This window comes from Halobellus sp. MBLA0158, from assembly GCF_041477585.1.
Taxonomy (GTDB): domain Archaea; phylum Halobacteriota; class Halobacteria; order Halobacteriales; family Haloferacaceae; genus Haloquadratum; species Haloquadratum rubicundus.
The window spans coordinates 2,888,726-2,944,366 of the sequence record NZ_JBGNYA010000001.1; the positions used below are offsets into that span (position 1 = coordinate 2,888,726).

Genomic DNA, 55,641 nt, shown 5'->3' on the forward strand with positions numbered 1-55,641 from the left:
ACAAACCGACCGTTGAAGGTGTGGAAACGTACGAAATTGACGTTCGTGATACTCGGAAAACTCGTATAGTCGTTACTGAATTCAATCCAGACGTGATCGTTCACGCCGCGGCTATGAGCGACGCAGATGTGTGTGAACGGTCCCCGGACGAGGCCCACGAGGTGAACGTGGGTGGCACGAAAAATGTCATCGCCGCCAACGACGGTATCGATGCACATATCATATTTTTGTCCAGCTCATTTGTCTTCTCGGGTGAAAAAGAATTCTGCGAAGAAACTGGGAATCGCTCACCAATCAACGTGTATGGAGAGACGAAAGTCGCTGCCGAAGATATTGTAAATGATTCTATATATTCTAGTACCATTATCCGGACAGATCAGCCGTACGGCTGGCCAGAACCTTGGCAGGAGTCGGATATGGTTGCATGGACAGTAGACCAATTGAAGCAACCTGGAACGGTGGAGGTTTTTAAAGAATGGTGGAACAATCCCATATACCTCCCAGACTTGGTGGAGTCGATCCGTGTGCTCATCGAAGAGTGCCGTGAAGGAATTTTCCACGCGGTCGGACCAGATTTCATCAATCGGTTCCAATGGGCAGTCGAAATCGCACGGGTGTTCGGTTACGATCAGGACCGAATCGTCCCCATTTCGACGGCAGAGGCGGATCTCCCAGCAGTCCGACCCAACGTCAGGTTGTCGCCAGATAAACTCGAACGATGCATCGAAAGCAAAATCAGACCAGTTCGAGACGGAGTCAAGCGAATGCGCGAACTGACTGTATGATCGATTAGTCGCGTCACAAAGTGGCCTAGAGTTTGTCTCTGGTGCTCTCCACAGAGAGTTCACAGCTCATTGCTGTTTTGGTCAATCGTTGGAGCAGTCTGTCGAGGACCGATTGGTAGTACCCTGGATCAATATATTCGTGCGATCCACAACGCTAATTGTGAAATCTATCGGAGCAAGTCTCTTTCTAATTCGTTAAATCTCTTGGTGGTGCGGTATATGTCGGATTGTATTTTCCAAGCGAAAAGATTAGAATAATCCCCCGTCTACCAAGTGATAGTTCTATGTCAGTCCTCATTCTGGGTCTCGATGGCGCTACTTGGCGAAACCTGCGTCCGTGGATCAGAGAAGGTGAACTCCCTAACCTCGAACGACTTGCAGAGCGGGGACACACCGGAACGCTCCAGACGACGATCCCTTGCACAACTATCCCGGCAATCCCTGCACTCCTTACTGGACGTGATCCTGTCGGCCTTGAACTGTTCTCATTCACTCAGCCCGATGGAGCTGTTATCGACGCCTCCGACATCGAATTCCCGATGATCTGGGACGCCATAGGCGAGCAACATCGCTCGCTCGTGGCAAACCTACGATCGACCTATCCACCCTACAAGCTCGAGGGAACGTTGGTGTCAGGAGATCTGTTTTTACCCGCCGAAGCTACCGACTACGTCTACCCCCCCTCAAGACAGAACGAATTTGCGGATTTCCACCGGACTGAGGATATTCAGCGATTCGACGAGATTGCAAAGAATCCTGAAGACAACCGTGAAGAACTGCTCAAACTAGCCGAGAGTCAGGTATCCCGAAAGTGGGAGCATTTCAAACGTCTCTGGCGCGAGGAAGAGTACGACTTCGGATTGTTCTGGATTGGCAAGACTGACTCCATACAGCATTACTTCTGGCACGATCAAGACACAATTCTCGAACACTACCGGTTCGTTGATAAGATCGTGGGTGAGTTCCTTGGCGATCTCGAGGCAACTAACCGGATTCTACTCTCTGACCACGGATTTGGTCAGGTACCCACCCGTCGGTTCCACGTCAATACTTGGCTCCAATGCGAAGGGTTACTGTCCGTTCGAGGCGGACAACTTGGTCGTATATGCTACAGTGTCGGGCAGGAAGCGCTGACACGCTATGTCCCGAAATCCGTTATTCGTTCAATATACAACAGAGTTACTGGAGGAACATCTCCCGAAGAAGTGGATAAAAAAGACCAGTTATTACTGTCTGACTTCGAAGGCATTCCCGGTATCGACTTTGCGGCGAGTGATGCATTTCTTTCTTTCCCGTGGGGAATTTCGGCCCCTGATGCGGATAAAAAGACTATTTCTGAAATAATACACTCGCTCAACGCGCTCCGTGACGAGGAGGGCGACCAAGTGGTGCAAGGCGCTTGGACGCGTGAAGAGATATACTCCGGAGATCGAATCAAAGAAGTTCCCGAGATCGTCTTTCTAACGACCGACAAATACCGAGCAGTTCCGCAACTTTCCCGCTCACTCTACACCAAGCGCTCTGCGCGTCGTAAAATCGAATCACAGCCGGTCACTGGCGAGCACAACGCTATGCGTGATGGGATACTAATTTTAGATGGCGAGGGATTTGCGGATGTTGATGAACCAGTTCTCGACGTAACGGAATTCGCCCCTACACTCGTTCATCTTCTGGGCAACTCCGTTCCTTCTTCAATGAGTGGGACAGTTCGTGAAGATCTACTATCTGTAGACAGATCTGTTGAGCGCATTGAGTGGGAACGTGTCGAAAGGACGGGTGACAGATCTGACGACAGCGAGGAGGAGATCAAGAATCGATTGGCGAATCTAGGATATATTGACGAATGAGCGATGGGGGATCATTCTCACGGACGAGACTCGCCTATTTCGACTACAATAAATATATATGGAATGATGTAATTATATAATCGATAATCCTTTGCCCAGAAGTTTCTTTGAGGTCAACAACGATGGATGTTTCAATATTCAGCTATCGGGACTTGGGGACTAACGTTGGACAGACGCTCACGTATACCGCGGAGGGGTTCTTCAAAGAGGGAGTGCTTCAACAGGTATATTGTCGAGGAAACATCAAAACATCACTTCCAGATTCCAAGGTCACGAAACCAATTCCATTCGGAAGATATGGCCCCTCCTTTCTCTGGCTTCTCAATAAATACGTCTACCCTTTTGACCATCGCACACACTCAATGAACTTACTAGATATATTTTCGAAGCGAAAAGTTTCATCAGACACCGCAGATATCCACTATTACGAGATCCCCGGATTGAAACGAAGCCTAAACGAGTCAATTTCTGGTGGTCACGAAACCGTAATTGTCGGCGGAACTGAACTCGCATCGGCGGCACTTGACCGCCGCGAACAGGAATACCGCAAGTGGGACCTTGATTTAGAGATTCCGAGTACCAAACGCAATTTAGCGAACCGCCGCGAGGAAACGATTCGAGATGTAGACCATCTAATAGCGCTTTCTGGTTTCGTAAAAGAGTCATACGCCAAAGCTGGAATCTCGGCTAATAAGATTGAAGTGATCAATCAGGCAGTTGATCCTGACAAATTCTCGCCGGGAAAGTCAAATGAGGACGAGATGTTCCGGGGGCTCTTTGTAGGATCTGTTAATTTAATGAAGGGTATTCCGTACCTACTTGACGGCTGGCGACAGGCAGGGTTCGCCGCGGATGAGTCTGCTGAACTGGTTCTCTGTGGTAATATAAACCCTGACGCGAAGTACATTATAGAAGACAAACGGCCCACAAATCTGCAACTCCCTGGATGGGTAGATCCACTACCCTATTATCGGGACGCGTCCGTATTCATATTTCCATCACTGACTGAAGGATTCGCGAAGGTGATTTTAGAGGCGATGAGTACGGGAACACCCGTGATTGTCTCTGAAAACTCGGGTGGTGCGGACATAATCACAGATAGCGAAGATGGATTTGTGGTCCCAGCCTACGATGCGGGTGAAATCGCCAGCAAATTACAATACCTCAGGGAGAACCCAAAGGAACTCGAGCGTATGGGTGACGCGGCCAGGAATACTGCGAAAGAACGAACGTGGGGGAAGTTTGTTGACGAGGTGATATACTACCTAAAAGACATTCTATGAGTGACTAATTAGCTATCCCGCTGATGCCACTGTAGAGTTCGTTCGAGTCCTTCTTCGAGAGAGACCCTCGAACTGAACCCTAACTCCTCTGCAGCGTTCGTAACCGCGGCCACACTTCTATCAACGTCTCCGCTTCGTCGGGAATCGAACTCTCGTTCTAACGACCGATCGGTCACTGACTCAACTGCGTCCGCGAGTTCAGAAATGCTCGTCTCCGTTCCCGTACCGACGTTATAAGCCACTCTTTCGGGTAAGTCCACAGTCGCTGCGCGAATATTTGCCCTTACTACATCCTCGACAAATATGAAGTCCCTTGTTTGTTCCCCGGTACCGTGTATGATCAAAGACTGACCGTTAGTCGCTCGATCAAGGAATATAGAGATGACTCCAGAATATGGACTATCATTTCGTTGACGTGGTCCGTACACATTGAAATACCGGAGGCAGATCGTCTCTAGATCGTGTAATTCTCGATATACTTGGCAATAATATTCCCCTGATAGCTTTCCAGCCGCATATGGTGATTCGGGGGCTTGACGATCAATTTCCCGCTGAGGGAAACGCTCCGGAGAGCCGTACACAGACGAGGACGATGCTGTCACGACCCGTTCGACGTCTGCATTCTTGGCGGCTTCAAGAACACGAATTAGGCCGATGATGTTTTCCTTTGCGTCGTACTCTGGATTGTCAACGGACTGGGTTATACTTACGTTCGCTGCTTCGTGGAACACAATGTCGGTGTCGGCGAAGTCCGAGGCTGAGATAGACCCTACATCCCGATGCACGAAATCGACGTCTTCCGGAATGTTTGCTTCGTAGCCAGACGAGAGGTTGTCAAAGACTGTTACGTGGTTTCGATCGCTAGCTACTTCGGCGATATGTGAACCAATGAATCCGGCTCCACCGGTGATAGCAATCGTCTGTCCCGAGAGTAGGCGCTCACTCATCGATAGCGGGTCCAAGCCACCCTTCTCCTCCAGTGTATATATACTCGGTGCCGGTGGGGAACTCAATTTCAGACCAGATGTTAAGATTGTCTAAGATGATATCGCAATCCCTGATGACATTAGTTATTCGATCGTCCGGTGTGTACCCGTACTTTCGGTGGTCCGCGACAATGAGCACGCCCTCATATCCTTCTAGCCCTTCAGGGAATGGGATCGGTTCTGCACCCGTTTCTTCACTAATGTATTCGTCGTCAAAGTAGGGATCATTCACACCGACGTCAACGTCTCGCCTTTGCAACTCTGAGGTGATGTTGTGCGTCGGACTGAGCACGTCAACTTTCACGTCGCCCTTATAAGAGAGGCCAAGAATAGCGACGCTCTCGACACCACGACTCGCCAGTGCCTCAGCGACTAGGTTTGGCTGTTCATAGTCTGTTTCCACTGTTTCGGTGAGAATTGAGAGTTCTTTTGGGCTATCTGTCCCGTCTAAGACATACTTACTCGACAATGGGATGCAGTATCCACCCGTCCCGACGCTCGGGAAGTAGGTGGGGATATTCCACTTCGTCCCGACGAGCCGTAGTACCTCGCGCATATCAAGGTGGGGATATGCGCGTGAAAGCTGATTTGCCAGTGTAATTCCGACATGTCGGTACGCATTCTCGATGCTCTTGACGAGCTCCGCATGCTTGTAGTCCTTCGCAGGCACGAGGTTGTTGCAGACCACTCCCAAGACTTCTTCCATTAGGTCGGTCGTCGCGTCGTCCTGTCCACCGAACACACGGGGAAGCGTTCGGAGATTCTTATCCGGGGAAATGAACCAGTCTCGGCGCGGAGCAACCCCGATACAGATATCTTCACCGAATTCAAGCGCCGATTCTTCAACAATTGGGACAACGATATTGTCAGTCATACCGGGTGTCAGTGTCGATTCTATCACCACCAGGACTGGATCCTCGCGGTTTCTATCGTAGTTCCCGACGATTGTTTCTACGACATCGCTCAGGGCACCGTCCCAAGGAACGCCATCTTTCTCTGTTGGAATCGCAAGTAAATGGAACGAGATATCGTCGTCAAACAAGGAATTGGCGTCCGAAGTAGCTTCTAAGAGGCCGTCTTTGACGAGGGGCTCCGTCTCAAAACCCAGCCAATACTCCAGATTATCGATAGGTATCTGTCCATCATTAATTTGTTCGACGAGGTTTTCGTCGATATCGTAACCGAGAGTCTTAACCCCCTCATTCGCGAAGTTCGCCATTGAAGAGAATCCAATAAATCCTGTCCCCCACACTGCAATTCTACGTTTCCCTGCAAGGAGGTCGCGGCGCGCGTCATCAACTAGGTCGTGAGGAGCTGACTGCATAAGTGGAGTATAAAAACTTCCCGAGATAGTGCTTTCGATATAGTGTGGCTTCAGATTTTCGCGCCTGAGTGGTGATCGAACCACCCCGATACACTCAATCCTGCTTGATTTTTCGGCTAGGTGCAGTCCGAGTGTAGAGACAATCTTTGACCACATTCAGAACATCTATCATAATCTGGACGAAGCACACAAGATGAATCAACGTGGACGCGAAATATCGAAGCGAACACGTGGGACGACTTTTCGAAGCAAGTTAAATACATCAGGTAACGATACTAGAAGGGAAGACTATGACGTTTGACTTCGCCATACGAGACGACGATCCAAATTACTTCACCGATCCAAACGAATTAAAGCGTGCGTACGCAGCTCTCCCAGATTCGATTCCGATCTCCTTTGCGGTCGTCCCGTTTCACGGGTGTACGAAAACACCGGCAATTCCTGAGGACAGATGGGAAGGAGACAAGGAATTTCCAATTGACGCGAACGAGGAACTCATAGCATATCTCCGGGAGGAACTCGAAAGCGGATCGGCCTCTGTGATGCTCCACGGATACAATCACGTGAAGTATGCAGATGGACCAGAGTTTGTCGCGGGCGATAATCTGTATAATCGAATCCAGAAAGGGCGTGAGTACCTAGAAAATGTGTTTAATATCGATATCGAAATCTTTGTACCACCAAATAACTCGTTCTCGCGTGCCGGACTCAAAGCAGTCAAAGATGAGAGCTTACGTACCTTCTATTATCCAACACCTCTGAACCGACCAAAGACTCCAGAAGTACTGACTACCTTTGGTCAAGATTTGGTGTTCAAATATCGACACAGGAGTGGGGGGCTTTTCGAGTTCGTCTCTGCAGCCGATAGTTTCTGGCGGCAAGAGAACCGGTCCGTTTTTATGCCGGTTCAACCGTGGACGTATACATTGCAAGGTGAACCAGAGCTCACATGTGTTAGTATGACGCGTACTGATTCGATCAAACGGATCAAGCGCCAGATGGAGATTGCTGATTACTACGATGCTAAGTTCTGTCTCGCAATTCACTATCACGCGTTCCGGTCGGCCACGTTTCGGAGTTCGTTTTATGAATTAATCAACTACGCACGGTCGGAACTGGATCCACGATTCGTACGGGCGGAAGAACTATTTGAGTAGATCGCTGACGTAGAGTTCTTTCAGAAGATCAAACACCTTGCTTCGAACTCGGGAAGAAAAAGACAATAACACAGTGAAATATACGATAACTCCGATTCCAACGGAAATGAGAACGTAATAATACGGGTACGCTGAGATCATCGATTCGACACTCGTAACGACGAGCCCCATAATTCCGGCCGCAATCCCCTGATATCCGAGTTCGCGATACGGTACCGAAGCCCCAATCACGTGTCGTACAGCGTAAAAAGCGTACCCGAGCGATATGAGCATAGAAATCATTGTGGCGATAGCCGCGCCGATCCACCCGAACGTAACTACTAGGGTTGCGTTAGCAATAAGATTGCTAGAAATGAATAGCGCGTTTGAGCGGAACGCAAGATCAGGACGGTCCAATGCACTAAGTCCATTCTGTAATTGCCCCTCATATGACGAAAATATCGCAAAAATAGAAAGTAAAGCGAGAATAAGGCCTCCTTTTGTAAACTCTGAACCGTAGAAATGAAGTAGATCTGGGGCGATCAGGATCGCACCTACGGCTCCTGGAATGGCAACGATACCCGCATATATGAGCGATTGCTCCAACAGGCTTCGAACCTCATTATCCCGGTTTTTTGTAGAGAGCTCACTCATAGTCGGGAACAACGCACTGCTGATCGATTGGCTTGCAAGGGCAAGGACAGTAGCAATATTCCAACTTACTTCGTAAATACCGATCAAATCAGGGGCCACAAAAAATCCTAATACGATCGTATCTGTCCATGCTGATGTTCGCGTCTTCAACGCCCCAAGCCACGAATAACGTGCGAATTCAAGCAGACGCCTGAAGTGTTCAATTTTAGGACGTGCGGGTTGATATTTTAATGAGAGTAAAGCCACCCCCCCCACGATAGCTAATGTAAACCCCGCCGCATACCCAACGAGGAGACCGAGTAAACCGAATCCAAGAGATATTAACACGATTTGAAATGTCGTGCGGATGGCTTGGGAACTCAAATCAAGAAGAGATGCTGTCGCAACCCGGTGCTGCCCTCGAAGTCCGGATCCTATCAAATTAAAAATAGTCTTAACAACCAGTATAGAAATGAGTATCAGTCCTACGTCAGCACCGATGTACTCGTTCAAGTAGGGGTGAATTACGAAGAGAAAACCCACGAGGAGTAAAAGTATGGATAACTGCAGAATAACACCTGCAGAAAAGAATTCATCCGGTGATTCACGTTCACTAATACGTTTGCGTATAGCTGAACTAACTCCTAACTGCCCAATGAACTCCAACCAGCTTAACACGGCGACAGCCAAAAAATAAATTCCGAGTGTCGAAGAGCCGAGTTCCCGTGCAAAGATGATCGTGCCAATGAACCCAATAGTAGTAACGAAGAGTTTGGTGGCGAACTGTACCAGAGATGTCGTTGACGGTTTCACGGCTGAGGTAATAGCAGCGTATGAGTCTATTTAATTATCGGCATAATTCCAATTGAATTTGAATTAAAACTGCCCTCCAATTCACATATCGTCATCTCCCGACCACTTGTCAACGACATAGGCGGCGTAACCCACAGGAAACGCCAAAGCCCAAAGGAGACGGGCACCGAGTGATCCTAACTGACCTACTTGAGTTAGAGGTCCTTCTCCCGTGTGGAATGAGTGCCTCGTGAACCCTGCAGCCGAGATGAAAAAGGTCATAGGATCATAGCGAAACCAAGAGAGATGTTCGTTTAGACGCTTTTGATGCCAAATCACGAAGCTTTTCGCGTCATCGGTGTTTTTTCGCTTGGTGAGTTGATCTGATTGTTCCTCCGCTTCGGAGTGATATATGCCGAGAACCTCATTGACACAATATTGGTTGTACTCTTTGGCTATCTCGCTACCTACCGTGCTTTCCGGGACATATCTGACGTTCCCTGGAGTGGGGAAAGGATATTGTCGGAGAACAGATGTCCGATTACATCCAATTCCGTCACCTGTCACTTTGTACTTATATCGGAGTTCAAAATAGTTCGCGAACATCCGATCTTCTGGAAACTTTTCGCCGTTAATGTTCCCTTCTTCATCAGCACAGAGACAGCTTATACCGACTACATCGTCGCGATTATCTGGAATCTCTCCCCATAACTCCAGAAGTCGTTCAACAGCGTTCGGGAATAATTCATCATCAGCATCCAAACTGACAAAAAGTTCACCTTTGGATTCTCTGATCGCGATATTGTATGCTTGATGTTTTCCGGTGGCCTCCTGTACGTGAAATCGAATGGGAAATTCCGCTTCCTCTTGCCATTGTTTTACCAGTGAGGATGTTTCATCAGTCGAAGAATCGTCAATAATAAGCCATTCAAATTGGTTGTATGTTTGCTCTCGAAGGCTTCGGTATGCTCTCTTTAGTTTCTCGGCACGGTTGTATGTCGGTGTGAATATTGTAATCGGATATTCGAAATTTTGTGCGTGTTCCGCTGAAATATATCCTAAATTCATTTCAATTGCCATTCGTTATCTCAACCGCTAGCTTACTTGTTAGGGATTCCCGAATCAGGTACATTAGCTTGTCGATGCTGTACCCAAGAGAGGAAGTATCAAGGACGGCTGTTTCTCGCGGCTACAAAGAAGAAAACTCATCGAACGCTACGGCAGCGAATTTCGCGATATCACGATCACCTGCGTCCACTAGCGCACATAGTTCGACCACATACCATACTACAAGCCGAATCACACGCTAATAATAAGTCGTGTTGATGATCGAGGATAACGTCTTTCGTGAGCTTCAGCGACGTCATCAACCGCCAGCAAGAAGATCACCCCGAGATCGACCTCTCATCGAAGAGACAGAACTGAAAATACCACATAATAAGATTTTATTCTAATGTAGGAAATTGTGTCCACTATATTGCTGTGGTTTTCTATAATCCGACACAAACCCAGCAACGACGGAGTTCTACACGCTCATCCCGGAGGTCTTCTACACCTGCACCTCATTCAGCACTCCGACTATAGCGAGTACGAACTCCCCAATATGACCGATCTTCTGATTCAATCCGGCAGAGTGATCGACGCTATCTGACTCAACAGTGGCGAATTGGCGGCGAATATCGCGAGGAACGCGACAGCACCGAAGAATGTCTGCAGAAGGGAACAGCAGACAATTTCCAGTCAGAACCGGAACCGACAAATGAAACCCAATCGAACCCCGTGTATGCAGATTCTTGTCACGGGCGGAGCGGGTTTCATCGGCTCGAATCTCGCCGAACGTCTACTCAGCGAAGGCCACCACGTCGTCGTCCTCGACAATCTTGATCCGTACTACGATCTCGGAATCAAGGAACACAACCTCAGCGCCTGTAGTAAGGCGAGCAGCAACCGCTTCGAGTTCGTCGAAGGCTCGACTACGGACGAGGAACTCGTCGAAGACGTCGTCGCGACCCATGACATCGACGTCATCTTCCAGGAGGCGTCAAAAGCAGGTGTACGAACCAGCGTGGAACAGCCGAAGGACTATAATGAGAGTAATATCAACGGCATCGTGAATGTCCTCGAAGCCGCTGCAGATCAGGACGTCAAGCGCGTCGTGAACGCCTCTTCCTCCTCAGTCTATGGCGTCCCTGAGTACCTCCCCTACGACGAGGACCACCCGAACTACCCCAAGAGCCCGTATGCCGTCACGAAGCTCGCAGCCGAACACTACTGCAACGTCTACGACGATCTCCGCGGTGTCCCCACGGTGAACCTCCGGTACTTCACCGTTTACGGACCGCGGATGCGTCCGAATATGGCCATCTCGAACTTCGTCTCTCGCTGTCTCAACGACGAACCGCCGATCATCTACGGCGACGGCGAACAGACCCGGGACTTTACCTACATCGACGACGTCGTTGAGGCGAACCTCGTGCTCCTGGAGACGGACGCCGCGGACGGCGAGACGATGAATATCGGCTCGAATGACAACATCTCCATCAGAGAGCTCGCAGAGTACGTTGTCGACGAGACGGGTGCCGACGTCGACATTATTCACGATGAGGCGAAGGACGCAGACGCCAGGCACACCCACGCGGACGTCTCGAAGGCCGAAGAACTCATCGACTACGAACCGAGTACCGACATCCGCGAGGGCGTCTCGAGGTTCATTGACTGGTACGAGGCGAACCGCGAGTGGTACGAACCGCTCGTGCGTAACTCGTGAGAGCTACCGCGCTTGGCCTCTTAACAAAAGGCTTATTCGCGCTTTCCGAATCATTCCGCCCATAATGAGTTCGCGTAGTGAAACTGACGACAGAGGAGGTCAATCCGTCCTCAACATCGTAGAGGACTGGTATCAGATGCCCGCCCTCCTTCTCGTGGTAGTCGTAATGTTCGCCTGGCGGATGCAGTCGTACTCCAACTTCATCCGCAATGGCGAGGTTTACTTCTCCGGCAACGACGCGTGGTATCACTTCCGCGAAGTTGTGTATGCCGCCAAACACTGGCCATTCACGATCCCGTTCGACCCCTGGACGTACTTCCCCTACGGAACGTTCGTCGGTCAGTTCGGGACATTCTACGACCAAGTCGTCGCTACGGCCGCACTAATTGTCGGACTCGGCTCACCTAGCCAAGCGCTCATCGCGAAGATGCTCCTCGTTGCACCCGCAGTAGCAGGAGCACTCGCAGCAGTCCCAGTCTACTTCCTCGGCAAGCGTCTCTCCGGTCGGATCGCCGGTCTCTTCGGCGCGATCGTCCTGATGCTCCTCCCAGGTACGTTCCTCGGCCGAACCCTCGTCGGTACTGCCGACCACAACGCGGTCGAGCCGCTGATGATGGCGCTCGGTGTCTTCGGCTTAGTTATAGCTCTCCAAAAGGCGGAGACGGCGATGCCGGTCTGGGAAGTGGTCCGTGAGGAACTCCTCGAAAACCAGGAAATCGGTACACTCAGACAACCCTTGAAGTGGAGCCTCCTTGCTGGCTTCTTCGTCGGACTCTACATCTGGACGTGGCCGCCGGGCGTCATCCTCGTCGGGATCGTCGGCGTGTTCACTCTTGTCAAAATCCCCAGCGACGTGATCAATGACCGTACACCCGAACCGACAGCGTTCGTCATTGCGACGAGTATGCTCGTCGTAACCGTGATGTCGGTCCTCATCTTCGAACAGTTCGGTTTCAGTACAACGATACCGACCCTCCTTCAGCCCGCCGCCGCGCTAAGCGTCGCAGTAGCCGCCATATCTCTCTCTTGGGCGGCACGCCTCTGGGAGAGCACTGATCTCGACAAGTCACTCTACCCGACGGCAGTTGGCGGCTCCGTCGTCGCTGGTCTCGTCATCCTCGCAGTGCTTCCTTTCGGTCTACTCGATCTCATCATCGGGAATCTCCTCCGCATCGTCGGCTTCTCGGCTGGAGCATCAGCACGGACCATCGGCGAGGCCCAGCCCTTCATTTCCCAGTCCACACTCCAGCGCTACGGCGTCGAAGCCGCCGGTCGAATCACAATCGAATACGGTCTCACCTTCTTCACCGGTCTTATCGCCGCCGTCTGGCTCCACGCTCGCCCGCTCATCGAGGAGGGAACCCAACGAACATACGGCTACATCGCAGGCTCGCTCGCCATCATCGCGCTCATCTTCCTCGCGCCGTTCATCCTCGGCGGCATCGAGAGCATCACCGGCATCGACGAACAGGTCGCCGGTCTCCTCATCGTCTCGGCGCTCATCATCGGCGCGACCTTCTTAGCCGACTACGACGCCGACAAGCTGTTCCTGATCGTCTGGGCGGTGTTCATCACCTCGATGGCGTTCACCCAAGTGCGGTTCAACTACTACCTCGCGATCGTCGTCGCAGTATTCAACGCCTACCTCTTCGGCGAGATCCTCAATTGGCTCGATCTTCGGAAGTCCGTGAGCCAAGTCGTCGACGACATCGACGGCTACCAAGTCCTCGCAGTAGTCGCCTCTATCCTGCTGATTCTCGGTCCAGCGCTCACCATCCCGATCACTGTCGGCAACGTCCAAGCGTCGCCGGCCTGGCAATCGAATGAGAACGGCCCCGGCGCGGTAACCGTCTGGGACGATTCCCTCGAATGGATGCAAGGCAACACTCCCGAAGAGGGGAATCTCGGCGGCGCCGGAAACGCCGACCAGATGGAGTACTACGGGACCTACGAACGAACCGACGACTTCCAGTACCCCGACGGCGCCTACGGCGTGATGTCGTGGTGGGACTACGGCCACTGGATCACCGTCCAAGGCGAACGCATCCCCAACGCGAACCCATTCCAGGAAGGCGCCACGACAGCCGCGAACTTCCTTCTCGCACCCAACGAGACCCAGTCACAGAGCGTCCTCGAAAACCTTGGCTCCGAAAACGAGGAGACCCGGTACGTGATGGTCGACTGGCAGATGGCGACTCCGGGCTCGAAGTTCGGCGCACCGACGGTCTTCTACGACGCCCAAGAGAACGTCTCCCGCTCGGACTTCCTCCGAACGCTCTACCGCTTCAACGACGAAAACCAGGGGCAGTTCGCCGGCACGACCACGCTCCGGACACAGCGCTTCTACAACAGCACGATGACGAAGCTGTACTACTACCACGGGAGCGCGCGCCAGCCCTCGCCGGTCGTGATCGACTGGGAACCACGACAAGTCCAGACCGGAAGCGGTGAAGCGGTCACCGTCCCCTCGAATCCGCAGGGCGAGACGTTCGTCCGGACCTTCGACAATATGAGCGCCGCGCGCGAGTACGTGGCGAACGACCCGACCTCGCAGCTCGGCGGCGTGGGCTCGTTCCCCGCAGAGCGCGTGGAGGCGCTCGAACACTACCGCCTGGTCCACGTGAGCAACACCTCCGCGCGCAATTCGATTCTCCGGACGACCTACCAGGGCGCGCAGGTCGCTGGTGTCAACCCCCAGGTGACGGTTCCGAGTAACCCGGCGTGGATCAAGACCTTCGAGCGGGTGCCCGGCGCGACAGTCCAGGGTAGCGGAGCGCCGCCGAACACCAACGTGACGGCGCAGACCGAGCTCCGGATCCCCAACACGAACGCGACGTTCACCTACACCCAGCGCGCGGAGACGAACGCCGACGGGGAGTTCACGATGACGCTGCCGTACTCGACCGCCGGCTACGACGAGTACGGCCCGGAGAACGGCTACACGAACGTCAGCGTGCGGGCGACGGGCCCGTACACGCTCTCAACGTCGCCGACCTTCCAGAACGGCTCGATCGTATCCTATCAGTCGAACCTCACGGTCTCGGAGGGCGACGTCAACGGTGACGGGGACGGAACCGTGAGCGTCGAACTCGAACGGACGGAACAGGAGTTCACGATCGGCGGTGGTTCCGGCTCCGACTCTGAGTCGGGCGATGAGTCCACATCCGACGGGTCGACGTCGGACGGATCTACTTCCGATACGAACACGCAGTCGCTCCGTTCGTCGGCGATCGCAGCCGACGCACGGGCGGCCTGAACGCGAGAAAGCGACGCCCGCAACTGTTCTCGGTTTTCGCTGTTCAGGCGGTCACCGTAACAGCGTCCATCTCCAGAAACGCCGTCTCGTAGCCGTCGTGGCGAGCGATCTGTGGGGGGATCGTCGGCGTGATCGTCACAGTGTCAGCGGAGCGAATCCCCGGTACGGACGCGCCGTAGTGGTACCCCAACTCGGGATCCAGCGTCCGGCGGAGCCGACCCTCGAAGACCGTCTCGTCGTCGCGCGTCAGCGTCGCCTCCAGCCCCATCATCGGCAGGACGATGCGATTGTGGGGGGTGCGCGCGGAGACGTAGAGGTACGGCTCAGCGCCGAACCGATCGTCCGCGTCGTCGACGACGAACGCCTCGAAGACGGCGTCGCCGGAGCGGCCACTTCCCAGGTGACGGCCCGGAAGCGCATCGACGGCCGGCGCGCGGCCGACGGGGACGCCGTCCATCTCCATCGGTGGGACAGCGCCGCGCGCGCCCGGATTCTCGGTCTCTTCGAGCGCGATCTCGGAGAGTTCGTCGGCGTCGAACGCGAACGGTATCGTCGCCATCTCCGCGGATTCGAAAGCATCCGCAAACGCGCCGGTCCGCCGTAGCGACACGCCACCGATGTGGACGCGCGCCTCGTAGGCGCCCTCGCCGTCGAGCGCGTAGTTCGAACCGTAGTGAAGGCCCATCTGCTGGGAGAGCATCGGGTACGCGAGCTCCTCGGTGACGAGGTCGCCGTCGCGCCGGATCTCGATCGTCACCCCCGAATCCAGCGGGAGGGCCTGCCCGGTCTCTGTGTCCCACAGCGAGGCCATCAGGTGGAGGTCGTGGTCGGCTTCGACGACGGTCTTCGAGCGCTCGGCTCCGGAGAGCGTCCAGAACCGATGCGGGTACGAGAACATCAGTGCGACGCCGAACCGCCCGGCCGTCGCTCGCCCGTACATCCGCATTCCCTCGGTGACCGTCGGGACGTAGACCGCGTCGGGTCGATCCTCGACGAGCGTCGGATCCCGCCACGCGGACTGCCGGCGGAATCCCAGCGCTCGCAGACAGCCCGCGGTGCTCAGCAGGGCACCGGTCGCGACGCCCCCGAGGAGCGCCCGCCGAGTCGTGTGGGATCGCAGCACGTGTGCAGGTAGCGACCGGACGGTGATGACGGTTCCGGACGGCTTCGGGAGGTCACCGTACGTCCTCGCGCGTCAGCCAGTCGTACTCCGCGTCCGCGCGCTCGCGGGCGTCGCTGCGGATCCCGCCGTAGTTCCGGATCAGATCCGTCGTGGAGATGATCCCGACGACATCGATACCGTCGACGACGACGAGCCGGTGGACGCCGTGCTCGTGGAGTTGCTCCGCGGCACGACGCGCTGACGCCTCGGGACCGATCGTGACCAGCGGCGCGCTCGCTGCGCTCCGGACGGGGATGCACGACAGCGGCTCGTCCGTCCGATGGCTCGCTCTGAGCACGTCGCTCTTCGTGACGATTCCGCCGGGTGCGCCGTCGTCGGTGACGACCGCGCTCCCGACGTCGGCGTCGAGCATCCGCTCTACGGCGACCGCGAGGGTGGCGTCGACATCGACGGTGACAACGTTCCGAGAGCAGACGTCGCTGACGCGCATCGTTCGTGCAACTGTGGTTCGCCGGTAAAGATCTCCCGAGAAAAGTATTTGTTCTGCTGCATACAACCGTATGCATATGTCGAAGAGCATCCGCCTCTCCGAGGAGGCGTACGACCGTCTCGCTGCCCACAAGCGGGACGACGAGACCTTCTCGGACGTCGTGCTCCGTCTCGCCGGTGAGCGGTCGCTGCTGGATCTCGCCGGCATCCTGAGCGACGAGGAGGCCGACGCGCTCCGGGAAGCTGTCGAAGAGCGTCGCACACGTCGGAGTGACGACCTCGAAGAGATCGCAGAACGGATGCGGGAGGTCTGAGGTGCTTCTGGACACGTCGTTCCTCATCGACCTGATGAACGGCGACGAGGCGGCGGTCTCGAAGGCGCAGCAGCTCGAATCCGACCTCGTCCAGCAGCGGATTTCGTCGATGACGCTCTTCGAGCTGTATTACGGGATCGCCCGGGCGATTGATTCGGAAGAAGAGCGCGAGACCGTCGAAAACGTCCTCGAATCGAAGCCGGTGCAGCCGGCTGACACGGCTGTGATGCGAAAAGCCGGGCGATTGTCGGGCGAACTGCAGAACGATGGGGCGCCCGTCGGGGACGGCGACGTGATCATCGGCGCGACTGCGGCCGTCGTCGGAGAGCCCGTCCTCACCCGGAACGTCGACGACTTCGAGCGTCTGGGCGTCGACGTCGAACCGTACTGAGAAGTACCGGGGCTGACCGCCCCCGGTGGTTCCTTACAGGAAGTCCTCGATGTGGTCGGCGACCTCGTTGGGCGTGTCGCCGACGGGGACGCCCGCGTCGTTGAGCGCGTCGATCTTCGATTCCGCCGTGCCGGTGCCGGACCCGGAGACGATGGCGCCCGCGTGGCCCATCCGCTTGCCCGGCGGCGCGGTGCGGCCGGCGATGAAGCCCGCGACGGGCGTGTCCATGTTCTGCGCGATGAACTTCGCGGCCTGCTCTTCGTCCTCGCCGCCGATCTCGCCGCACATCACGACCGCTTTCGTCTCCGTGTCGGCCTCGAACGCTTCGAGGGCGTCGACGAACGACGTCCCGATGATCGGGTCGCCGCCGATGCCGATCGCGGTGGTCTGGCCGATGCCCCGCTCGGTGAGGTTCGAGACGACCTGGTAGGTCAGCGTGCCCGACCGCGAGACCAGGCCGACGTCGCCGGACTCGAAGATGTTGCCGGGGAGAATACCTAATTTGGCCTCGCCGGGCGTGATGATCCCCGGACAGTTCGGGCCGATGAGGCGGGTGTCAGTCTCAGAAAGGCGCTTGTTCACCTTCGCCATATCCTGGGTCGGGATGCCCTCGGTGATGGCGACGGCGAGGTCGAGGTCGGTGTCGAGCGCCTCGAAGATCGCGTCGCCCGCGAACGCCGGTGGGACGAAGATCACGGAGGCGTCGGCGTCCTCGGCCTCGACGGCCTGATCGACCGTGTCGTAGACGGGGACGCCGGCGACCTTCTGGCCGCCCTTCCCGGGCACCGCGCCCGCGACGACGTTCGTGCCGTACTCGATCATCTGCTCGGTGTGGAAGTTGCCCTCCCCACCGGTGATTCCCTGTACCACGACGCGGGTGTCGTCGTCGACGAAGATGCTCATTGGCTTGCCTCCTTTGCGTTACCGACCGCTTGCTGGACCGCGTCTTCGAGCGTCGCTTCGACCTCGACCAGATCGGTGTTGAGGATCTCCATCCCCTCCTCGGCGTTGGTGCCGGCGAGGCGGACGACGACCTTCTTCGGGATCTCGTCGAACTGCTCCAGCGCCTCGTTGATGCCCTTGGCGACCTCGTCGCCGCGGGTGATGCCGCCGAAGATGTTGAAGACGACCGCGTCGACGTTCTCGTCGGCGAAGACCATATCCAGGGCGTTCGCGACGCGCTCGGCCTTCGCGCCGCCGCCGATGTCGAGGAAGTTCGCCGGCGTGCCGCCGTAGTGGTCGACGAGGTCCAGCGTCGTCATCACGAGGCCGGCGCCGTTGCCGATGATGCCCACGTTGCCCGAGAGCCGGACGTAGTCGAAGCCGTACTCGTTGGCCTTGCGTTCGAGGTCGTCCGAGGCGGCCTCGTCTTCCATCTCCGCGAGGTCCGGCTGCCGGAAGAGCGCGTCCTCGTCGATGTTCATCACGGCGTCCGCGGCGACGACTTCCCTGTCGGAAGTGACCATCACGGGGTTGATCTCGATCTCGGAGGCGTCCTTGGACTCATAGAGGTCATAGAGCGTCGAGAGGATCGAGGCGACGTCGCCCGCGACGTCCTGGGGGATGCCCGCGTCGTAGACGACCTTGCGGGCCTGGTAGGGATGCAGACCGAACGCGGGATCGATGTGCTCGCGGGCGATGGCCTCGGGGGTCTCCTCGGCGACGGACTCGATGTCGACGCCACCCTCAGTAGAGACCATCGCGACGGGCTCGCCCTCGCCGCGGTCCATCGTGATCCCCACGTAGAGTTCGTTCTCGAAGTCGACGCCGGCCTCGACGAGGACCTTCTCGACGGTGTAACCCTTGAGGTCCATTCCGAGAATCTCGTCGGCGTACTGCCGGGCCTCGTCCTCGTCGGTCGCGATCTTGATGCCGCCGGCCTTGCCGCGTCCGCCGACGTGTACCTGTGCCTTGATCGCCGCCGGGAAGCCGATGTCGGAGACCGCCTCGACGACCTCCTCGACGGTCGTCGCGAGGCGAGACTCGGGTACCGGAACCCCGGCGTCGGCGAAGACGTTCTTCGCCTGATACTCGTGTAAGCGCATCGTCCGAGTGACGGGTATGCGCCCGCATAAATCCCGCCGATATCGGTCTCCCATCCGGCCCGCGACACTTCGATACGAGCATATCGGAGACACCCGTAGGCGAGCCAATCGCCGCACGGGCGGCCGCGAGTCCGACGCCGCGCCCCTTCGCCGCACTTTATGCCGTCCCGCGCCGAACAACGGGCCGATGCGCGCAGTCAGATTCCACGAGCACGGCGGACCAGAGGTACTGACCGTCGACGAGGTCGACGACCCCGACCCCGAGCACGGCCAGGTCGTCGTCGACGTCGAGGCGGCCGGAGTGAACCCGGTGGACACCTACTTCCGCGAGGGCGCCTATCCGGTGCCGCACCTGCCGTTCATCGGCGGCGGCGACCTCGCCGGCACCGTCGCGGAGGTCGGCGAGGGCGTCGAGCAGTTCGCCGTCGGCGACCGCGTCTTCGGGACCGGGCTCGGCAACGGGATGCCCGGGAGCTACGCCGAACAGGCCGCCGCGCCCGCGGACTTCCTCGCGCACCTCCCCGATGAGGTCGGCTTCGACGCGGGCGCCGCGCTCGGGACCGTCGGCGCGACCGCGTGGCAGGCGCTCGTCCACCACGCGAGCGCCGAGCCGACCGAGGTCGTCCTCGTCCACGGCGGCAGCGGCGGCGTCGGCCACGTCGCGGTCCAGCTCGCGGACACGATGGGCGCGTACGTCCACACGACCGCCTCGCCGGAGTACGAGGCCGAGCTGGAAGACCTCGGCGCCGACACGGTGTTCGACTACGCCCGCGATGACCTCGAAGACGCGGTCACAGAGGCCGGCGGCGCGGACGTCGTCGTCGACCTCCATATGGACCAGTACCTCCAGTTCAACGCGGACGTCGTGAACGCGGGCGGCCGCGTCGTCGGCATCGGCAACGACACCGCCGAGGGCGGCTTCTCCGACATCGGCGTCACGAAGGGCAAGGAGGTCCAGTACCAGTTCATGTCGATGTTCAACGCCGACGACATCGGCGCCGTCCTGGCGAAGGTGGCCGACCTCGCCGCGCAGGGCGAGATGACGCCGGTGGTCCACGAGACCTACGGCTTCGAGGACGCGGGCGAGGCCCAGCGCGCGGTCCTGGAGGACAGTTTCCTCGGGAAGCTCGTGCTGGAGCCGTAACTAGATCCGCGAGAGCGCCGCCCAGACTAGCGCGCCGACGGGCACCAGGAAGAACGGCGCGAACACCAGAGAGACGCCCCACGCCAGCCCGTCGCTTACGTCGGGCGCGGCGAACAGCCCGGCCGGAACCGCCAGAAAGCAGAGCGCCAGAACGCTGGCGGCAGCGATGACGGCCGGGTCCCGATCGGGCCGATCGGTCTCCCGCACCGGCAGATCCAGTTTCTCGACGGCGCGGTCGACGTCCCGCACGGGACCGAGTCGCACGTCGCGGTCGACTGACTCGACGTCCGAGATCGTGAGCGTCCCGGTCCCGAGCAGCCGATCGGCGATCGCGTTCCGGACCTCGAAGTCCGTGCGCGGGCCGACCGCGACGATCCACTGCGGGGCTTCCAGCGCCGTGTCGTAGGCGACGAGGTCGTCGCCGCGGCGCTGGTACTCGACCGTGCCGTACCGGAGGAAGTAGCTGAGGACCCGCGCGGACGCGATCGCGAGGATCACGAGCAGGGCGAGCACGACTAAGAGCGGATCGCCCGCGACGACGGCGAACACGAGGAACAGGACGGCGAGCAGCCCGACGCGGTTCGCGAATCCGAGGAGGACGGCCCCGACGCTCCCGAGCAGCACCGACCGGGCGTCGACCGCGACGCAGTCTGTCACCTCGGCGTCCGGGAGGTCGAGTTCCGGCGGCGGCTCGCTGTCCCGCGGACCGTCGGGGAGCCACTCGCCCAGCCTGACGAGCGGCCGTCCCACGTGCTCTGTGTAGTATCGGTACGTCGACGTGACCGTCTTCGCGATCACGACGAGCGCGAGGATCGCCAAGCCACCCGCCCGACTGTCGGCCCCAGTGCCCGCGAGCAGTCCCACAGAGAGCACGACGAGCGACAGCTGGGTCGGCGTCCGGACGATCTCCTGGGCCGAGACCTCGGCGTACTCCTCGCCTCCGATGTACTCGAACGCGAAGTCCGACGCCTGCGCGACGAGCAGCGCCGCGATGCCGAGCGCCAAGTCCGGCGAGAGCGCGAACCGCAGGTCGGCCGCGAGCCAGTAGAATACGCTCAGCGGCAGGACCGTGACGAGCCAGAAGCCGAGGATCGAGAGCGCGAACGGGACGTTCCGAGGGTAGATCGGCGGCCATCCGGACCGAAACCGCCAGCCGCCGCGCTTCTCGCGGAGCTCGTGGAGCGGCTCGATCTCGCCGGGGATGCCGGGCGAGCCGCGCTCGGCGAACAGCGCCTTCGCCGCGGCCAAGAGGACGGTGCTGAAGGCTTCGGCCCAGTAGGCCACGAGCAGCGACGAGAGGTCCCAGCCCCAGGCGAACACCCCGACCAGCGGCAGGAGGTTCGCCCCCACGACGGCGACCCCGCCGAGCAGGCGCGTCGCTGCCGAGTCGGGCGGACCGAACGGAGGGCGCATACTCGTGAGCGGATAGGGAACGGCGCGGCATGGGTGTACCGATTCGGCCATTCGGACCGCGTCGCAGAGCGGATCGACGCGACCAATCAAAAAAAGCGGAGCAGACCGATCCACTGTATGTGTGAAATTCTCACTCGGTCCGTAGTTCCGGATCGCGCCGCTTATCAGGTGACCACCGAGTAGCCCGATGCGACTATGAGCCAACGAGAGACCTGGGCGACCCGCGCGGGGTTCATCCTCGCGGCCGTCGGCTCGGCGGTCGGACTGGGCAACATCTGGCAGTTCCCGTTCAAGACCTCCGAGTACGGCGGCGCGACGTTCCTCGTCGTCTACCTGATCGCGGCGCTCGGCATCGGCCTCCCGGCGATGCTCGCGGAGTTCGTCATCGGCCGGAAGAGCAACCTCAACGCCATCAGCGCCTTCGAGAAACTGGGCCACGGCAACTGGAAGTGGGTCGGCGTCCTCGGCGTCGGCACCGGCTTCTGGATCCTCTCGTACTACAGCGTCGTCGGCGGCTGGGTCCTCCGCTACCTCGGCGGCAGCCTCACCGGCGCGTACTTCGCGGACCCGGCGGGCTACTTCGGGTCGATCTCGGCCGGCCTCGACGCCTTAGTCCTCCACGCGGTGTTTATCGCGCTCGTCGTCGCGATCGTCGCCGGCGGCGTCGAGGAGGGCATCGAGAAGGCGACGAAGCTGATGGTGCCGAGCATCGTGGTCATCCTCGGCGTGCTCGCGGTGTGGGTGGTCACCCTCCCCGGCGCCGCGCCGGGCTACGGCTACTTCCTCTCGCCGGACCTCTCGACGCTCAGCCTCTCCGTCTCGTTCGATCCGCTGCCCTCCTTCAGCGGCCCGCTCACGGACGTCATCCCCTTCGCGGTGAGCCAGGCGTTCTTTTCCCTGTCGCTGGGGATGGGCGCGATGATCACCTACGCCTCCTACGTCGGCGAGGACCAGAGCCTCTTCTCTGACAGCCTCACGGTCGTCGTCCTCAACAGCGCCGTGGGCGTGCTGGCGGGCCTGGTCGTCATTCCGCTGCTGTTCGTCCAGGGGATCGAACCCGGCAGCGGCGGCGCGGGCGCGCTGTTCGTCAGCCTCGCGACGGCCTTCGGCGAACTGCCCGCCGGCCGGCTGGTCGGCGTCGTCTTCTTCGCCGTCGTGTTGATCGCGGCGCTCTCGTCGGCGATCAGCCTCCTGGAGGTCGTCACCTCCTACGTCGTCGACAACTACGGCGCGCGGCGACCGCGGATCGCCAGCGCGCTCGGCGCGCTGATCTTCCTGCTCGGGATCCCCTCGGCGATCGATACGGCGTGGCTCGGATGGTTCGACACGCTCGCGTACCAGCTGCTCCTGCCGCTGTCGGTGCTCGGCGTGCTCGTCTTCACCGGCTGGGTGTACGGCCGGCCCGCGGTCGCGGAGCTCCTCTCGGGCTCGTCGCTCGGCGAGGGCGTCGGCCTGACGTGGCTGTGGCTCGCGCGGACGATTGTGATTCTCGCGGTCCTGCTGACGCTGTGGCTGGGCGTCCAGACGCTGTTCGTCGACGGCGCGATCGTGCCGCCCATATAAGGATCGTTCGCGGCTTTCCCGCCCGTCTCGTAGGGTCGGTACCGGCGCCGAGAACTACGAATTGCGGTCGATCCAATCGCAGAACTCCTCGAAGTCCTGTGCGCCCGCGTTAGCTGCGATCTCTCTGAGCGTTCCGACGCGAAGCTCGTCGTGGAGCGGGACCGTCACGTGCCGCCTGTCGTCTTCGTTCGTCGGGTGCTCGTAGTACAGTTGGGCGTGGTCTCCGGTGGTCCGTCGCCACTCGAACCCCCCAGAATTGACGAGAACTTTGATGACCTCCTGCCCCGAGAACGTCCGACTGCCCATTTACTTCAGGGCGTCCGGCGGTTCGCGTTCGCCGGTCGTGTTGTCCTCCGGATCGATGCCGGCCGCTTTCAGTTCCTCGTCTGTCGGCTCGCGGCCACGCTCGCCCTCGTAAAGGGCCACGGCGTCATCGAGATTTGCCAATGCCGCACTTCGTGACGGCCCCTGCGTCGTAACTCCCGTTTCAACGTCTTTGGCGATCCACCCGTCGCCCTCACGCCAGAGGCGGATCTCGTCTTCGTGGTCGTCGCCCTCCCACGTCGAAGTTGCCATTACGTACTCCTACAGGATGGACGAAATAAGCATTTGCCCTGTTCTTCCAAAATCGCCCCGCGAGCCTAGCTCCCCTCTTCTCCGCGACACTGTCGGAGCACCTCGCCGACGACGTCGCGGTCGGCGGCGACGAGGTACCGCCGCCCGCCGATCAGTTCGGTCGAGTGCTGCACGGCGACGTGGCCGTCCGCTTCGGCGATGACGACAGAGCCCTCGGGCAAGGCGTCCGAGACGACCTGGCCCGCCGCCGGCGCGTCGTAGGCGATCCGGACGTCCAGGATTTCGAGGTCGCCGGTGACCTCCTCCAGCGTGCGGACGTCGCTGCCGGTGAGCGCGTTGACCGCCGCGCGGACGCTGGCGCGCTCGGGGAAGTACACCTGATCGACGTACTCCTCGTACTCGTCGCCCGCGCCCTCTTCGATCCGCGCGACCGTCCGGATGCCCGTGGCGTGGCGCTTGGCGGCCATACAGACCACGAGGTTCGTGTCCTGCTTGTCGGTCAGCGCGCCGACGACGCCCGTCTGGTCGGTGATGGCGTCGCCGAGCACCGAGGGCTTGGTCGCGTCGCCGACGACGACCTCGACATCGTCGTCCTCGATCGCGCTGCCCGGTTCCGGGTCGACGACGGTGACGTCCCGCCCCCGGTCGGCGAAGTGTCGGGCCACCCGGTGGCCGACGCGTCCGCTCCCTGCGATCACGACGTGGTCGGAGTCAGTCATAGTTGTTCATTATAGTAAAGGCAAATAAGCGTCCGCCCGGCCAACTCGGGGTGTTCATAAGGGATCGGCGGGCGGCCCTCGCCGGCGACGCGTGGGCGATTCCTCACGAACGTCCGTGTTATCGGTCGAGCGGACGGAATCGGTCCGAAAGCCACTTACTCGGGAGCGGGCGAGTGAGTGCCAATGACACGTGAGACCTGGGCGACCCGCGCGGGGTTCATCCTCGCGGCCGCCGGCTCGGCGGTGGGCCTCGGGAACATCTGGCGCTTCCCGTGGGTGACAGCCGAGAACGGCGGCAGCGCGTTTCTCGTCGTCTACCTCGGGATCGTACTGCTCGTGGGCGTCCCCGGCCTGCTCGGGGAGTTCGTCGTCGGCCGGCGGGGGAAAAAGAGCCCCGTCGGCGCGCTGCGGGACCTCTCGGGCTCGCGCCTCTGGGGGCTGTGGGGCGTCTTCTACGTCGTGACGGCCATCGCTCTCATCTCCTTTTACAGCATCGTCGGCGGGTGGATCCTCCGGTACTTCGGCGAGAGCGCGCTCGGACTCGTCGGCGCGCGCCCGGCGTACTTCGCCGCGCCGGGGCAGTACTTCGGCGGCGTCGCCGCCGGTCTCGACGCCCTCGCCTTTCACCTGCTCTTTCTCGCCTTGACCGCGCTCGTCGTCTTCGGCGGCGTCCGGCGCGGGATCGAGCTCGGGACGAAGGTGATGATGCCAGCCGTTCTCGTGCTCCTGGTCGGCCTCGCGGTCTGGGCCGGAGCGCGCCCGGGCGCGGCCGAGGCGTACGCGTTCTACCTCCGGTTCGACCTCTCGACCGTCCGGGCGAACTTCTTCGACGTGCTCGGGCCCGCGGCGGGGCAGGCGCTCTTCACCCTCTCGCTCGGCGCGGGGACGATGATCACCTACGCCTCCTACATCGACGAGGACCGCTCGCTGCCCTTCGACGGGACCGTGATCGCCGTCCTCAACACGCTGGTCGGCGTGCTGGCGGGCCTCGTCGTCTTCCCGCTCCTGTTCTCGCTCGGCGTCGACCCGGCGCAGACGGCCCCCGGACCGGGCGCGCTGTTCGTCGGCCTCGCGGGCGCGTTCGCCCAACTGCCGGCGGGGGCGGTCGTCGCGACGGCGTTCTTCGGCGTCGTGGTGCTGGCGGCGCTGTCGTCGTCGATCAGTATGCTCGAAATCCCGGTCTCGTTCCTCGTCGACGAGTACGGCCTCACGCGACGGCGCGCGGTCGCCGTCGTCACTGGCGCAGTCGTCGTGACCGGCGGGATCTGCGCGATCAACCCCACGATCCGGGGTACGGCGGTGTTCGGCTTCGTCGCCGGCCCGCTCGTGGACACGCTCCTGACGGCCGGGCTGGCGGCGGTGCTTGTGTTCGTCGGCTGGGTGATGGGCCGCGACGCCGTCTCGGAGTTCCGCTCGGGCGCGGGCGATCTCGCGGGCGGCCTCGCGACGCCGTGGCTCCTCGGCGCCGGCGTCGCCCTGCCCGTCTTCCTGTTTTTCACGCTCCTGACGAACTTCGGCGTGGACGCCAGCCTCGGCTTCTGGCCGACGGTCGCCGTCGCCGTCGTCGCCGGCGGCGCGGCGTTCGCCGGCCTCCGGACCGAGCGTTCGCTCGTCTAGGGCGGGCGCTATTCGGCCCGGCGGAAGCGGCGTCCCGCCGCCCGATCACTCGTGGTCAAGCGAGACCGTCCGGCGGCGGATCGCTCCGCAGCCCGGACAGACGTGGCGGTACTCGACGGTCTTCCCGGTGGTCACGGCCTGCCAGGAGCCGCCGTCGTCGTCGTAGCCGCACTTCGGGCAGACGAGGTCGACCTCGCTGTACCGCGACTGTAACCGTTCGAAGGGTGACCGCGGTGATGTGGCCATAGTCAACACGTACCACGATACGAACTGTCATAAATCATCCCGATCGTTCACGATTCCCACGCGGTGATATCGACGGACGACGAACCTCCCCTTGTCGGATTGCGGAAACCCTTTTGCCTCCCGTCGGCACGTACGTGACGATGATCGGAGGTGGTCCGACGTGACGATGGAGGACCGGATCGAGGAGCTACGCGAAAAGCGCGTGCGCGCGCTGAAAGGCGGCGGCGAAGAGCGGATCGAGGCCCAACACGACAAGGGGAAGATGACCGCCCGCGAGCGGATCGACTACTTCCTCGACGACGGGACCTTCAACGAGATCGACCAGCTCCGCACCCACCGGAACCACAACTTCGGGATGGAGGAAAAGCAGCTGCCGGGCGACGGGGTCGTGACCGGCTACGGCGAGGTGGACGGACGAAAGACGTTCGTCTTCGCCCACGACTTCACCGTCTTCGGCGGCTCGCTCGGCGAGGTCTTAGCGGAGAAGATCACGAAGGTGATGGACAAGGCGGTGGAGGTCGGCGCGCCGGTCGTCGGCCTCAACGACTCCGCGGGCGCCCGCATCCAGGAGGGCGTCCAGTCGCTCGCGGGCTTCGGCGAGATCTTCCGCCGCAACACGGAGGCCTCGGGCGTCGTCCCGCAGATCTCGGCGATCATGGGACCCTGCGCCGGCGGCGCGGTCTACTCGCCCGCGCTCACCGACTTCACGTTCATGGTGAAGGACACGAGCCACATGTTCATCACCGGCCCCGACGTGATCAAGACGGTCACGGGCGAAGAGGTGAGCTTCGAGGAGCTCGGCGGCGCCGTCACCCACGCCTCCACCTCCGGGGTCGCGCACTTCGCCTGCGAGAGCGAGGAGGAAGCCCTCGACGACATCCGCCGGCTGCTGTCGTATCTGCCGCCGAACAACGTCGAGGACCCGCCGCGCGTCGAGCCGTGGGACGACCCCGAGCGCGCCGACGAGTCGCTGAACGACGTGGTCCCCGACGAGCCCCGCAAGCCCTACGATATGCACGACGTGATCGGCGGCGTCCTCGACTCCGATTCCTTCTTCGAGGTCCACGAGGGCTTCGCGAAGAACGTCGTGGTCGGCTTCGCCCGGCTGGACGGCCACTCGGTCGGCGTCGTCGCCAACCAACCGAGAGTCAACGCCGGCACGCTCGACATCGAAGCCTCCGAGAAGGCCTCGCGGTTCGTCCGCACCTGCGACGCGTTCAACGTCCCGATCGTCACCTTCGTCGACGTCCCCGGCTTCCTCCCCGGCACGGACCAGGAGCACAACGGCATCATCCGCCACGGCGCGAAGCTCCTGTACGCCTACTCCGAGGCGACGGTGCCGCTCTTGACTGTGATCACCCGGAAGGCCTACGGCGGCGCCTACGACGTGATGGCCTCCAAGCACCTCGGCGCCGACGCCAACTACGCGTGGCCGACCGCCGAGATCGCAGTGATGGGGCCGCAGGGCGCGGTCAACATCCTCTACGACGACGAACTGGCCGCGGCGGACGACCCCGACGCGCGCCGCGACGAACTAATCGAGGAGTACAGGGAGGAGTTCGCGAACCCCTACACCGCCGCGGACCGGGGCTTCATCGACGCGGTCATCGAGCCGCCCGAGACCCGGGCGCGGCTCGTCTCGGACCTCGAACTGCTCCGCTCGAAGCGCGATTCCCTCCCCGAGAAGAAACACGGGAACCTCCCGATCTGAGCGATGCCCGAAGACCTCACAGAGCGGCTGTCGCTCCCCGACGACGCCACCGACGAGGAGGCGGCCGCCATCGCCGCCGCGGTCGCCGCCCACGTCGCGGACGGAGAGCGAGCCGCCGTGGCCGCCGCGGCAGCGGCCGCCGCGTCCTCGGAACCGACCTGGGACGGCGAGCGGTGGACCTTCGCCGGCCGCGTCGATTCGACGAGCGGCCGACGGATCCGGCGGGTGCCCAGCGGGGCGCCGACGGACAAGTGGACGGCCGCCGGACGCGCCGAGCGGTTCTGAACGCGACGAGCAGCCATAGATTCTACACTGAGTGCCGGGCGTACAGAGACAGCTACGGCGCCGAACCACCTCGGGAGGTCCACCTCGCGGAACCGCTGACGAAATATATCGTCTCGAAGAGAATATATTAGATCAGTACCAACGTACTAGTATGCCCCGGGAGTTCGGGATCGCAGAGAGCTTCGAAGACGAGCTCGCGGCCGCGCCGGCTGACGAGCGCGTGTACCGGATCGCCCTCCAGTTGCACGAGCCGGCGCGGATTTCGGAGATCGCCGACCGGGCGGACTGCGCTTCCGACACCGCTCGTCGCCACTGTGAGCGGCTCGCCGAAATCGGCGTGCTCGACAGCGTCGGCGACGAGCCGGTGACGTACCGGCGCAACGAGGCGTACTTCGAGTGGCGGAGACGCGATCGGCTGACGGAACTGTCGAGCGAACAGCGGCGGGAGCGACTCGCAGAGCTCACGAGTCGAGAGCGGGAGTTCCGCGACCAGTACGGTGTCGACGACCCGGACGCCGTCGTCGCGACCGAACACGCCGATTACGACGAACTCGAAGCAGTCTGGGCAGATCTCAGCGAGTGGCGGACCGTTCGACGGCGCATGGAGCGGCTCGAATCGGTGCGCCGTCGCACGACGAGCGACTCGTCGTCACCCTCGCAGGCGTGACAGGGGATACCTCTTCCCGAACGGTCAACGAGAGCCTCCTGGCCCATCTGCAGTCGGTGCTCGGTCGGCTGCCGGAGGTCGCCGAGGCGTCGCTGTTTCCGCGCTCCAAACAGGAGACGCTGCTCGTCGCTCTCGAAACGGCAGCGTATCCGGACGCAATCGAGACAGTGCGCCTGGAAATCCGGGCCTATACGAACGGCGAGTTCCACATCTCGTACCTCGAACGATACCTGGGTGAGCGACGCCAGTGTCGGTGGGACCGACACGAACAGGACCACAACAGCCGTGATCACTTCCACCCGTTACCGGACGCCAGCACGGCGGCAGCCGAAGATCGGTCGTTTCCGCTGGATCTGACCGCCGTGCTCCGGAGTGTCGTCTTCCCGTGGGTCGAAGAGCGGTTCAGCGAGCTCTGGGACGGAGAGAACGGGAGATAATCCCTCGAAGGTGGCGCAGAACGTCGTCACTTGGTGTCTGAAGCCGCCGCTCGCGACCGCGACACCGTCGAGAACAGAGACAGAACGGTTACGCCGAAGCCGACGAGGAGGGGTCCGAGCCGCCCTTCTTCCGCGTGATGTAGCCCGCGATCCGGTTGCGGACGCCCTTCGATTCGACGTTCGTGAGCGTCGCGACGCTTTCCTTGTTCGTCTCGAAGTCCGTGTTGAACGCCTCGGGATACTTCTCTAAGAGGAGCTTCCCGAGCTGTTTGACGTACTTGGGTTTGATCGCCATATCCCTTCTTCTGCCAGCGTCGCACTAAAACGATTCGTTCCGGCCCGCAGGAGTCGAACGTCGGCAAGGCGGTCTCGAAGCCTCCCGCGACCTCCGAGAGAACCGACGCCTACGGCGATCGCCCGAGCTGTTCGTCGAGGATGAGCCGCGTCTTCGTGTTCTTCACCTCGTCGAGTTCGCGCGCGCGAGTGATGAGGTCGTTCACCGCCTGGGTGTCGGCGGCGTCGACGACGAGGACGACGTCTTCCTCCCCCGAGACCTGCCAGACGAAGTCGACCTGGTCCCATTCTGTCATCTGATCGGTGATCTCCGTGGTGTCGACGTCGACCTTCACCGACACCTCGATCATCGCCTTGATGTTTCCCGTGCTCGTCGAGACGGTGAAGCGCTCGATGATGCCCTCCTCCAGGAGGCGCTCGACGCGGTTCCGAACCGTTCCCTCGGAGGTCCCGACCTGTTCGGCGATCTCCGTGTAGGGCGTCCGGGCGTCGCGTCGGAGGATGTCGAGGATCTGGCGATCGAGGTCGTCCATACGAGGCCAACGACCTCGGGGGGCTTACCGATTACGAAATTCGTAACTCAGCTACGAAAGTAACACTTATACCCCCGGATAACGTCCGTTTCTCGTAATGTCGGACGCCTATCTGGCCCTGGAGGACGGCCGCGTGATCGAGGCTCGCGGGCGCGCTCCGGGACGGACCCGCGGCGAGCTAGTGTTCACGACTGCGTACACCGGCTACGAGGAGAGCCTGACCGACCCCTCCTACGAGGAGCAGGTGCTCACCTTCTCGTACCCGCTCATCGGTAACTACGGCGTCCGGGAGGAGCGATTCGAGTCCGACCGCGTCCACCCGCGCGCGGCGATCGCCCACGAGTTCACCGAAGACGTCGTCGAGTGGCTCCACGAGGAAGACGTCCCTGCGATCGACCACATCGACACCCGCGAACTGGTCACCTCCATCCGCGAGGAGGGCGCGATGAAGTGCGGCATCGCCGTCGGCGACGACGTCACGCCGGCGGACGCGAAGGCCGAACTGGAACAGTGCAAGGGAATGAGCGAGCACGTCGACATCGGCAAGCGCGTCACCACCGTCGAACACACGACCTACGGCGAGGGCGGCGACGTCGACGTCGCGCTCATCGACTGCGGCGCGAAGATGTCGATCGTCGAGTCGCTCGTCGAGCGCGACGCCACGGTCCACGTGCTCCCCTACGACACCACGAGCGAGGATCTCGCGGCGGTCGACCCCGACCTCCTGTTCATCTCGAACGGCCCGGGCGACCCGGCGAACTTCGAGGCCGCCCAGGAGCTCGTCGAAGCGCACGTCGGCGAACTGCCGATCGCCGGGATCTGCCTCGGCCAGCAGGTCGTCGCCCGCGCGCTCGGCGGCACGACCGAGAAGATGGACTTCGGCCACCGCGGCGTGAATCAGCCGGTCCGCGACCTCGACTCCGGGAAGGTCGTGATGACGACCCAGAACCACGGCTACACCGTCGGCGAGCCGGGCGACAAACTCGACGTGAAGCAGATCAACGTAAACGACGACACCGCCGAGGGCCTCGCGAACGAGGAACTGGACATCATCACCCGTCAGTACCACCCCGAGGCCCACCCCGGTCCCCACGACTCGCTCGGCTTCTTCGACGACGTCCTCGCGATGACGGACGCGAGCCAGCACGTCGTCGCCGACGACTGATAGCGATTACTCTCACTGTTTCCCACCGACGCCACCCCCGGTGACGGCGTTCGGCGGTACGAGACGAGAGTAATCACTACGAAGCCTGAACACACGGCCTCGTCGCTCGATTTTTCCGCGGTACGCGTCTGTCGGAGAAGGAGCCACACCAACGCTAAGGTATCACAGCCAGTATTACTACATACGAGCGAGTCCACGCGCGTCACGGAGAAGGGACAGGCGACGATCCCGAAGGAGCTCCGGGAGAAGTACGGTTTGAATCCCGGCGACGAGGTCGTCTGGATGGACACCGACGAGGGGATCGTCGTCAAAAAGCGCACCCGCACCAGCGGTCGCGGGATGCTCGTGCCCGAAGACACGCCCGAAGAGAAGCGCGAAGAGATCGCCGAGGCGCTGGAACAGCGAGTCCGCGACCGTCGCGACCGCAACTACGAGGACGCCTGATGGCGACGTACACCGCCGACGCCGTCGCACTCTTGGCCTATCTCGTCGACGCGCTCCCGCCGGAGGCGGACCGAGTATTTACCGAGGCCGAGGCTGGAGAGACGGTGATCCAGGCACCGAGCACGGCGCTCGGCGAGGTGCTGTACTCGGTTTCGCGGGACAAGGACGTCCGGGGCGTGACGCTCACGGGGACGCCCGAAGACGCCCGTCAGGCGCTGGTCGGGAGCGGGCCGATCTCGGTCGCGCCGGTCGGCGACGCCGAACTCGTCGAATACGCAGGCGTGGTCGATCGGTTCAGTATTCACGACGGCCTGATCGTCGCCAGCCACCGAGCACGGGATACGGACGCGATCATCACTACCAACAGCGCGATCGCCGAGGTCGACTACGAAACCGTCTGGGAGTAGGGGGCGCCCGTCGAGACCCACGGATTTATGACGAAACGCACGGAGAACGGACCTATGAGCCAACCGGAGATCGTCCAGAGCGACCTCGCCGGCGAGGACGTCGTCGCCCGAGTCGACCTCGGCGGCGAGGACGAACTGTACGTGACGCCGACGCGGACGCTCCTCTACCGCGCCGAGGGCCTGCTCTCCGACGAGTCCGTCGAGGAGTATCCGCACGAGGCCGAGCGGATCACGGTCTCGGAGGGCCGACGGAAGGCGAAGGTGACCCTCGATTACGGTCTCGACGGCGAAGCGACGATCTCGCTCCCCGCCAAGCGCCTCGACCGCGCGCTCCCGCCGATCGTCGAGGGCGTCCTCCGCGCGAACGGGATCCTCGACGACGACGAGGACATCGAGCGGCTCTTCCGGTTCAGCGAGCTCACGATCGTGATCGCCGGAAAGCGCGTCGTCCGACACATCGGCGGCAACCTCTGGGACGAGGACTTCGAGTCTTACCACTACGGCGATGTCACCGACCTCGCGTTCGAGGACGGGAGCGTCGCCACCTCGGTCGTCCTCACGGTCGACGGTCGACAGGAGCGCTTCAAAGCGCCGAACGAGGACGCCCGCGCGGTCCGAGCCGCCCTGGAGACGACGCTGCTCTCCTACTGGGAGGTCGACTCGCTGGGCGAACTCCGCGCGGCCGCCGAACCCGACGAGCCCGACGGCGAGGGCGAGCCCGAACCCGAGCCGGACAGGAACGTCTCCTTCGGCGATGGCCCCGATCCGCTGATCGCCGACCCCGCAGAGCCCGAAGAGCTCCCGGAGAACGCGACCCGCGAGTCCGACGACGGAGGCCAGGGGGGCGAGCCGGGCGTCCAGGCGGACGCCGGGAACGCGCCGGGCGGGAGCGACTCCGCGACAGGGGCCGATCAGGCCACACAGCACATCGAGTCGTCGCCGGCGACTGAGGCGTCAGCCGGCACGCGGTCGGGCCGTCAGGAAAACGGATCGAGCGGCGCCTCGGCCGACGTTCCGGGATCCGAAGCCCCACGCGGCGGGTCCGAGACGGAGACGGAGACGGAGCCGGAAACGGCGTGGGCGGACTCGATACAGGAGTCCACCGGCGCCCCGTCGGCCGAATCGCCGCGGCGGGGCCAGGACGCCCCGACGACCCACGAGGAACCGCCGCGCGGCAGCGGCGGGGCGGAGAGCCCCGAAACCGGATTCGAGGGCTCGGGCTTCGAGTCGGCCGCGCCCGCCGACGAACAGCTCCGCGAGGAGCTCGCCGAACTGCGCGAGGCGGTCGAGCGACAGAACCAGGAGCTGCGCGCCCAGCGCGAGCTAGTGGAGCAGCTCATCGAGGAGCTCCGACGCGGGCGGTGATCCTCCGCGACGCCCCTCGATCACTCCCGTCCGAGCACTTTTCGCACGCACGACGGCCCGAACGGCCCCAGTTCGACGGATTCGAACCGCACGAAGTGTCCCGTCGAGAGCCCCGCGCCGCACCGGCGGCACTCGTAGTCCCCGTCGCGCCGGACCACCTGCTCGTCGAAGGAGACGAACGTGCCGCCGCGGCGCGTGCGGAGGCGACCGTTCTCGCGCTCGATGACGCCCCTGAGTTCGGCCGTATCGAGGATCTCGCGGGTGAGGTCGGGGTTCGTCGTGACCGTCTCGATCCGGTCGACCGCGGCCGACAGCGGGAGCGAGTCGACTTCGAGGTGCGCGAGGAGCTGGACGCCGACCTCGACGCGCGCGTCTCGATCGAGGTCGTCGAAGGCGGTCGCGTCGGAGTTCGGACTGTCCGTATCGTCCACGCGCGCGCGACACGAGCGGTCGCCGGCGTCGCTACTGTCGCCACCGCCGTCTTCGCCGTCGCCGCCGCCGTCGAACGCCCCGAGGTCCGCCTGGTCGTCCTCGCTCACATCCGCCACTCCGTCGGGGCGGCCAAAATAGTTGCTCGTCGCCGCCCGCCGGACTGCCGGCGGTCATCAACTGTTATGCCGCGGGGGCGGGGAACCGATGACGATGGATCACAGCCGACTCCGGGCGCGGGTCGTCGCCGGCGCGGCGCTCGCTGTCGTCGCCGCCGCCGCGCTCGTCGTCTCGCCCGACATCGTCTTCGCGCGGGCGGCGTGGCTGGCCGCGGAGCCGATCCGACTCGTCGCCGCGGCGGTCGTCCTCGCGGCGATCCGGCCGCTCGTGGCGTGGCCGACGACGCTGCTCGCCGTCTTCCTGGGATACGGCCTGGGCGTCGCCGGCTTCCCGCTCGCGCTGGCGCTCGTCACGCTGACCAGCGTGCCCCCGTTCCTCCTGGCGAAGCGCTACGGTCGGATCGGCGCCGCCGCGGACGCCGGCGAGGCGTTCGTCGACCGGACCGGCGACCTCCGGAGCGTCGTCGCGAGTCGGTTCGTCCCCGCGCCCTCGGACGTCGTCTCGGTCGCCGCCGGCGTCGCCGGCGTGCGTCTCCCCACGTTCCTCCTGGGGACGGCCATCGGCGAGATCCCGTGGGTCGCCGCCGGCGTCCTCGCGGGCGCGTCCGCGGAGCGACTCACCGCCGGGGCCGTCGCGGGCGCGGTCGACCCCCGCGTCGTCGCGGTCGCCGGACTGCTCGCCGTGGCGCTCCTCGGGCCGACGGCCTACGGGTGGTATCGGGAGCGGGGGCACGAGTCGTAGACCGCCGGACACCGACGCCGTCGTCGGACTTGCGAAGGTTTAAGAACGTCATCGAACAACGGAGAAGTGAGCCCGGGTGGCTTAGCTGGACATAGCGCCGCACTCATAGGGTTTCCTGAGATTCGGTGCGGTACGCCTTGGAAGCCTCCGCCGCTCCCCACGGGGCCCGCCGAGCCTCGGACCTGGGACATGCGGAGATCGTGGGTTCGGAGCCCACCCCGGGCACTTCTCGATGTTACACCTCCGAGAGCGTCGACACCCGCGCGTTCTCCTTGAGTCTGATCCCCGCACCGCCGACGGTGAGCGGGATGCGGGAGAGCGTGTCCACCCGAAGCGACGGATGGGACGCGCCGCGTTCGAGGATCTCGGTCCGGGGCTGGAGTAGCGCCTCGTCCGACAGCGACTCCCCCGCCAGGGACTCGTTGTACTCCAGGAGGTACGTGCCGGCTTCGAGGTGCCACCACTGGTACTCGTCGCCCTCGTCGCGCCAGGTCCGGCTGTGCGGGACGACGTCGGCTTCTGTGAGTTCGCCGCCGCCGAAGTCGACGCGGCCGGGGCCGTGGACCTCGTAGACCTCGGCGACGGTGAGATCGACCGCGCTGTCGCTGACCTGCGTCGGTTCGTGGACGATGCCGTCGACCGCGTCGGCGAGTCCGGACATACGCGCAGGTGTGGACGCGGACGACAAAAACGTCGGTCCCGGGGCTACCGGAACAGGACCGTCGGACCGCGCTCTGCGTCCTCGACGGACGCGTCGTCGTCGATCGCCGGGAGCCGAACCGTCGCAGTCGTGCCGGCGGCCTCCCCGTCCGATCGGACCTTTTCCCCCTCCGTCGCCTCGATCTGGAAGGAGCCGCCGTACCGCGTGACGATCCAGTTGATCAGCCACAGCCCGAGGCCGGCGCTGTGCTGGAGCGCGGTCTCGTTGCCCGTCGAGACCACCGCGGCCTCCATCTCGTCGATTCCGGGCCCGTCGTCGGCGACGACGACCTCGATCCACGCCCCGTCGTCGCGGATCGAGACCGTCGCGGCGGGGCGCTCTGCGGGGTTGTGCTTGATCGCGTTCTCGATCAGTTCGGCGAGCGCCTGCCGGAGTTCGGCCCCCGCGCAGATCCCCCGATCGGTCTCGACCGCGACGTCGATCCTCGCCCGAGGGTGGTCCTCGCGGGCCGCCGCGGCGACGCGCGAAAGCAGGGTCGCCGGATCCAACCGCGCCGGATCGCGCTCGCGGCTGGCGTGGCGTTCGAGGTCGCGGGCGTGCTCGCTCACGCTCATCAGCCCGCGGGAGATGCGCTCGATGCGGCGTCCGGCCTCGGCGACCTCCTCGGCATCGCCGCGGCGCACCACGTCGGCCCAGCCGGCGAGCGCGGTCGTGTCGTTGCGGAGGTTGTGCCGGAGCACGCGGTTGAGCAGGCGGATCAGCGTGGCCGTCCGCTTGCGGGCGGTGACGTCCTTCTGGATGCCCAGGTAGTGCGAGAGGTCCCCCGCCTCGTCGAAGACGGGGCTGAGTTGCACCTGATTCCAGAAGGGCGTGCCGTCCCGGCGGTAGTTGACGAGTTCGACCTGGACGGGCTCTTCTACCTCGATGGCCTCTGCGAGTCGCTCGATCTTCTCCCCGTCGGTCGCTTCTCCCTGGAGGAAACGACAGTTCCGCCCCTGGATCGACTCGGCGTCGTAGCCGGTGATGCGCTCGAATCCCTCGTTGGCGTACACGATCGGGAGGTCCGACCGGGACGGGTCCGCGATCGTGATCCCGACGTCGGCCTCGTCCATCGCTCGCGTCTTGGTCCGGAGCTCGCGGGTCCGCGCCTTCCGCGTGGTGATGTCGCGGCCGACGCCCTGGATCCCGACGACGTCTGGACCGTCGAAGATCGGCGTCGCGTTGATCTCGATGATGACGCGCTCGCCCGTCCGGTCGAGAAACGTGAGTTCGAGCCGCTCGACGCGCTCGCCCTCGCAAACGCGAGCGTACGCCGCCGTCGCGCTCTCGACGTCGGCGGCGGCGATGAACTCGATGAACGGGCGGTCGGTCAGCGCCTCGGGATCGTAGCCCAAAACGCGCTCGACGGCGGAGGAGACGTACGTGAAACGGCCGTCCGGACCGACGCGGAAGATGATGTCGAAGCTGTTCTCGGCGATCCCCTCGAACCGCCGTTTCTCCCGTTCGAGGTGATCGGCCCGGGTCTGGAGGCTCCGTTCGTACTCCCGGCGCTCGACGAATCCTCCCACGAGGTTCGCCAGCAGTTCCAGAAACAGCTCTTCGGTCTCCGAGAAGGCCGCGTTCCGCTCGTCGTGGTCCGCGAAGCAGACCGTCCCGTAGACCTCGCCGTCGACGACGACCTTCGAGCCGATGTAGGTCCCCAGGTCGAAGGCCTCGATCGCGCGTTCGTCGATCGGCGACTCCGACGCGTGCTGGACGGCGAGGGTCCCCTCGCGTTCGATGGTCTCCCGACAGTAGGCCCGATCGAGAGGGCAGGTCTCGCCCGGCCTGATGCGGTCGTGATCGCCCGTCGCGCGAACGATCTCTTGGGTCCCCTCGTCGATCCGGGTGAAAAATCCGATCGGGAGGTCGAGGTAGTCGACGCCGATCTCGAGCGCTCGGGTGACCGGGTCCTCGTCGTCCCGCGTTGCTTCCACGAAGACCTCGTAGAGCCGCTCGCGGGCAGACGCGGAGTCCATATCGTCACTTGGGTCACATACACTTAAACAGCGCGCCGAATCATCACTGTTGATAGCGAAGCGCAAATCGCAGTAACACCCGTGTCACCACCTGATACCGGTGTCCGCGAGCGTTTAAGCGGATCGCGGTACTACGCCGTACTGTCGTAACTGACGCTACTCGAATCTATGTCACAGCAGAAAGCCGACTACATCGACGATACCGACATCGACACGGCGCTCGACCAACTCCCCGACGACGAGACGATCGAAGAGACCGTTTCGAACCTCAAAGACCGCGGCTTCGACGTCGTCGTCGTCGACGACGCCGAGGAAGCGCTCGAAGCGGTCACAGGCCACATCCCCGCCGGCGCCTCGGTGATGAACGGCCACTCGACGACGCTCGAAGAGATCGAGTTCATCGACTACCTCACCGAGGGCGACCACGAGTGGGACGCACTCCCCAACGAGATCTGGAGCATCGACGACGACGCGGAGCGACAGGCCGCCCGCCGCGAATCCCAGACCGCGGACTACTTCCTCGGCGGCATCAACGCCATCGCGCAGACGGGCGAGCTCGTCGCCGCGGACCTCTCGGGCAGCCGGATCGGCGCGTACCCCTTCGCGGCGAGCAACGTCGTGATCGTCAGCGGCGTGAACAAGATCGTCCCGACCCTCGACGACGCGCTCGACCGCCTGGAGTCCGTCGCCTACCCCCTCGAAAACGAGCGCGCACAGGAGGCCTACGGCGTCGAGTCCGCGATCGCGAAGCAGCTCATCTACCGCCGCGAGACCGAAGAGGGCCGCACGACGGTCGTTCTCGTCCGCGACCAGCTGGGCTACTGAGGCCCGTTTCGGCTCTTTTTCCGATCGACGCTCCGGCCGACTCCGAGGGATTCCGAAGGTGAATCGGGACGGTTCGCGTGCGGGCGCGAGTATCACTATTGATCATCGGCAGGGAATGCTTATCTCGGGAGCGTGCCAACGACCCGATATGTCGGTCCAGGAACGGTGTACGTCCACGTACACGATCGAGTGGGACGGGGAAGTAGAAGCCGTCGTTCATACCTGGGACGACTTCGCGGCCAAGGGATCGTTCAGGCGCGGATGCGAGGAACTACTGGAGATCATCGAATCGCGCGGCGCGCGGAAGACGCTGATCGACACCAGCCGGATCAGGGCCCACGACGTCGGCGACCAGGAGTGGCTGCGGGACGACTGGGTCCCGCGGACGATCGAGGCCGGCGTCGAGTACACCGCCGTCGTCTACGGGGAAAGCGCCGTCGCCAAGATCGATATGGAGGACTTGCTCGCGAATCTGGACCACCTCGACTACACGACGAAGATGACGACCGACGTCGACGCCGCACGGGCGTGGCTCGCAGAGCGGTGAGACATCGCGGTTCGAAACTGCCGAACCGCGACGATACGGCGGTCGAGGCCGACTCCCTGAGAGCCGGCCCCCACGCGCCGACCGGGTAGGGGTACTCGGTAGCAAGGGGATCTGGAATAAAACGGTTTCCCCCCGAGTATCGATTCGGAGATTCTGCGTATCGTGGGACTGTTATCTCTGTTCGTTTGGCCCTGAGCGTCACGGAAATCCCCGATCGAGATACGAGATCGATCGAATCGGGGCCGATCGAATTGAAGCCAATAGATCCAAGACCGAAGCGGTCCGGCAGTCGGCGAACTGTACAATCCGCTCGTCCCCTCGAAAAATGGAAACCGCGGAAGCGGTACTCGCTTAGTCTCGCCGGATGGCGAGCAGGGCCGCGGCGACGAGCGCGGTCAGCGCGACGACCACGCCGAAGCCGGGCGTCGAGGTCGGCGTCTCGGTCGCCGGCGCCGACGTCTGGGTGTCGGGCGCCGACGTCTCAGTCGCCGTCTCGGTGTCCGGGGCGTCCGTACCCGGCTCGGGCGTCGCCGTGTCCGTGTCGGGCGCCGCGGTCGTCGTCGGCGCCTCGACGACTTCCACGACCTGACCTTCTTCGGTCACTTCGTCGGCGCCGCCGCTACCGTCGTCGACGACGATGTCGTAGGTGTCGCCGACGCTCTGCCCGCTGAAGTCGAACGTGGCGCTCCACGCGCGGTCGGCCTGGACGACCGGCGAGGCGGTCTTCAGGAAGCTTGGGCTCGTGCCGTCGGTGCTCCGGACGCGAAGCGTCAGCTCCGTTCCGGGAGCGAGCGACGTCGTGCCGCCGAGGCTCTGCTCGGCCGCGTTCGAGACGTTGTACGGCTCGCTCACCGTGATCGTCGGCTCGACGACCTCGTATTCGAGGAGGCGCGTCTCGTCCTCGTCGCTGTCGAGGTCCTCGGAGGTGAAGTCCGTCGAATCCGTGTTGAAGACGGTGAAGTTCGCCTCCAGGGCCGTGTCGTCGGCGATCGACGTGCCGTCGTAGTACCGCTCGACGCCGGTGTCGACGACCACGAAGTAGGTGTCGTTGTCACCGTCGGCGATGACAGTCGTGTTCGCCTCGGTGACGTTGACCATCTTCGGTTCCTGGTTCGCGCCGGGGTCGGCCTGCTCGATGGTGAGGTTGTAGACCCCGCCGTTGGCGCTCGTGTTCTTCAGGTCGAAGAACTCGCTCGTGACGTCCTCGTTGGCCTGCGCGTCGAGCGCGCCTTCGAGTCCCGAGGAGACGAGCTGGTGGATGACGATGTCCTCGTTGGCGATCTCGTCAGTCCGTGTGATCTCGTCGTCGGCCAGTCCCTCGTTGATGTCTTCGAGGTCCGAGACGCTGTACCCGTCGGGGGCGGTCCACGAGCGGAGCGCCGTCGTGTTACGCTCTTCGAGCACGACGGTCGCGACGTCCGTCGAGTCAGCCGTCTCGGACTCGCCCGGACGGACTTCGAGGTCGTACTCGCCCGCGTCGATCAGGTCGGTGACCCGAGTCGAGATGTTCGCGAACGTGATCTCGTCGTCGCTGTCCGAATCGAGGCTCCACGGGTTAGCGCTCGCGCCCGCGGCGTAGGTCTGCTCGGAGTTGTTGAGGTTGTAGGTGTTCAGGTACACCGTCGCCTGATCGTCACCGTCGTCGTCGTGGACAGTCACGTTCGAGACGGTCCCCTGACTCGGCGTTCCGAAGGAAAGCGTGGCGTAGTCGGTGCTCTCCATCGTCACGCCGATTTCGAGGACGTCACCGCGCTGATCGGTGATGACGCTGGACTCGAAGCTGGTCTCGTCGTCGCCGGCGCTGCTCACCGTGACCGTCTCCGTTTCGACGTCGATGCCGGAGTAGTCGTCGGTCACGCGGACCGTGTAATTGCCGGCGTCGAGGTCTAGGTCCGAGACGTTGTAGCTGAAGTCGTACTCGCCCTGTCCGTTGAGTTGCGCCGACGAGATCGTCGCCCCGCTGTCGTCGACGACGTCACCGCTGCTGTCGAGGAGTTCAACGGTCAGCGGCCGGTCGGACGCGCGGGCGGTGACCGTGCCCTCGATGTTGTCCTCGGTCGTCACCGACTGGTCGTCAAGCGAGACCGCGAGACCGAGGTCTCGAAGCGTCAGTTCGGCCGTTCCGGACGTTCCTTCGACATCGATATCATACGCTCCAAGCGTCCGATCCTCGGAGTAGAACACGTAGACTTTGCTCGTAGGACCGGTCGAACCAGACACGAAGACGGAATCCGTATCGTCATCACTTCCTTCGATAGTCACATCCGCGTCAACGCTGTCGGCGATGACCGAGACATTGGTTCCGCGGTAGGCAGACACCGAGTTTCCTCCTTTAATCGTCGAAGGCGCGAACGTTACGGTCTCGTTTCCGCTGTTGCTCACGCTGTTTCCAGTCGTGTCAGTAACCGTGTCAGGGACGTTAACGACTAGATCTCCGGTCCGAAGTTCGTTATTGTTGAATTGAACGACGACTCGACCTTTGTCTGGTTGGGATATCGTGTAATCTCCCGAACTGACAACGCTGTCGTCGACATATATCTGAACGTTGCTGAGTGTGCTACTGTTTATCTGCTCGCTAAACGCGAGTTCGATCTCCGAATCAGTACTCGAAGAGGGATCGTTGTCGTAGTGGATCGCGCTTTCTAGCGTCGGGCTCCCCGATTGGCTACCAACCCCCGAATCCTGAATCGTAATCTGCTGGAAGTTGCTGTATGGCGCGTCGTCCGTTCCAGAGAGATCCCCGTCTCCGTCGTAGTCGACGCCAAACTGCGCGTTCACCGCCGTATCTCCCGAAACGTCGGGAGCGACGATGTTTGTGACCTCGAAGGAGATGTTAACTGTATCGGAGTTGACTCCCGCGTTGTCGGAGAGCGTGACGTTGATCGTATTCGTCGTCGAGTCGATGCTGATGTCTCCCGATGTGAACGTCACGGCTCCCTCGTTTACGTTGGCGCTCTGACCTCCCGAACTGTCGGTTGTGAAGTTGTCCGGCAGGTCAACCGAGAAGATCTGATTACCATCTCCGCTCGTATTGACGTCGCTGGCGTTAAGCGTGAACGTATAGGTGTTGTTGCTTCCCTCGTCCACTGTTGCCGGTGTGATACTACTGTTACCGGTGTTCGTCGATGCTGCTGCAGCACTCCCAGTAAATACCACCGTCCCAGCGAAGACGCTGAGCACTAGTATCACCGAGAGAGACACCGCACGGTGTGAATTCGTATTTCCTATCATATGTTGTTTGATGAGCGACGTCGTCTCGCGTCGCTGTATGCCCCCCCTTCGTGTGGAGACAGTACCTGCCGTCTCCAAAGGGCTACCCCGACCGAATCAGTGCAGTGTAAAAAAATTTGCTACAAACAGTTGTTCTATTGGACAGTTGTGCTACAGTAGTGACTGACCGATATAGCGTCGAAAGAAATCGAATCGAAGGGACCGGAATGAGATCCGGTGGTTGGTAACCGCGAAATTCCCTCAAAGAGGGAACGCGAGAACTACGTTAGTTCTCGCGGCGGACGGCGAGCAGCGCAGCGGCGATGAGCGCCGTCAGCGCGACGACCACACCGAAGCCAGGCGTGCTGGTCGGCGTGGAGGTCGGCGTGTCCGTGTCGGGCTCGGGCGTCGCCGTGTCCGTGTCGGGCTCGGGCGTCGCCGTGTCCGTGTCGGGCTCGGGCGTCGCCGTGTCCGTGTCGGGCTCGGGCGTCGCCGTGTCCGTATCCGTCATCACTGCTTCGACGACGGTGCCACTTTCTTCCTCAGCGCTTGCAAGGATGTTGGAGTTGACGACGATGTCGTATTCGTCACCAACGTTCTGTCCGCTAAAGTCGAACTCCGCACTCCAGGAACCGTCAGGCTGGATTACGGGCGAAGCCGTCTTCAGGAAGCTCGGACTAACGCCATCCTGGCTGCGTACGCGGAGGTTCAGCTCCGTACCCGGAGCGATGTTGGTCGTACCACTCACCGTCTGGCCGCTCGATGCGGAGACATTGTACGGCGTATCGATGGTCACTTCCGGCTCGTTGGCGTTCCACGTGAGGAATGTCTCCTCATTTTCGTCGTCGTCGAACTCACCGTCGGGCGTGAAGTCGAACCCAGCGTCGTCCTTCACGACAGTGAAGTTCGTCTCGAGTGCCGTGTCATCGTCGGCCGGCAGAGCGTTCTTGTTGGTACCATCGGAATCAGCGAGATCGACATCACCGGTATCGACGAGGATGAAGTAGGTGTCGTTAGCACCGTCTGCGATCACGGTGGTGTTCACGTCCGAGAGGCTCAGGTTCTGTGCTTCCTGGTTCGCACCGGGACTGGCCTCTTCGATCGTCAGCCGGATCGGGTTATCAGTCTCGTTCAGGAATCGAGTGGTAACCTCTTCATTCTGACGTGCGTCGAGCAGGCCCTCAAAGCCAGAAGCCTCGAGCTGGTGAACTGCCCAATCACCGACAGCAACTTCTGACGACTGAGTGATTTCATTGTTCGCGAGGGCCTCGTTCACGTCTTCGAGGTCCGAGGGACTAAGTTCTTCACTGCTCCCCGTCCACATACGGAGGCTTTCTGTACCCCGCTCTTCAAGAACGAGGGTCGCGACGCCGTCAGCACCACCGGAGGTATCGGCCGCAGGACTCTGTCCGGCGGCGACTTCGACATCGTATTCACCAGCATCGATCAGATCCTGGGTAGGAGTACTGACGTCTTGGCTGGTAACGCTGTCGTCGCTGTCGTCATCAACAGCAAACGGTTGACTGGAACCAGTTCCAGCCTCTAGGTCGTACGTGTTGAGATAGACCGTCACCTGACCGTCGCCGTTCTCGTCTTCGACTGTCGCATTGGCAACAACACCTTCGCTACCATCCACTTCGCCTACTGTGATGGTAGCGTAGTCGTTGCCCTCCATCTCGACAGTCATCTCGACGATATCACCACGGTGCTGGGTGATCGTGTTGTCGACGAACTCCGCGTCTTCGTCGGTCTCCGAGAGCGTAATCGTGGAAGATTCGACTTCAACGCCGGAGCTGTTGTCTGTCACTTGGACGGTGTAGTCTCCTGCGTCCAGGCTGCTAGTCGGGAAGGCGAAGTCGTATTCACCCTGACCACTGGTGGTTGTGCCGATATCATCGACGACATCGCCGTCACCACCATCATCCACGAGCTCAACCTCGATATTCTGATTGGACGCCCGGGCATTGACGGTCCCCTCGATATCATCGCCAATCGAGACGTTGGTATCGTCGATGGAGACACTGAGCCCGAGATCGCGGATCGTAAGGTAGTTACCTGAACTGTTCAGTTCATACTCCCCGAGTTCTCTATCTCCGGTGTTGAAGAAGAACACCGTGCTGTTTTCGCCAGCCGAGAAGCTCTGGAAGTAATTGAAGTCGTCTTCGTTGTCTTCGATGGAGAACCCGGATACAGCCGAATTGTTATCCGCACTGGTGTCTTCGAACGCAACGGTCGCGCCTTGGTAGGCAGTCACGTTCGAAGACGGTTCACCTACCGTCCCACTACCAATATCAACGGTTTGGGACGCAAATGCAACTGATTTCTCACCGGCGGAATTCGCGACAGTTGAACTAAGGTCAACTTCCAAGTCGTTGGAGTTGATTAGTGAATTCCCATTAAGAATCAACTGTACGTTGCCAGATCCATCGTGGCTCGATGCACTCAGGGCATAGTTAATCTGGCTGGAGACGTTATCACCGTCGTCAAGGACGGTGAAGTTGTTGGCATCAATGGAATCGCTGTCAATAGGCCCATCGAACGGTACTTCTATCACTTCGCTGCCACTGACGTTCTCGTAGTGAACAGCCCCACCAACGTAGTCTTGTGAGGCTTGGTCCGCAGCAGCACTCCCCGTAAACGCCACAGTGCCAGCGAAAACGCTGAACACCATAAGCGCCGCGAGGACTACCGCGCGGAACTTGTTGTTGGTTCCTGTCATAGTTTGGTTGGATCGCATCGGTCGTCGACAACAGCTTTGCGCGCACCATCACGCGAACGCGTGCGTCCGGTCGCCCGGAGTCGGCCCGCAGTACTCGCTGCTGTCTCCATAGGTAGGGGTACAGAACAAGCAAACACCACGTCCGGTAAATACTTTGTGTGTTGTCTGACGCCGAATCGACGCGAGAGGGCGCCAGACACCGGAATTATGTGAGAACAATTCACACACCAGAGTATAAAATCCGATTTGGATTCCACACCGACTACCAACCACTTTACCCGAGGACGACCATCCCCACGTATGGACTCGATCAATCGGATGGCCATCGAGCTCATCGACGAGGCCATCGACTTCGCGGACGAACTCCGCGTCGAGCCGTACGAACTGGACTCGGGGGCGACCGTCCTCGACTTCGGCGTCGACAGCGAGGGCGGTATCGAGGCCGGGATGCTCCTCGCGGAAATCCAGACCGCGGGGCTCTCGACCGCCCAGACTCGAATGGATGACGTCGCCGGCGCGCCGGTCCCGCACGTCGAACTGCAGACGGACCATCCCGCCCTCTCGCTGCTGTGCTCCCAGAAGGCCGGCTGGGAGCTCGCCTTCGAGGACCCACCGTTCGACGGCCTCGGATCAGGTCCGGCCCGCGCGCTCGTCGCCGAGGAGGAGGAGTTCCACGCGCTCGAGTACTTCGACGAGTTCGATCTCACCGTCCTCTCGGTCGAGAGCATCGACCTCCCCGACGACCGCGTCGCCGAACACGTCGCCGAGAAGGCGGAAGTCGAGCCGAGCGGCGTCTTCCTCCCGGCCTACGCCACCGGCTCGACGGTGGGCAGCGTCACCGCCGCGGCCCGCGCGGCCGAACTGGCGCTGTTCCGGCTCTTCGAGCTCGGGTACGACCTCCGCGACGTCCACTCGGCGTTCGGCTCGGCGCCGGTCGCGCCCGTCTCCTACGACGAGAGCGTCGCGATGGCCCGCACGAACGACGCCGTCGCTTACGGCGGCGAGGTCCACCTCACCGTCGCCCGCGACTTCGACGGCTTCGGTCAGGTGCCCTCCAGCGCGGGCGAGGAGTACGGCGCCCCCTTCGCGGAGATCTTCGAGCAGGCGGACTGGGATTTCTACGAGGTCCCCGAGACGGTGTTCGCGCCCGCGAAGGTCACGATCGACGTCGTCGACGGGCCGACCTACGTCCGCGGCGAGACCGACGAGGAACTGCTCGCCGAATCCTTCGACTTCCGATAACGGTGCGCTTCAAACTCCTCCCCGAGGCGCCGGAGTCGCTGGATTTTATTGACGATGCCCAGCGCGCCGTCCCGCTCGTGCCGGGCACCGAAGACGACTGCTGTGCCCGCCTGATGCGCCGGCTCGACTTCCCCACCCGCGACGTGGCTCGGACGTGGCTCACCTTCCTGCGCGCGCTCGAACTCGCGCGCGAGACCGAATCGGGGACCTTCGTCCGGGAGTCTACCGAGCCGACGCCGGCCCATCTCCGTAAATCGTTTCGCGAGCGCGTGTACGGCGCACGTGAAGTGCTGAGGGCGCTCGATCCCGACGAGCCGAAGTCCGTCGACGAGATCTTCGCCGCGTTCGAGGACCGCGTCCCCGTCTGGGAGACCCACCGCGCGGCCGAGGACTGGCGGGACGTCTGGCGCGAGCGCGTCGAACGCATCCTGGCGTGGGCGGTCCTGCTCGATCTCGCGGCCGAACGCGACGACGGGTACGTGCGAGTCGCGGAAGAATAGCAGTCTTCGCGGCGCTACGTCGCCGGCGGCACGTCCGGGCCACCCTCGGCGCCGTCGGGGGCGCCGCTCTCATCCTTTCCGTACTGCTCTCGCAGCCGACGGATGCGCTCGGGAATCGACGGGTGCGTGAGGTGGAACGCGGCGTACGCCGGGTGCGGAAACGGATTGCTCAGGTTCTCGCCCGCGAGCGTGCGGAGCGCGCGGGTCATCGCGGCGGCGCCGCCCATCGTCTCGGCGGCGAAGTCGTCGGCCTCGCGCTCGTGGGCCAGCGACAGCTGATTCGTCAGCGGCGCCGAGAGCGTCAGCACCGGCCCCGCATAGAGCAGCCCGATCCCGAGCGCGGCGTAGGTCTCGCTCGGAAGCCCGAACGCCGCGTAGACCCACTGGGAGGTCGTCACCCACCACAGGAACGCGAAGACGACGGCCATCTGGACCGCCGACGCCGCGAGCTGCTTCCAGATGTGGGCCTTCTTCCAGTGAGCGAGCTCGTGTGCGAGCACGGCCTGGATCGCCTCGCGGTCCATCTGCTCGACGAGCGTGTCGAAGAGCACGACGCGCTTGGCGCGGCCGAAGCCGACGAAGTAGGCGTTCGAGTGCGACGAGCGCCGGCTGGCGTCCATCTCGTAGACCTGCTCACACTCGAAGCCCGCGCGCTCGAAGACGTCCTCGACGGCGTCCCGGAGGTCGCTCCCCTCGATCGGCTCGAAGTCGTTGAAAAGCGGCGCGATCACGCGCGGGTAGATGACCATCATCAGCAGGGAGAAGGCCACGACGAGCGCCCAGCCCGCGACGGGCCACACTCTCGGCAGGGCCGCGACCGCGAGCAGGACCGCGCCGGCGACGATCCCCCCGAACACGAGCGCGACGCCCGTGCCGACGAGCAGGTCACGGAGCCACAGCGCGGCGGTCTGATTGTTGAAGCCGAACCGCTCTTCGACGACGAACGTCTCGTAGGCGTCGAACGGCGCCGAGAGCACTCGACCGGCGACGATCGCCCCCGCGAGGAGGACGACGCCCTGGGCGACGCTCGGGAGCCCGGTCGCCGACAGCGCCGCGGCGACGTCGCCGTAGAGCCCCGAGACGACCGCGGCGAGGAGGAGGACGACGCCGAGCCACGACTGGACCCGCGAGAGCGTCGTCTTCGCGCGCTGGTACGCGAGCAGTTCCTCGGGGTCGTCGACGTCGAGCGCGTCGCGGACCCACTCGTCCGCATCCCGGACTGCTTCGGCGCCGTAGCGGACGTTCAGGTAGCCGAGGACCGTCTCAAGCACCAGTACCCCGCCGAGCAGGCCGACGAGCGCGAGCGCGGGCAACGAGACCATACGGGAGTGGAGGGCGTCGCTGGCCTTCAACGTCGCGGGAGCGGACCGACGGAGGAAGGCTTTTGCGTCGGTCCCCCGCAGGGCTCACCGATGGCCGACCCCGTCGCAGCCGTTCTCTTCGACCTCGACGACACGCTGGTCCGGTACCGTCGGTCACCCGAGACGCTCCTGCGCGAGTCGTTCGACGCCGTCGGCGTCGATCCCGTCTTTCCGGTCGAGGCCTACTACGACCGCTTCGACGAGTTCGCCGAACGGACCCACTCGATGCGTGAGCTCCGCGAGGAGTGCTTCGCCGCGCTCTGTGCCGAACGGGACCGCGACCCGGATCTCGGCCGCGAGGTCGCGAGCGCCTACGCCGACGCCAGGGACCACCGCGACGTCGAGTTCCTCCCGGGTGCGCGTGACGTCCTCGATGCGTTCGCCGCGGAGTACCGCCTCGGTATCGTGACGAACGGCGCTCGCGACCCCCAGGCCCAGAAGATCGACGCCGTCGGGCTGGACTCGGTCGTCGACGTCGTCGTGTTCGCGGGCCACGACGCGCCGCCGAAGCCCGCGCCCGAGCCGTTCCGTCACGCGCTCGACGCGCTCGAAGCCGGTCCCGAGGCCGCCGTCCACGTCGGAAATTCGCTCGATTCGGACGTCGCGGGCGCGGCCGCGGCTGGGATCCGATCGGTGTGGCTCGCGGGCGGCGACGCGGCCGATGGAGCCGCCTCGGCCGAGCGTGCGGACCACGTCGTCGAATCGCTCGCGGAACTGTCGAGGCGGCCGTGGCTGGAGAAGTAGGCTCAGTCGTCGGCCGCGGCGGCCTCGGAGTCGTCGCCGTCGACGGCGCCGCCGCCGACCTCGCGGACCGTTCCGACGCCCTTCGATTGGCCCTCGCGGAAGACGAACCGCTGGCCCTCCTCGACGAGGTACGGCCGGAACTTGAACTCCACCGTCGCCGTCCCGGTGTCGCCGGGGAGCAACTGCCCGCCCTCGGGGTGGAAGACGACCGCCTCGCTCACGGTTTCGAGGTGGACGACCGGCTCGTAGCCCTCGCGGATCCGCGTCGGGTGATTGAGGACCATCACCTCCGCCTCGAAGGAGCGGACGGCCGGCGGGTCGGCGTCCGCGGGGAGCAACGCCATCCCGCGTTCGATCTCGTCCTCGCTGACCCCCTTGAGCGCGATGCCGACGATCCGGCCCGCCTTCGCGCGGTCGACCCGGTGGTGATGCATCTCGATCGAGCGCACCTCGACCTCCCGGTAGGAGCCGTCGGGCATCGGGCCCAAGAGGAGTTCGTCGCCGGCCTCGACGCTCCCGGAGTTGACGGTCCCGGAGGCGACGGCGCCGACGCCCGTCACCGAGTAGGTCCGATCGACGTACATCCGGAAGTCCTCTCTGGTCTCCCGGGCCGTCTTGGGGAGGCGCTCGAACATCGCGTCGAGGTCGTCGAGGCCGTCCATCGTGACCGCGCTCGTCCGGAGGATCGGCACCACGGAGTCGCTCAGTTCCTCGACCGCGGCCTCGACGCCGTGGCGCGCGACGCCCAGGGGCGTGCGGCCGACGTCCCGGAGCATCCGCTCGACCTCGCGTTCGACCTCGTCTAATCTGTCTTCGTCGACGGCGTCGGCCTTCGTGATCGCGACGATCGTCGGCAGTTCCATCGCCAGCAGGATTCCGAGGTGCTCGCGCGTCGTCTTCGTCGGACCGTCGTCGGCCGCGACGACGAGCAGGCCGTAGTCGAGGCGCTGGCCGACCAGGCCGCGGATCGTCGTCCGGAGCCAGGGCTCGTGGCCGACCGTGTCGACGAAGGAGACCAGCCGGTCGGATTCCTCCACCACGCGCGCGCGGTCCGATTTCCGGTGGGGGTTGTCCATGTGGACCGCGCCGTCGCCGGCGAAGCCGTAGACGGCATAGGAGAGATCGGCCGAGAGCCCGCGCTCGACCTCGTGGGGCTGGACGTCGAGGAAGCCGCGGGTGCCGCCCTCGCCGTCGTCGGCGGTGCCGGTGACGAGCGAGCCCACGAGCGTCGATTTCCCGTGGTCGACGTGGCCGGCGGTGCCGACGACGATGTGGTCGTCGTCGACGTCGAGCACCGCGCCCTCCTGGACGGTCGCGACGCCGACGAGGCCGCGGTCGCCGTCGTCGCCGACGCCCCACGTCTCGACGTCCTCGATGTGGGCGCCCGCCTCCTCGGCCAGGATCGAGAGCACGTCCATCGACTCGGAGAAGTCCTCGGGCGGGATGCCGGCGATCCCGCCGTCGTCGGTGACGCCGACGACGTAGGTCGCCGTGCCGTCGCCCGAGAGCACGCGGTGGCGCAGTTGCGCCGCCAGGCTCTCCAGGCGTCCGTCCGCGAGGTGGAGGTCCCGCGAGAGCCGCTCTTTGAATTCGACGTTGCCACCCTCCTCCTCGCCGCGCTCGAGGGCCGATTCGAGAACGGCCCGATCAGCGCTCATACCCGATGGGTAGCAACGGTCGGCTATAACCCTTTTCGTGGTGTGGGTTGGCTTGTCACAATAACCCTCCCGAGCGAACGGGCCGTCTCGCTCACGACCAGTATCAGTCCGTCAGCCGCTCGTACGCGCGGTTGACTCGCTTGAAAGTCTCCTCGTCGCCGTCGTCGGTGTCGGGGTGGACCGCCTTCACCCGCTCGCGGTAGGCGCGTCGGACCGCCTCCTCGTCGGCGCCGGGATCGAGCCCGAGCGTCCGGTAGGCTTCCTCGACGGTCGGCTCGTTCCGGTCGGTTCGGGGCGGGCGCCGTCCGTCGGGCCCGCCTCGCCGACGCCGACCCGTCCGGTCGCCGCCGAACGCGCGGCCCCCACCGTCGCCGGCGGCGCGCCGGCCGGGGCCGAACCCCTCGAAGTCGCCCGGACCGCGCGAGGCGGCGCTCGCTCGCCGGCGCTCGCCGCCCTGTCTCGCGGTCTCGCGGATCCGCTCGCCGAGGCGGCCGCTGGCGTGGTACCACAGCAGGTACGTCGCGGCGGCGAACACGGCGGCGAAGAGCAGCAGAAACGGCTGGAAGGCGAACGCGAGGACCGTCAGCAGGACCGTCGTCCCCGCGAACACGGCCGCGATTCCGATGAGGAGCCCGTCGCTGTCCACAGCGGAGGGAAGGCGCGGAGCACCGTAAGGGTCTCGCCGGGAGTGCCGGAGGCGACAGAACAATTACGCGCGTCGGGCAAGACCCGGCAATGTCGACGATTCCGCTCGAAGACACCTACATCGAGAACCGGGTGCTCGTCCAGCCGAACGACACCAACAACAACGACACCGCCCACGGCGGCAACGTCGTCAAGTGGATGGACGAGGTCGGCGCGATGTCGGCGATGCGCTTCGCCGGCCAGACGGTGGTCACCGCCCGAATGGAGGGCGTGGACTTCCACCGGCCGATCCCCCGCGGCAACACCGCGCTCATCGAATCGTACGTCTACGACGCGGGCACGACGAGCGTCAGCGTCCACCTCCGCGTGTTCAGCGAGGACCCGCTCTCGGGCGAGCGCGAACTCACCACGGAGTCGCACTTCATCTACGTCGCGATCGACGAGGCGAACGACCCGACGCCGGTGCCCGACCTCGAAGTCACCTCCGAGCGCGGCGAGGAACTCCGGGCGGCCGCCCTCGACGAGGCCGTCGACGGGCCGACCGAAGCGGAACAGACTCCCTGAGCGACCGTTCAGACCTGTTTTCTCGACCCGGAAGTCGTCAGCGACGCGTGTCCGCTCACCCTGATTCCCGTTCCGCGGAAGGTCCGGCGCGCGAGAGAGGAACCCAGACCATATTTTAGGCCAACCTAAATCGAAGACGTTTTGAATTTTTAGGTTGTCCTAAAACCGAAGCCTGTTCGGACGCCAGTCGGCGACGGTCGCGGTGGCCCTCCGAACGGACGCCAACAACGGGCCTATGACACCACTCAGCCGAACTCAGCACCGAGAACGACCGCTGCACGCGACCGGGTACGGCGAGCTCCGCCGTCGCTCCGGTGCGATGCCGACTCGAAGTGCCGGGAGGCACCAGCGCTTCCCGCGGAGGACCTCGGAGACTCCTGGCAGTCGGCGACATCAGGGAGCGAGGAGGGGGAGATGGTAGGTCCAACGCTAGTCGAGATCAGGAGCCACATCGAGAGCCTGGCCAGCGAGACCGGCGAGTACTGCATCCGGTGCGGGCGCACGGGCGACAGGCCGGTCCCCGCGGCCGGAAAGCGGTTCGACGATCGTGAGACCGCGCGGAAAGCGGTGCGAGCGACCGAACAGTACCGGACCGCGCTCCGGCGCTACGACCCGCGGGTCCCCTACTACGACCTGATCGTCTGTCAGGTCGCGGAGCCGTCGCGTCCGGCGGACGAACATCAAGCGGCTACAACAGAGGCCCGTCGGACGCTCTCGGAGCCCGTGCTCGACGTCGGGACCGCCGAGCCAGAGCGGCGGGAGCTCGTGGAATTCTGTCACCGCATCGCGGGCGCGGTCTTCGAGACGCTCTCGGACGCCGGCTACGACGACGTCGAAGCCAGCATCTTGGACGAGTACTTCGAGCTGGCAGAGAGCGTCGGCGATCCGGACGAGCTCTGTCTGTGCCTGCTCGAAAGTATGGCCGTCGAGATCGAGACGCGGCTCGGAGCGGCCGAGCAGGCCGAGGTCCTCGGCGGCGCGACGACCCGACTGGGAGCGACAGACGCCACCGACGAGCCGATCGCGGCGACGTTGGCGCATCTCAGCGACCGCGGGCTGATCGGCGAGTACAGTTGCTCCGCTCCGGTCGATTCGGACGGCGCCTCCCGATCGATCGTCGTCCGGCTCACCGATTACGCGCTGTCGCCGCGGGGCGATCGGCTGCCGATACTCCCCATCGTCATCGAACTGTTCCGGCGACAGGCCGACCCCGCCCCGACGTCGTTCAGCGCGACCGAGTGCCGTAGCGGCTGGCGAATCACGCTCACGCCCGCAGACGCCGGCGAGCCGGCCGCGCTCTCCAGCGCCCCCATCGAATCCGAAGAGTGACGATGGATACTCGTGCCGACCACCCAGGACCGGAAGCCGTCCCGACGACGGACGGTGCCGACGGAGGCTCCGAGGCGTTGGAGGCGGTTTTCAGCGCCGCATTGGGTCCCGCACCGGCCGTCAAGCCCCCGGCCACGATGAAACGAGCGGGATGGGCGGACGGATAATGGCGGAGCGCTCGCAGTACCTCCTCGCGCTCTACATCGCCGAACACCGCGAGTCGACGCCGGTGTCTTCGGGGACCGTCGCGGACCTGCTCGGGAAATCGACGGCGACGACGACGGAGACCTTCCAGCGGCTGGCGGACGACGGCCTCGTGGAGTACGAGCGGTACGAGGGCGCCCGGCTCACCGACGAAGGTCGGGAGCGCGCCGCTGAACTCCACGAGACGTACGTGGCGCTCTCGTGGTTCTTCCGTACGGTGCTCGACCTGGATGGGTACGAGACCGAAGCGAGGCGTCTGGCGAGCAGCGTCAGCGCCGACGTCTCCGACCAGCTGGTGTCGACGTTCCTCGTCGCGGAAGCAGAGCGAGAGGGCGAGGACGAGTAGCGGACGGCACCAGCGGCTCGCCGTTCGACCGTTCACTCGGCGACACCACGAAAAATAAGCGACCCGGTCACGATCCAGCGAGGCGTCTCAGAACGGCGGGCTGTAGTCCTCGTACTCGTCCATATCCTCCATCTCGTCGGTCTTCGACGGCATCACCGCCGCCCGCGGTCCGCCCGCCCGCCGGACGGTCACCTCGGACACCTCGTCGAGTTCTTCGGCGAGTCGCTGTTTGATGGCTTTCATCGTCATCGGCGCGATACCACACCCCGAGCAGGCCCCGCCGATCGCGACGGTCACCTCGCCGGTCGCCTCGTCGACGTCCTCGATCTCGAAGTGGCCGCCGTGTTCTTGGATCTGCGGGACGTTGTCGCTCAGGTAACTCCGGGTCTGTCGCTCGAGTTTTTCAGCGCTCATCACAGTCGGAGATACGGTCGAATATATAATAAATCTGTTCAGTTAGTAACGCCTAAAAATTTGGTATTCGGGCTACTTACGACTATTTTAGGTGGTGCTAACAATTTCTATTACTGAATTCTGACTTTTCGTATGGCCTAACTTCGGTCCGCGTCAGTCGTCTCATCGGCCGAGCTGATGCCGCTTCGGTCGGCCTCGGATCGGCAAGCGTCTCTCGGACGATATTGCGAATTGATATCGCAATATGAGATATAATATATAAATCGGGCCGCGGAATCAGTATCTTCAACACCGACCGCTCCTCACGCACCAGTATGAGCCTCGAACGCGAGTACGAGTGCCCCGAGTGCGGCCACGACGGCTTCTGGAAGACCGCGTCGATGGAACTGCACCTCGGCACGAAGACGAAGTGGCGCTGCAACGAGTGCGGCTACGGATTCATCGAGATCGACGGGATCAGCACCGCAAAAGCGTAATTCGGCTATTCTTCCGCGTCGATCGATCGCCAGGAGAGCCGCGGGTTCCGCGCGGCGTCGGCCTGGTCGATCCGCCGCGCCGTCGTCTTCGACGGGGCGGATTCCAGCTCCGCAGCGTCGGCGTCGAACGCGGCGTTGAACGCCGCGGCGAGGTCCTCCAGGGAGTCCAGGCTCTCGGCCTCTGTGGGCTCTGTGAGCATCGCCTCGGGGACGAACTCCGGCCACTTCGTCGTGGGCGGGTGAACGCCGTGGTCCAGCATCGCCTTGGCGACGTCCGCGGCGTCGCGGTCGCCCGCGGTGGCCGCGAACTCGTGGTGGAACGGTCCGTAGGGGATCTCGCAGTCGATCTGCTCGGCGAGGTAGTTCGCGTTCAGGACTGCCTTCGCGGAGGCGTCTTCGAGCCCCTCGTCGCCGAGACGGGCGATGTAAGCGTAGGCCTTCAGGAGGACGAGCCAGTTGCCCTGGTAGCCGTGGACCTTGCCGACCGTCTCCGCGGGCTCGAACAGTTCGTAGTGGCCGTCGTCCTCGCGAACGCGCGGGCTCGGGAGGAACGGAGCGAGCTCCTCTGTGACGCCGACGGGGCCCGCGCCGGGGCCGCCGCCGCCGTGCGGCGTCGCGAACGTCTTGTGGACGTTGTAGTGCATCACGTCGAAGCCCATATCGCCCGGTCGCGCCCGCCCGAGCAGCGCGTTGAGGTTCGCGCCGTCGTAGTAGAGCAGTCCGCCCGCGTCGTGGACGATGTCGGCGATGTCGGCGATGTCGCGCTCGAACAGCCCGACCGTGTTGGGGTTCGTGAGCATCAGCGCGGCCGTGTCGTCGGAGACGGCGGCTTCGAGGGCCTCCAGGTCGACGCGGCCGTCGTCCCCGGAGGGGAGTTCGACGACGTCGTAGCCAGCCATCGCCGCGCTCGCGAAGTTCGTGCCGTGCGCCGACGAGGGGACGATGACCTCCGAGCGGTCGTGGCCGTTCGCCTCGTGGTAGGCCTTCGCGACGAGGATGCCCGTGAACTCCCCGGCGGCGCCGGCGGGCGGCTGGAGCGTCACGGCGTCCATCCCGCCGATCCTGGCGAGGTAGTCCTGGAGGCCGTAGAGGACTTCGAGCGTCCCCTGGAGGCTCTCTGCCGAGCGGTCG

General features: G+C 62.9%; 54 protein-coding genes, 1 tRNA gene and 2 pseudogenes (2 of these 57 only partly in view). 31 read left to right on the top strand and 26 right to left on the bottom strand.

All coding sequences use genetic code 11. From position 1 onward, the window contains the following. The 3 genes from OS889_RS14715 to OS889_RS14725 all read left to right on the top strand — a co-directional run. Positions 1-785: the 3' portion of an SDR family oxidoreductase gene (locus OS889_RS14715; protein ID WP_372391034.1), read on the top strand. 100 nt of this gene lie to the left of the window's left edge; 785 of the gene's 885 nt are visible here — the last part of the coding sequence; the start codon falls outside the window, past its left edge; the stop codon is at positions 783-785. A 284-nt stretch (positions 786-1,069) separates the two neighbouring features. Then, on the top strand, positions 1,070-2,632 hold the full coding sequence (locus OS889_RS14720; RefSeq protein ID WP_372391036.1) for an alkaline phosphatase family protein: 1,563 nt from the start codon (positions 1,070-1,072) through the stop codon (positions 2,630-2,632). 122 nt (positions 2,633-2,754) lie between these two features. Next, positions 2,755-3,915 (top strand): glycosyltransferase family 4 protein, encoded by a 1,161-nt coding sequence (locus OS889_RS14725; protein WP_372391038.1) that lies wholly within the window; start codon positions 2,755-2,757, stop codon positions 3,913-3,915. 8 nt (positions 3,916-3,923) lie between these two features. Here the strand turns inward: OS889_RS14725 and OS889_RS14730 are convergent, their stop codons facing one another. Further along, positions 3,924-4,862, bottom strand: a complete 939-nt coding sequence (locus OS889_RS14730; protein ID WP_372391040.1) for an NAD-dependent epimerase/dehydratase family protein — start codon at positions 4,860-4,862, stop codon at positions 3,924-3,926. Further along, positions 4,855-6,225 (bottom strand): nucleotide sugar dehydrogenase, encoded by a 1,371-nt coding sequence (locus tag OS889_RS14735; RefSeq protein ID WP_372391042.1) that lies wholly within the window; start codon positions 6,223-6,225, stop codon positions 4,855-4,857. Before OS889_RS14735 ends, OS889_RS14730 begins: the two co-directional genes overlap by 8 nt. Positions 6,226-6,515: 290 nt before the next feature. Between OS889_RS14735 and OS889_RS14740 the strand changes: the two genes are divergently transcribed. After that, positions 6,516-7,382, top strand: a complete 867-nt coding sequence (locus OS889_RS14740; protein ID WP_372391044.1) for a DUF2334 domain-containing protein — start codon at positions 6,516-6,518, stop codon at positions 7,380-7,382. Here the strand turns inward: OS889_RS14740 and OS889_RS14745 are convergent. Beyond that, positions 7,371-8,807 carry an oligosaccharide flippase family protein gene (locus OS889_RS14745; RefSeq protein ID WP_372391046.1) on the bottom strand — a complete coding sequence of 479 codons (1,437 nt, stop codon included), beginning with the start codon at positions 8,805-8,807 and terminating at the stop codon, positions 7,371-7,373. The genes OS889_RS14740 and OS889_RS14745 overlap by 12 nt on opposite strands. 81 nt (positions 8,808-8,888) lie before the next feature. Continuing rightward, positions 8,889-9,866 (bottom strand): glycosyltransferase family 2 protein, encoded by a 978-nt coding sequence (locus OS889_RS14750; protein WP_372391048.1) that lies wholly within the window; start codon positions 9,864-9,866, stop codon positions 8,889-8,891. Between the two features lie 703 nt (positions 9,867-10,569). On the opposite strand from OS889_RS14750, the gene OS889_RS14755 reads away from it, so the two are divergent. Together OS889_RS14755 and OS889_RS14760 are read left to right on the top strand one after the other, a co-directional pair. Further along, positions 10,570-11,553 (top strand): SDR family NAD(P)-dependent oxidoreductase, encoded by a 984-nt coding sequence (locus tag OS889_RS14755; RefSeq protein WP_372391050.1) that lies wholly within the window; start codon positions 10,570-10,572, stop codon positions 11,551-11,553. 64 nt (positions 11,554-11,617) lie between these two features. Next, complete coding sequence (locus OS889_RS14760; RefSeq protein ID WP_372391052.1) at positions 11,618-14,809, top strand: oligosaccharyl transferase, archaeosortase A system-associated; 3,192 nt, start codon at positions 11,618-11,620, stop codon at positions 14,807-14,809. 43 nt (positions 14,810-14,852) lie between these two features. On the opposite strand, the gene OS889_RS14765 is transcribed toward OS889_RS14760, so the two are convergent. After that, entirely contained in the window at positions 14,853-15,929 is a 1,077-nt protein-coding gene (locus OS889_RS14765) for a DUF7350 domain-containing protein (protein WP_372391634.1), read from the bottom strand. A gap of 55 nt (positions 15,930-15,984) precedes the next feature. Beyond that, complete coding sequence (locus OS889_RS14770) at positions 15,985-16,422, bottom strand: CBS domain-containing protein (protein WP_372391054.1); 438 nt, start codon at positions 16,420-16,422, stop codon at positions 15,985-15,987. Between the two features lie 76 nt (positions 16,423-16,498). Here OS889_RS14770 and OS889_RS14775 point away from each other — a divergent pair, with 76 nt between their 5' ends. Beyond that, complete coding sequence (locus OS889_RS14775; protein ID WP_372391057.1) at positions 16,499-16,735, top strand: antitoxin VapB family protein; 237 nt, start codon at positions 16,499-16,501, stop codon at positions 16,733-16,735. 1 nt (position 16,736) lies between these two features. Further along, positions 16,737-17,126: a type II toxin-antitoxin system VapC family toxin gene (locus OS889_RS14780; RefSeq protein WP_372391059.1), complete on the top strand. Its 390-nt coding sequence runs from the start codon at positions 16,737-16,739 to the stop codon at positions 17,124-17,126. A gap of 33 nt (positions 17,127-17,159) precedes the next feature. On the opposite strand, the gene sucD is transcribed toward OS889_RS14780, so the two are convergent. Continuing rightward, complete coding sequence (gene sucD / locus OS889_RS14785) at positions 17,160-18,029, bottom strand: succinate--CoA ligase subunit alpha (RefSeq protein WP_372391061.1); 870 nt, start codon at positions 18,027-18,029, stop codon at positions 17,160-17,162. Next, positions 18,026-19,171 carry an ADP-forming succinate--CoA ligase subunit beta gene (gene sucC / locus OS889_RS14790; RefSeq protein WP_372391063.1) on the bottom strand — a complete coding sequence of 382 codons (1,146 nt, stop codon included), beginning with the start codon at positions 19,169-19,171 and terminating at the stop codon, positions 18,026-18,028. The genes sucD and sucC overlap by 4 nt, the downstream gene beginning before the upstream one ends. Before the next feature lie 187 nt (positions 19,172-19,358). Here sucC and OS889_RS14795 point away from each other — a divergent pair, with 187 nt between their 5' ends. After that, a complete protein-coding gene (locus tag OS889_RS14795) occupies positions 19,359-20,315 on the top strand; it encodes an NADPH:quinone reductase (RefSeq protein WP_372391065.1) in 957 nt (318 codons plus the stop codon). Here OS889_RS14795 and OS889_RS14800 read toward each other — a convergent pair whose 3' ends face one another. Beyond that, on the bottom strand, positions 20,316-21,728 hold the full coding sequence (locus tag OS889_RS14800) for a DUF6498-containing protein (protein WP_372391067.1): 1,413 nt from the start codon (positions 21,726-21,728) through the stop codon (positions 20,316-20,318). A gap of 195 nt (positions 21,729-21,923) precedes the next feature. Between OS889_RS14800 and OS889_RS14805 the strand changes: the two genes are divergently transcribed. Next, complete coding sequence (locus tag OS889_RS14805) at positions 21,924-23,291, top strand: sodium-dependent transporter (RefSeq protein ID WP_372391069.1); 1,368 nt, start codon at positions 21,924-21,926, stop codon at positions 23,289-23,291. Positions 23,292-23,345: 54 nt separating this feature from the next. On the opposite strand, the gene OS889_RS14810 is transcribed toward OS889_RS14805, so the two are convergent. From OS889_RS14810 to OS889_RS14820, 3 genes are all read right to left on the bottom strand, one after another. After that, positions 23,346-23,597 carry a type II toxin-antitoxin system HicA family toxin gene (locus OS889_RS14810; protein ID WP_372391072.1) on the bottom strand — a complete coding sequence of 84 codons (252 nt, stop codon included), beginning with the start codon at positions 23,595-23,597 and terminating at the stop codon, positions 23,346-23,348. Then, a complete protein-coding gene (locus tag OS889_RS14815; protein WP_372391074.1) occupies positions 23,598-23,867 on the bottom strand; it encodes a type II toxin-antitoxin system HicB family antitoxin in 270 nt (89 codons plus the stop codon). Positions 23,868-23,932: 65 nt separating this feature from the next. After that, a complete protein-coding gene (locus OS889_RS14820; protein ID WP_372391076.1) occupies positions 23,933-24,586 on the bottom strand; it encodes a potassium channel family protein in 654 nt (217 codons plus the stop codon). 183 nt (positions 24,587-24,769) lie between these two features. On the opposite strand from OS889_RS14820, the gene OS889_RS14825 reads away from it, so the two are divergent. Further along, positions 24,770-26,203, top strand: coding sequence for a sodium-dependent transporter (locus tag OS889_RS14825; protein WP_372391078.1), 1,434 nt, complete (start codon positions 24,770-24,772; stop codon positions 26,201-26,203). 45 nt (positions 26,204-26,248) lie between these two features. Here the strand turns inward: OS889_RS14825 and OS889_RS14830 are convergent, their stop codons facing one another. Next, complete coding sequence (locus OS889_RS14830; RefSeq protein ID WP_372391080.1) at positions 26,249-26,449, bottom strand: HVO_0649 family zinc finger protein; 201 nt, start codon at positions 26,447-26,449, stop codon at positions 26,249-26,251. 166 nt (positions 26,450-26,615) lie between these two features. On the opposite strand from OS889_RS14830, the gene OS889_RS14835 reads away from it, so the two are divergent. The 4 genes from OS889_RS14835 to OS889_RS14850 all read left to right on the top strand — a co-directional run bounded on the left by OS889_RS14835 (position 26,616) and on the right by OS889_RS14850 (position 29,549). Beyond that, complete coding sequence (locus OS889_RS14835; RefSeq protein ID WP_372391636.1) at positions 26,616-28,160, top strand: acyl-CoA carboxylase subunit beta; 1,545 nt, start codon at positions 26,616-26,618, stop codon at positions 28,158-28,160. A 3-nt stretch (positions 28,161-28,163) separates the two neighbouring features. Next, positions 28,164-28,445, top strand: a complete 282-nt coding sequence (locus tag OS889_RS14840) for a DUF8022 family protein (RefSeq protein WP_372391082.1) — start codon at positions 28,164-28,166, stop codon at positions 28,443-28,445. A gap of 151 nt (positions 28,446-28,596) precedes the next feature. After that, on the top strand, positions 28,597-29,112 hold the full coding sequence (locus OS889_RS14845; RefSeq protein ID WP_372391084.1) for a DUF7342 family protein: 516 nt from the start codon (positions 28,597-28,599) through the stop codon (positions 29,110-29,112). Next, a complete protein-coding gene (locus OS889_RS14850) occupies positions 29,025-29,549 on the top strand; it encodes a toxin-antitoxin system TumE family protein (protein WP_372391086.1) in 525 nt (174 codons plus the stop codon). Before OS889_RS14845 ends, OS889_RS14850 begins: the two co-directional genes overlap by 88 nt. Positions 29,550-29,637: 88 nt before the next feature. Here the strand turns inward: OS889_RS14850 and OS889_RS14855 are convergent, their stop codons facing one another. Both OS889_RS14855 and OS889_RS14860 read right to left on the bottom strand, forming a co-directional pair. Then, positions 29,638-29,844 carry a 30S ribosomal protein S17e gene (locus tag OS889_RS14855; protein ID WP_372391088.1) on the bottom strand — a complete coding sequence of 69 codons (207 nt, stop codon included), beginning with the start codon at positions 29,842-29,844 and terminating at the stop codon, positions 29,638-29,640. Between the two features lie 109 nt (positions 29,845-29,953). After that, positions 29,954-30,376, bottom strand: coding sequence for an Lrp/AsnC family transcriptional regulator (locus OS889_RS14860; RefSeq protein WP_372391089.1), 423 nt, complete (start codon positions 30,374-30,376; stop codon positions 29,954-29,956). Positions 30,377-30,473: 97 nt separating this feature from the next. On the opposite strand from OS889_RS14860, the gene carA reads away from it, so the two are divergent. From carA to OS889_RS14880, 4 genes and pseudogenes are all read left to right on the top strand, one after another. Then, positions 30,474-31,541, top strand: a complete 1,068-nt coding sequence (carA, locus tag OS889_RS14865; protein ID WP_372391090.1) for a glutamine-hydrolyzing carbamoyl-phosphate synthase small subunit — start codon at positions 30,474-30,476, stop codon at positions 31,539-31,541. 186 nt (positions 31,542-31,727) lie between these two features. Then, positions 31,728-31,985 (top strand): annotated as a pseudogene (locus OS889_RS14870) (AbrB/MazE/SpoVT family DNA-binding domain-containing protein); the annotation flags it as partial. Continuing rightward, on the top strand, positions 31,985-32,392 hold the full coding sequence (locus OS889_RS14875) for a hypothetical protein (protein WP_372391091.1): 408 nt from the start codon (positions 31,985-31,987) through the stop codon (positions 32,390-32,392). The pseudogene OS889_RS14870 and the gene OS889_RS14875, both read left to right, overlap by 1 nt. 54 nt (positions 32,393-32,446) lie before the next feature. After that, positions 32,447-33,757 (top strand): DUF7115 domain-containing protein, encoded by a 1,311-nt coding sequence (locus OS889_RS14880; protein ID WP_372391093.1) that lies wholly within the window; start codon positions 32,447-32,449, stop codon positions 33,755-33,757. Positions 33,758-33,777: 20 nt separating this feature from the next. Here OS889_RS14880 and OS889_RS14885 read toward each other — a convergent pair whose 3' ends face one another. Continuing rightward, a complete protein-coding gene (locus OS889_RS14885; protein ID WP_372391638.1) occupies positions 33,778-34,188 on the bottom strand; it encodes a DUF5830 family protein in 411 nt (136 codons plus the stop codon). Between the two features lie 211 nt (positions 34,189-34,399). Between OS889_RS14885 and OS889_RS14890 the strand changes: the two genes are divergently transcribed. Together OS889_RS14890 and OS889_RS14895 are read left to right on the top strand one after the other, a co-directional pair. After that, on the top strand, positions 34,400-35,047 hold the full coding sequence (locus OS889_RS14890) for a TVP38/TMEM64 family protein (protein ID WP_372391095.1): 648 nt from the start codon (positions 34,400-34,402) through the stop codon (positions 35,045-35,047). Positions 35,048-35,117: 70 nt separating this feature from the next. Next, positions 35,118-35,272, top strand: a tRNA-Met gene (locus OS889_RS14895). Between the two features lie 10 nt (positions 35,273-35,282). Here the strand turns inward: OS889_RS14895 and OS889_RS14900 are convergent. Both OS889_RS14900 and OS889_RS14905 read right to left on the bottom strand, forming a co-directional pair. Continuing rightward, the gene (locus OS889_RS14900; RefSeq protein ID WP_372391097.1) at positions 35,283-35,708 is read right to left on the bottom strand and encodes a dCTP deaminase/dUTPase family protein; all 426 of its coding nucleotides are present in this window, start codon (positions 35,706-35,708) and stop codon (positions 35,283-35,285) included. Between the two features lie 44 nt (positions 35,709-35,752). After that, positions 35,753-37,726 carry a PAS domain S-box protein gene (locus tag OS889_RS14905; protein ID WP_372391099.1) on the bottom strand — a complete coding sequence of 658 codons (1,974 nt, stop codon included), beginning with the start codon at positions 37,724-37,726 and terminating at the stop codon, positions 35,753-35,755. A gap of 168 nt (positions 37,727-37,894) precedes the next feature. Between OS889_RS14905 and OS889_RS14910 the strand changes: the two genes are divergently transcribed. Next, positions 37,895-38,551: a lactate utilization protein gene (locus tag OS889_RS14910; RefSeq protein ID WP_372391101.1), complete on the top strand. Its 657-nt coding sequence runs from the start codon at positions 37,895-37,897 to the stop codon at positions 38,549-38,551. Between the two features lie 148 nt (positions 38,552-38,699). Further along, positions 38,700-39,098: a hypothetical protein gene (locus OS889_RS14915; protein WP_372391103.1), complete on the top strand. Its 399-nt coding sequence runs from the start codon at positions 38,700-38,702 to the stop codon at positions 39,096-39,098. Positions 39,099-39,449: 351 nt separating this feature from the next. Here the strand turns inward: OS889_RS14915 and OS889_RS14920 are convergent, their stop codons facing one another. Continuing rightward, the gene (locus OS889_RS14920; RefSeq protein WP_372391641.1) at positions 39,450-41,417 is read right to left on the bottom strand and encodes a DUF7827 domain-containing protein; all 1,968 of its coding nucleotides are present in this window, start codon (positions 41,415-41,417) and stop codon (positions 39,450-39,452) included. A gap of 496 nt (positions 41,418-41,913) precedes the next feature. On the opposite strand from OS889_RS14920, the gene OS889_RS14925 reads away from it, so the two are divergent. Next, a complete protein-coding gene (locus tag OS889_RS14925) occupies positions 41,914-42,057 on the top strand; it encodes a hypothetical protein (RefSeq protein WP_372391650.1) in 144 nt (47 codons plus the stop codon). A 179-nt stretch (positions 42,058-42,236) separates the two neighbouring features. On the opposite strand, the pseudogene OS889_RS14930 reads toward OS889_RS14925, so the two are convergent. Together OS889_RS14930 and OS889_RS14935 are read right to left on the bottom strand one after the other, a co-directional pair. Beyond that, positions 42,237-42,329, bottom strand: a pseudogene (locus tag OS889_RS14930) (surface glycoprotein); the annotation flags it as partial. A gap of 265 nt (positions 42,330-42,594) precedes the next feature. Further along, positions 42,595-45,027, bottom strand: coding sequence for a DUF7827 domain-containing protein (locus OS889_RS14935; RefSeq protein ID WP_372391105.1), 2,433 nt, complete (start codon positions 45,025-45,027; stop codon positions 42,595-42,597). Between the two features lie 300 nt (positions 45,028-45,327). Here OS889_RS14935 and mch point away from each other — a divergent pair, with 300 nt between their 5' ends. After that, positions 45,328-46,269 (top strand): methenyltetrahydromethanopterin cyclohydrolase, encoded by a 942-nt coding sequence (mch, locus tag OS889_RS14940; protein ID WP_372391107.1) that lies wholly within the window; start codon positions 45,328-45,330, stop codon positions 46,267-46,269. 2 nt (positions 46,270-46,271) lie between these two features. After that, positions 46,272-46,769, top strand: a complete 498-nt coding sequence (locus OS889_RS14945; RefSeq protein WP_372391109.1) for a double winged helix-containing putative transcriptional regulator — start codon at positions 46,272-46,274, stop codon at positions 46,767-46,769. Positions 46,770-46,783: 14 nt separating this feature from the next. On the opposite strand, the gene OS889_RS14950 is transcribed toward OS889_RS14945, so the two are convergent. After that, a complete protein-coding gene (locus OS889_RS14950) occupies positions 46,784-48,091 on the bottom strand; it encodes a M48 family metallopeptidase (protein WP_372391111.1) in 1,308 nt (435 codons plus the stop codon). A 90-nt stretch (positions 48,092-48,181) separates the two neighbouring features. Here OS889_RS14950 and OS889_RS14955 point away from each other — a divergent pair, with 90 nt between their 5' ends. Then, on the top strand, positions 48,182-48,874 hold the full coding sequence (locus tag OS889_RS14955) for an HAD family hydrolase (RefSeq protein WP_372391114.1): 693 nt from the start codon (positions 48,182-48,184) through the stop codon (positions 48,872-48,874). Positions 48,875-48,876: 2 nt separating this feature from the next. Here the strand turns inward: OS889_RS14955 and OS889_RS14960 are convergent, their stop codons facing one another. Both OS889_RS14960 and OS889_RS14965 read right to left on the bottom strand, forming a co-directional pair. Continuing rightward, the gene (locus OS889_RS14960) at positions 48,877-50,532 is read right to left on the bottom strand and encodes a GTPBP1 family GTP-binding protein (protein ID WP_372391116.1); all 1,656 of its coding nucleotides are present in this window, start codon (positions 50,530-50,532) and stop codon (positions 48,877-48,879) included. 103 nt (positions 50,533-50,635) lie between these two features. Next, entirely contained in the window at positions 50,636-51,178 is a 543-nt protein-coding gene (locus tag OS889_RS14965) for a J domain-containing protein (protein WP_372391118.1), read from the bottom strand. A gap of 89 nt (positions 51,179-51,267) precedes the next feature. Between OS889_RS14965 and OS889_RS14970 the strand changes: the two genes are divergently transcribed. The 3 genes from OS889_RS14970 (at position 51,268) to OS889_RS14980 (ending at position 53,620) form a co-directional block, all read left to right on the top strand. After that, on the top strand, positions 51,268-51,741 hold the full coding sequence (locus OS889_RS14970; RefSeq protein ID WP_372391121.1) for an acyl-CoA thioesterase: 474 nt from the start codon (positions 51,268-51,270) through the stop codon (positions 51,739-51,741). Positions 51,742-52,155: 414 nt separating this feature from the next. After that, on the top strand, positions 52,156-53,070 hold the full coding sequence (locus OS889_RS14975; RefSeq protein WP_372391123.1) for a DUF7551 domain-containing protein: 915 nt from the start codon (positions 52,156-52,158) through the stop codon (positions 53,068-53,070). Between the two features lie 166 nt (positions 53,071-53,236). Continuing rightward, on the top strand, positions 53,237-53,620 hold the full coding sequence (locus tag OS889_RS14980) for a metal-dependent transcriptional regulator (RefSeq protein WP_372391124.1): 384 nt from the start codon (positions 53,237-53,239) through the stop codon (positions 53,618-53,620). Positions 53,621-53,707: 87 nt separating this feature from the next. Here the strand turns inward: OS889_RS14980 and OS889_RS14985 are convergent, their stop codons facing one another. Next, complete coding sequence (locus tag OS889_RS14985; RefSeq protein ID WP_372391125.1) at positions 53,708-54,034, bottom strand: NifU family protein; 327 nt, start codon at positions 54,032-54,034, stop codon at positions 53,708-53,710. Positions 54,035-54,348: 314 nt separating this feature from the next. Between OS889_RS14985 and OS889_RS14990 the strand changes: the two genes are divergently transcribed. Continuing rightward, positions 54,349-54,510 carry a DUF7838 family putative zinc beta-ribbon protein gene (locus tag OS889_RS14990; protein ID WP_372391127.1) on the top strand — a complete coding sequence of 54 codons (162 nt, stop codon included), beginning with the start codon at positions 54,349-54,351 and terminating at the stop codon, positions 54,508-54,510. Between the two features lie 5 nt (positions 54,511-54,515). Here the strand turns inward: OS889_RS14990 and gcvPB are convergent, their stop codons facing one another. Continuing rightward, on the bottom strand, positions 54,516-55,641 hold the 3' portion of the coding sequence (gene gcvPB, locus OS889_RS14995) for an aminomethyl-transferring glycine dehydrogenase subunit GcvPB (protein WP_372391129.1). The gene runs 299 nt beyond the window's last position; 1,126 of the gene's 1,425 nt are visible here — the last part of the coding sequence; the start codon falls outside the window, past its right edge; it ends in the stop codon at positions 54,516-54,518.

Excerpts from the sequence above, each read along its gene's own strand:
- OS889_RS14720 (WP_372391036.1), top strand. The coding sequence starts at position 1,070 with ATGTCAGTCCTCATTCTGGGTCTCGATGGCGCTACTTGGCGAAACCTG.
- OS889_RS14725 (WP_372391038.1), top strand. The coding sequence starts at position 2,755 with ATGGATGTTTCAATATTCAGCTATCGGGACTTGGGGACTAACGTTGGA.
- OS889_RS14730 (WP_372391040.1), bottom strand. The coding sequence starts at position 4,862 with ATGAGTGAGCGCCTACTCTCGGGACAGACGATTGCTATCACCGGTGGA.
- OS889_RS14735 (WP_372391042.1), bottom strand. The coding sequence starts at position 6,225 with ATGCAGTCAGCTCCTCACGACCTAGTTGATGACGCGCGCCGCGACCTC.
- OS889_RS14740 (WP_372391044.1), top strand. The coding sequence starts at position 6,516 with ATGACGTTTGACTTCGCCATACGAGACGACGATCCAAATTACTTCACC.
- OS889_RS14750 (WP_372391048.1), bottom strand. The coding sequence starts at position 9,866 with ATGGCAATTGAAATGAATTTAGGATATATTTCAGCGGAACACGCACAA.
- OS889_RS14755 (WP_372391050.1), top strand. The coding sequence starts at position 10,570 with ATGCAGATTCTTGTCACGGGCGGAGCGGGTTTCATCGGCTCGAATCTC.
- OS889_RS14760 (WP_372391052.1), top strand. The coding sequence starts at position 11,618 with ATGAGTTCGCGTAGTGAAACTGACGACAGAGGAGGTCAATCCGTCCTC.
- OS889_RS14770 (WP_372391054.1), bottom strand. The coding sequence starts at position 16,422 with ATGCGCGTCAGCGACGTCTGCTCTCGGAACGTTGTCACCGTCGATGTC.
- OS889_RS14775 (WP_372391057.1), top strand. The coding sequence starts at position 16,499 with ATGTCGAAGAGCATCCGCCTCTCCGAGGAGGCGTACGACCGTCTCGCT.
- sucD (WP_372391061.1), bottom strand. The coding sequence starts at position 18,029 with ATGAGCATCTTCGTCGACGACGACACCCGCGTCGTGGTACAGGGAATC.
- sucC (WP_372391063.1), bottom strand. The coding sequence starts at position 19,171 with ATGCGCTTACACGAGTATCAGGCGAAGAACGTCTTCGCCGACGCCGGG.
- OS889_RS14795 (WP_372391065.1), top strand. The coding sequence starts at position 19,359 with ATGCGCGCAGTCAGATTCCACGAGCACGGCGGACCAGAGGTACTGACC.
- OS889_RS14800 (WP_372391067.1), bottom strand. The coding sequence starts at position 21,728 with ATGCGCCCTCCGTTCGGTCCGCCCGACTCGGCAGCGACGCGCCTGCTC.
- OS889_RS14805 (WP_372391069.1), top strand. The coding sequence starts at position 21,924 with ATGAGCCAACGAGAGACCTGGGCGACCCGCGCGGGGTTCATCCTCGCG.
- OS889_RS14810 (WP_372391072.1), bottom strand. The coding sequence starts at position 23,597 with ATGGGCAGTCGGACGTTCTCGGGGCAGGAGGTCATCAAAGTTCTCGTC.
- OS889_RS14815 (WP_372391074.1), bottom strand. The coding sequence starts at position 23,867 with ATGGCAACTTCGACGTGGGAGGGCGACGACCACGAAGACGAGATCCGC.
- OS889_RS14820 (WP_372391076.1), bottom strand. The coding sequence starts at position 24,586 with ATGACTGACTCCGACCACGTCGTGATCGCAGGGAGCGGACGCGTCGGC.
- OS889_RS14825 (WP_372391078.1), top strand. The coding sequence starts at position 24,770 with ATGACACGTGAGACCTGGGCGACCCGCGCGGGGTTCATCCTCGCGGCC.
- OS889_RS14830 (WP_372391080.1), bottom strand. The coding sequence starts at position 26,449 with ATGGCCACATCACCGCGGTCACCCTTCGAACGGTTACAGTCGCGGTAC.
- OS889_RS14835 (WP_372391636.1), top strand. The coding sequence starts at position 26,616 with ATGGAGGACCGGATCGAGGAGCTACGCGAAAAGCGCGTGCGCGCGCTG.
- OS889_RS14840 (WP_372391082.1), top strand. The coding sequence starts at position 28,164 with ATGCCCGAAGACCTCACAGAGCGGCTGTCGCTCCCCGACGACGCCACC.
- OS889_RS14845 (WP_372391084.1), top strand. The coding sequence starts at position 28,597 with ATGCCCCGGGAGTTCGGGATCGCAGAGAGCTTCGAAGACGAGCTCGCG.
- OS889_RS14855 (WP_372391088.1), bottom strand. The coding sequence starts at position 29,844 with ATGGCGATCAAACCCAAGTACGTCAAACAGCTCGGGAAGCTCCTCTTA.
- OS889_RS14860 (WP_372391089.1), bottom strand. The coding sequence starts at position 30,376 with ATGGACGACCTCGATCGCCAGATCCTCGACATCCTCCGACGCGACGCC.
- carA (WP_372391090.1), top strand. The coding sequence starts at position 30,474 with ATGTCGGACGCCTATCTGGCCCTGGAGGACGGCCGCGTGATCGAGGCT.
- OS889_RS14875 (WP_372391091.1), top strand. The coding sequence starts at position 31,985 with ATGGCGACGTACACCGCCGACGCCGTCGCACTCTTGGCCTATCTCGTC.
- OS889_RS14880 (WP_372391093.1), top strand. The coding sequence starts at position 32,447 with ATGAGCCAACCGGAGATCGTCCAGAGCGACCTCGCCGGCGAGGACGTC.
- OS889_RS14890 (WP_372391095.1), top strand. The coding sequence starts at position 34,400 with ATGGATCACAGCCGACTCCGGGCGCGGGTCGTCGCCGGCGCGGCGCTC.
- OS889_RS14900 (WP_372391097.1), bottom strand. The coding sequence starts at position 35,708 with ATGTCCGGACTCGCCGACGCGGTCGACGGCATCGTCCACGAACCGACG.
- OS889_RS14905 (WP_372391099.1), bottom strand. The coding sequence starts at position 37,726 with ATGGACTCCGCGTCTGCCCGCGAGCGGCTCTACGAGGTCTTCGTGGAA.
- OS889_RS14910 (WP_372391101.1), top strand. The coding sequence starts at position 37,895 with ATGTCACAGCAGAAAGCCGACTACATCGACGATACCGACATCGACACG.
- OS889_RS14915 (WP_372391103.1), top strand. The coding sequence starts at position 38,700 with ATGTCGGTCCAGGAACGGTGTACGTCCACGTACACGATCGAGTGGGAC.
- OS889_RS14935 (WP_372391105.1), bottom strand. The coding sequence starts at position 45,027 with ATGACAGGAACCAACAACAAGTTCCGCGCGGTAGTCCTCGCGGCGCTT.
- mch (WP_372391107.1), top strand. The coding sequence starts at position 45,328 with ATGGACTCGATCAATCGGATGGCCATCGAGCTCATCGACGAGGCCATC.
- OS889_RS14950 (WP_372391111.1), bottom strand. The coding sequence starts at position 48,091 with ATGGTCTCGTTGCCCGCGCTCGCGCTCGTCGGCCTGCTCGGCGGGGTA.
- OS889_RS14955 (WP_372391114.1), top strand. The coding sequence starts at position 48,182 with ATGGCCGACCCCGTCGCAGCCGTTCTCTTCGACCTCGACGACACGCTG.
- OS889_RS14960 (WP_372391116.1), bottom strand. The coding sequence starts at position 50,532 with ATGAGCGCTGATCGGGCCGTTCTCGAATCGGCCCTCGAGCGCGGCGAG.
- OS889_RS14970 (WP_372391121.1), top strand. The coding sequence starts at position 51,268 with ATGTCGACGATTCCGCTCGAAGACACCTACATCGAGAACCGGGTGCTC.
- OS889_RS14975 (WP_372391123.1), top strand. The coding sequence starts at position 52,156 with ATGGTAGGTCCAACGCTAGTCGAGATCAGGAGCCACATCGAGAGCCTG.
- OS889_RS14980 (WP_372391124.1), top strand. The coding sequence starts at position 53,237 with ATGGCGGAGCGCTCGCAGTACCTCCTCGCGCTCTACATCGCCGAACAC.
- OS889_RS14985 (WP_372391125.1), bottom strand. The coding sequence starts at position 54,034 with ATGAGCGCTGAAAAACTCGAGCGACAGACCCGGAGTTACCTGAGCGAC.
- OS889_RS14990 (WP_372391127.1), top strand. The coding sequence starts at position 54,349 with ATGAGCCTCGAACGCGAGTACGAGTGCCCCGAGTGCGGCCACGACGGC.